Origin of the sequence: Burkholderia sp. Tr-20390 (genome assembly GCF_017104595.1) — a bacterium.
GTDB lineage: Bacteria > Pseudomonadota > Gammaproteobacteria > Burkholderiales > Burkholderiaceae > Burkholderia.
Genome location: NZ_JAAGPC010000017.1, coordinates 1 through 57,112 on the forward strand (window position 1 = coordinate 1; position 57,112 = coordinate 57,112).

Annotated in this window: 49 protein-coding genes and 1 pseudogene; 28 read left to right on the forward strand and 22 right to left on the reverse strand. The window is 65.9% G+C overall.

Features of this window, described 5'->3' with window-relative positions; translation table 11 throughout:
* The 13 genes and pseudogenes from G3N98_RS07645 to G3N98_RS07705 all read left to right on the forward strand — a co-directional run.
* A pseudogene (locus tag G3N98_RS07645) lies at positions 1–405 on the forward strand (secretin); the annotation flags it as partial.
* A 20-nt stretch (positions 406–425) separates the two neighbouring features.
* Positions 426–728: a hypothetical protein gene (locus tag G3N98_RS07650; RefSeq protein WP_089429724.1), complete on the forward strand. Its 303-nt coding sequence runs from the start codon at positions 426–428 to the stop codon at positions 726–728.
* 25 nt (positions 729–753) lie between these two features.
* Positions 754–2,025, forward strand: coding sequence for a TadE/TadG family type IV pilus assembly protein (locus tag G3N98_RS07655; protein WP_206147805.1), 1,272 nt, complete (start codon positions 754–756; stop codon positions 2,023–2,025).
* 13 nt (positions 2,026–2,038) lie between these two features.
* On the forward strand, positions 2,039–2,572 hold the full coding sequence (locus tag G3N98_RS07660) for a TadE/TadG family type IV pilus assembly protein (RefSeq protein WP_089433729.1): 534 nt from the start codon (positions 2,039–2,041) through the stop codon (positions 2,570–2,572).
* Positions 2,569–3,012, forward strand: coding sequence for a TadE family protein (locus tag G3N98_RS07665; RefSeq protein ID WP_089476192.1), 444 nt, complete (start codon positions 2,569–2,571; stop codon positions 3,010–3,012). The genes G3N98_RS07660 and G3N98_RS07665 overlap by 4 nt, the downstream gene beginning before the upstream one ends.
* A 22-nt stretch (positions 3,013–3,034) precedes the next feature.
* The gene (locus tag G3N98_RS07670) at positions 3,035–4,243 is read left to right on the forward strand and encodes an AAA family ATPase (protein ID WP_089476191.1); all 1,209 of its coding nucleotides are present in this window, start codon (positions 3,035–3,037) and stop codon (positions 4,241–4,243) included.
* Between the two features lie 18 nt (positions 4,244–4,261).
* The gene (locus tag G3N98_RS07675; protein WP_175239661.1) at positions 4,262–5,629 is read left to right on the forward strand and encodes a CpaF family protein; all 1,368 of its coding nucleotides are present in this window, start codon (positions 4,262–4,264) and stop codon (positions 5,627–5,629) included.
* A gap of 33 nt (positions 5,630–5,662) precedes the next feature.
* Entirely contained in the window at positions 5,663–6,640 is a 978-nt protein-coding gene (locus G3N98_RS07680) for a type II secretion system F family protein (protein WP_206147806.1), read from the forward strand.
* 36 nt (positions 6,641–6,676) lie between these two features.
* Positions 6,677–7,657: a type II secretion system F family protein gene (locus G3N98_RS07685; RefSeq protein WP_206147807.1), complete on the forward strand. Its 981-nt coding sequence runs from the start codon at positions 6,677–6,679 to the stop codon at positions 7,655–7,657.
* Between the two features lie 222 nt (positions 7,658–7,879).
* Positions 7,880–8,158, forward strand: a complete 279-nt coding sequence (locus tag G3N98_RS07690; RefSeq protein WP_206147808.1) for a hypothetical protein — start codon at positions 7,880–7,882, stop codon at positions 8,156–8,158.
* 332 nt (positions 8,159–8,490) lie between these two features.
* The gene (locus tag G3N98_RS07695) at positions 8,491–11,226 is read left to right on the forward strand and encodes a molybdopterin cofactor-binding domain-containing protein (RefSeq protein ID WP_206147809.1); all 2,736 of its coding nucleotides are present in this window, start codon (positions 8,491–8,493) and stop codon (positions 11,224–11,226) included.
* Positions 11,223–11,741, forward strand: coding sequence for a (2Fe-2S)-binding protein (locus G3N98_RS07700; RefSeq protein ID WP_089433726.1), 519 nt, complete (start codon positions 11,223–11,225; stop codon positions 11,739–11,741). Before G3N98_RS07695 ends, G3N98_RS07700 begins: the two co-directional genes overlap by 4 nt.
* A complete protein-coding gene (locus G3N98_RS07705; RefSeq protein WP_206147810.1) occupies positions 11,738–12,712 on the forward strand; it encodes a hypothetical protein in 975 nt (324 codons plus the stop codon). The genes G3N98_RS07700 and G3N98_RS07705 overlap by 4 nt, the downstream gene beginning before the upstream one ends.
* A gap of 49 nt (positions 12,713–12,761) precedes the next feature.
* On the opposite strand, the gene G3N98_RS07710 is transcribed toward G3N98_RS07705, so the two are convergent.
* The 5 genes from G3N98_RS07710 to G3N98_RS07730 form a co-directional block, all read right to left on the reverse strand.
* Positions 12,762–13,718 (reverse strand): transporter, encoded by a 957-nt coding sequence (locus G3N98_RS07710; protein ID WP_089476183.1) that lies wholly within the window; start codon positions 13,716–13,718, stop codon positions 12,762–12,764.
* A gap of 36 nt (positions 13,719–13,754) precedes the next feature.
* Positions 13,755–14,282, reverse strand: coding sequence for a flavin reductase family protein (locus tag G3N98_RS07715; protein ID WP_089476182.1), 528 nt, complete (start codon positions 14,280–14,282; stop codon positions 13,755–13,757).
* Positions 14,283–14,287: 5 nt separating this feature from the next.
* On the reverse strand, positions 14,288–15,526 hold the full coding sequence (locus G3N98_RS07720) for a styrene monooxygenase/indole monooxygenase family protein (RefSeq protein ID WP_089476181.1): 1,239 nt from the start codon (positions 15,524–15,526) through the stop codon (positions 14,288–14,290).
* A gap of 70 nt (positions 15,527–15,596) precedes the next feature.
* The gene (locus G3N98_RS07725; protein WP_089476180.1) at positions 15,597–16,385 is read right to left on the reverse strand and encodes an SDR family oxidoreductase; all 789 of its coding nucleotides are present in this window, start codon (positions 16,383–16,385) and stop codon (positions 15,597–15,599) included.
* A 41-nt stretch (positions 16,386–16,426) separates the two neighbouring features.
* Positions 16,427–17,674 (reverse strand): dienelactone hydrolase family protein, encoded by a 1,248-nt coding sequence (locus G3N98_RS07730; protein WP_206147811.1) that lies wholly within the window; start codon positions 17,672–17,674, stop codon positions 16,427–16,429.
* A gap of 353 nt (positions 17,675–18,027) precedes the next feature.
* Here G3N98_RS07730 and G3N98_RS07735 point away from each other — a divergent pair, with 353 nt between their 5' ends.
* Positions 18,028–19,053, forward strand: a complete 1,026-nt coding sequence (locus tag G3N98_RS07735) for an AraC family transcriptional regulator (RefSeq protein WP_206147812.1) — start codon at positions 18,028–18,030, stop codon at positions 19,051–19,053.
* A gap of 31 nt (positions 19,054–19,084) precedes the next feature.
* Here the strand turns inward: G3N98_RS07735 and G3N98_RS07740 are convergent, their stop codons facing one another.
* Entirely contained in the window at positions 19,085–20,041 is a 957-nt protein-coding gene (locus G3N98_RS07740; RefSeq protein ID WP_206147813.1) for a mannuronate-specific alginate lyase, read from the reverse strand.
* A 397-nt stretch (positions 20,042–20,438) separates the two neighbouring features.
* Between G3N98_RS07740 and G3N98_RS07745 the strand changes: the two genes are divergently transcribed.
* On the forward strand, positions 20,439–22,631 hold the full coding sequence (locus G3N98_RS07745) for a TonB-dependent siderophore receptor (protein ID WP_206147814.1): 2,193 nt from the start codon (positions 20,439–20,441) through the stop codon (positions 22,629–22,631).
* Between the two features lie 21 nt (positions 22,632–22,652).
* Here G3N98_RS07745 and G3N98_RS07750 read toward each other — a convergent pair whose 3' ends face one another.
* Positions 22,653–23,459 carry a response regulator gene (locus tag G3N98_RS07750; RefSeq protein ID WP_206147815.1) on the reverse strand — a complete coding sequence of 269 codons (807 nt, stop codon included), beginning with the start codon at positions 23,457–23,459 and terminating at the stop codon, positions 22,653–22,655.
* Positions 23,460–24,599: 1,140 nt separating this feature from the next.
* Between G3N98_RS07750 and G3N98_RS07755 the strand changes: the two genes are divergently transcribed.
* The gene (locus G3N98_RS07755) at positions 24,600–28,214 is read left to right on the forward strand and encodes a YadA-like family protein (protein WP_206147816.1); all 3,615 of its coding nucleotides are present in this window, start codon (positions 24,600–24,602) and stop codon (positions 28,212–28,214) included.
* A gap of 421 nt (positions 28,215–28,635) precedes the next feature.
* Positions 28,636–29,043, forward strand: coding sequence for a VOC family protein (locus G3N98_RS07760; RefSeq protein WP_206147817.1), 408 nt, complete (start codon positions 28,636–28,638; stop codon positions 29,041–29,043).
* A 23-nt stretch (positions 29,044–29,066) separates the two neighbouring features.
* On the opposite strand, the gene G3N98_RS07765 is transcribed toward G3N98_RS07760, so the two are convergent.
* Together G3N98_RS07765 and G3N98_RS07770 are read right to left on the reverse strand one after the other, a co-directional pair.
* Positions 29,067–29,597, reverse strand: coding sequence for a toxin (locus G3N98_RS07765; RefSeq protein WP_206147818.1), 531 nt, complete (start codon positions 29,595–29,597; stop codon positions 29,067–29,069).
* Positions 29,598–29,856: 259 nt separating this feature from the next.
* Positions 29,857–30,951, reverse strand: a complete 1,095-nt coding sequence (locus G3N98_RS07770) for a hypothetical protein (protein ID WP_206147819.1) — start codon at positions 30,949–30,951, stop codon at positions 29,857–29,859.
* Positions 30,952–31,464: 513 nt separating this feature from the next.
* Here G3N98_RS07770 and G3N98_RS07775 point away from each other — a divergent pair.
* Together G3N98_RS07775 and G3N98_RS07780 are read left to right on the forward strand one after the other, a co-directional pair.
* Complete coding sequence (locus tag G3N98_RS07775; protein WP_241025801.1) at positions 31,465–32,679, forward strand: MFS transporter; 1,215 nt, start codon at positions 31,465–31,467, stop codon at positions 32,677–32,679.
* Positions 32,680–33,286: 607 nt separating this feature from the next.
* A complete protein-coding gene (locus tag G3N98_RS07780; RefSeq protein ID WP_206147821.1) occupies positions 33,287–34,984 on the forward strand; it encodes a M4 family metallopeptidase in 1,698 nt (565 codons plus the stop codon).
* A gap of 262 nt (positions 34,985–35,246) precedes the next feature.
* Here the strand turns inward: G3N98_RS07780 and G3N98_RS07785 are convergent, their stop codons facing one another.
* Entirely contained in the window at positions 35,247–35,453 is a 207-nt protein-coding gene (locus tag G3N98_RS07785; protein ID WP_206147822.1) for a hypothetical protein, read from the reverse strand.
* A gap of 108 nt (positions 35,454–35,561) precedes the next feature.
* Here G3N98_RS07785 and G3N98_RS07790 point away from each other — a divergent pair, with 108 nt between their 5' ends.
* The 5 genes from G3N98_RS07790 (at position 35,562) to G3N98_RS07810 (ending at position 42,634) form a co-directional block, all read left to right on the forward strand.
* The gene (locus G3N98_RS07790; RefSeq protein ID WP_346779078.1) at positions 35,562–37,661 is read left to right on the forward strand and encodes an EAL domain-containing protein; all 2,100 of its coding nucleotides are present in this window, start codon (positions 35,562–35,564) and stop codon (positions 37,659–37,661) included.
* A 53-nt stretch (positions 37,662–37,714) separates the two neighbouring features.
* Positions 37,715–40,045 (forward strand): EAL domain-containing protein, encoded by a 2,331-nt coding sequence (locus G3N98_RS07795; protein ID WP_206147824.1) that lies wholly within the window; start codon positions 37,715–37,717, stop codon positions 40,043–40,045.
* A gap of 208 nt (positions 40,046–40,253) precedes the next feature.
* Positions 40,254–40,571 (forward strand): co-chaperone GroES, encoded by a 318-nt coding sequence (locus G3N98_RS07800; RefSeq protein WP_089476169.1) that lies wholly within the window; start codon positions 40,254–40,256, stop codon positions 40,569–40,571.
* Positions 40,572–40,646: 75 nt separating this feature from the next.
* Positions 40,647–42,269: a chaperonin GroEL gene (groL, locus tag G3N98_RS07805; RefSeq protein WP_206147825.1), complete on the forward strand. Its 1,623-nt coding sequence runs from the start codon at positions 40,647–40,649 to the stop codon at positions 42,267–42,269.
* Between the two features lie 110 nt (positions 42,270–42,379).
* Positions 42,380–42,634: a hypothetical protein gene (locus G3N98_RS07810; protein WP_089430122.1), complete on the forward strand. Its 255-nt coding sequence runs from the start codon at positions 42,380–42,382 to the stop codon at positions 42,632–42,634.
* Between the two features lie 101 nt (positions 42,635–42,735).
* On the opposite strand, the gene G3N98_RS07815 is transcribed toward G3N98_RS07810, so the two are convergent.
* The 3 genes from G3N98_RS07815 to G3N98_RS07825 form a co-directional block, all read right to left on the reverse strand.
* Positions 42,736–43,299, reverse strand: a complete 564-nt coding sequence (locus G3N98_RS07815) for an Hsp20/alpha crystallin family protein (RefSeq protein ID WP_089476167.1) — start codon at positions 43,297–43,299, stop codon at positions 42,736–42,738.
* Positions 43,300–43,507: 208 nt separating this feature from the next.
* Positions 43,508–43,915 carry an Hsp20/alpha crystallin family protein gene (locus tag G3N98_RS07820; RefSeq protein ID WP_089476166.1) on the reverse strand — a complete coding sequence of 136 codons (408 nt, stop codon included), beginning with the start codon at positions 43,913–43,915 and terminating at the stop codon, positions 43,508–43,510.
* A 15-nt stretch (positions 43,916–43,930) separates the two neighbouring features.
* Complete coding sequence (locus G3N98_RS07825; protein ID WP_089433695.1) at positions 43,931–44,371, reverse strand: Hsp20/alpha crystallin family protein; 441 nt, start codon at positions 44,369–44,371, stop codon at positions 43,931–43,933.
* A 255-nt stretch (positions 44,372–44,626) separates the two neighbouring features.
* Between G3N98_RS07825 and G3N98_RS07830 the strand changes: the two genes are divergently transcribed.
* The 3 genes from G3N98_RS07830 to G3N98_RS39710 all read left to right on the forward strand — a co-directional run bounded on the left by G3N98_RS07830 (position 44,627) and on the right by G3N98_RS39710 (position 47,224).
* Positions 44,627–45,010 carry a hypothetical protein gene (locus G3N98_RS07830; RefSeq protein WP_089429691.1) on the forward strand — a complete coding sequence of 128 codons (384 nt, stop codon included), beginning with the start codon at positions 44,627–44,629 and terminating at the stop codon, positions 45,008–45,010.
* A 285-nt stretch (positions 45,011–45,295) separates the two neighbouring features.
* Positions 45,296–46,588, forward strand: a complete 1,293-nt coding sequence (locus G3N98_RS07835) for a divalent metal cation transporter (protein WP_206147826.1) — start codon at positions 45,296–45,298, stop codon at positions 46,586–46,588.
* Between the two features lie 282 nt (positions 46,589–46,870).
* Positions 46,871–47,224 (forward strand): hypothetical protein, encoded by a 354-nt coding sequence (locus G3N98_RS39710; RefSeq protein WP_241025803.1) that lies wholly within the window; start codon positions 46,871–46,873, stop codon positions 47,222–47,224.
* Positions 47,225–47,507: 283 nt separating this feature from the next.
* On the opposite strand, the gene G3N98_RS07845 is transcribed toward G3N98_RS39710, so the two are convergent.
* From G3N98_RS07845 to G3N98_RS07865, 5 genes are all read right to left on the reverse strand, one after another.
* A complete protein-coding gene (locus G3N98_RS07845) occupies positions 47,508–48,878 on the reverse strand; it encodes an MFS transporter (RefSeq protein ID WP_206147827.1) in 1,371 nt (456 codons plus the stop codon).
* Between the two features lie 198 nt (positions 48,879–49,076).
* Entirely contained in the window at positions 49,077–49,391 is a 315-nt protein-coding gene (locus G3N98_RS07850; protein WP_046546935.1) for a hypothetical protein, read from the reverse strand.
* Positions 49,392–49,617: 226 nt separating this feature from the next.
* Positions 49,618–50,319, reverse strand: coding sequence for a hypothetical protein (locus G3N98_RS07855; protein WP_206147828.1), 702 nt, complete (start codon positions 50,317–50,319; stop codon positions 49,618–49,620).
* Positions 50,307–50,996, reverse strand: coding sequence for a hypothetical protein (locus G3N98_RS07860; RefSeq protein ID WP_206147829.1), 690 nt, complete (start codon positions 50,994–50,996; stop codon positions 50,307–50,309). The genes G3N98_RS07855 and G3N98_RS07860 overlap by 13 nt, the downstream gene beginning before the upstream one ends.
* 266 nt (positions 50,997–51,262) lie before the next feature.
* Positions 51,263–51,880, reverse strand: coding sequence for a DUF2878 domain-containing protein (locus G3N98_RS07865; RefSeq protein ID WP_206147830.1), 618 nt, complete (start codon positions 51,878–51,880; stop codon positions 51,263–51,265).
* A 355-nt stretch (positions 51,881–52,235) separates the two neighbouring features.
* On the opposite strand from G3N98_RS07865, the gene G3N98_RS07870 reads away from it, so the two are divergent.
* On the forward strand, positions 52,236–53,195 hold the full coding sequence (locus G3N98_RS07870; RefSeq protein WP_206147831.1) for an alpha/beta hydrolase: 960 nt from the start codon (positions 52,236–52,238) through the stop codon (positions 53,193–53,195).
* A gap of 85 nt (positions 53,196–53,280) precedes the next feature.
* Here G3N98_RS07870 and G3N98_RS07875 read toward each other — a convergent pair whose 3' ends face one another.
* The 4 genes from G3N98_RS07875 to G3N98_RS07890 form a co-directional block, all read right to left on the reverse strand.
* Positions 53,281–54,252, reverse strand: a complete 972-nt coding sequence (locus G3N98_RS07875; protein WP_206147832.1) for a MerR family transcriptional regulator — start codon at positions 54,250–54,252, stop codon at positions 53,281–53,283.
* Positions 54,253–54,477: 225 nt separating this feature from the next.
* Positions 54,478–55,182 (reverse strand): sigma-70 family RNA polymerase sigma factor, encoded by a 705-nt coding sequence (locus G3N98_RS07880; protein WP_206147856.1) that lies wholly within the window; start codon positions 55,180–55,182, stop codon positions 54,478–54,480.
* 116 nt (positions 55,183–55,298) lie between these two features.
* Complete coding sequence (locus G3N98_RS07885) at positions 55,299–56,030, reverse strand: GTP cyclohydrolase I (protein ID WP_206147833.1); 732 nt, start codon at positions 56,028–56,030, stop codon at positions 55,299–55,301.
* Between the two features lie 135 nt (positions 56,031–56,165).
* Positions 56,166–57,032, reverse strand: a complete 867-nt coding sequence (locus G3N98_RS07890) for a hypothetical protein (protein WP_241025805.1) — start codon at positions 57,030–57,032, stop codon at positions 56,166–56,168.
* Between the last annotated feature and the right edge of the window lie 80 nt (positions 57,033–57,112).

Below are 57,112 nucleotides of genomic sequence, written 5' to 3' on the forward strand. Positions count from 1 at the left end.
TTGTCGCCGAGCACCGCGAGCGGGCGCATCCCCTGCAGCGTGCGTTCGCCGGCCAGCGCGCCTTCCCAGTACGGCGGACGGCGAATGTACGTGCTCTGTGCGCGCCATTCATACAACGGTGCCGCGCTGCCCGCGCCGCGCGCGCCGCAGGGGACGGACGCGCAGCCGCCGGCGCCGGCCGAGCCGCAGAAGACGCCTGCACCGGTTGCCGCCGCCGTCTCGCAGCACGAATCCGCCAACGCGGCCCGCATCGCGCGTATCGAAGCCGCCGCCGCACGTCTTGCGGCGGCCGGTTCCGACACGCCGGCCCAGCCCGCGGGGCAGCCGAAGCGCCGGACACCGGCGGCGGCCCATGCGCAGCAGGTCGTGCGCGTGAGCGCGGCACCCGAATCCACCGATCGTTGAAGCCATCCAAGGGGACGCTCATGAAATCCGCCTACCTCGTCATCGTGCGCCGCGTGGCGCTCGCCGCACCGCTCGCGTTCGCGCTTGCCGGCTGCATGTCGTCGACCCCGGTGTGGGACACCCGCTTCGGCGATTCGGTCCGCGCCGTGACCCAGGCCCAGATCATCGACCCGCATGCCGCCGACCACGCGGCCTCGGTGTCGGCGCCGGGGGTCGACGGCGCGGCCGCCGCGGCCGCGCTCGACAACTACGACAAGTCGTTCAAGCAGACCGTGCCGCCCGCCAATGCGTTCGTGATCGGCATCGGCAAGTCCACCCAGTAACGACGGCACGCTCAGGGAGAACGCCATGAACAGCGCAGCTCGCCATCCGAAAGTCATGCGTCGCAGCCTGCATCGCCAGCGCGGTGCCGTCGCGATCATCGTCGGTCTCGCACTGGCGGTGATGATCGGGTTCGTCGGCCTCGCGCTGGATCTCGGCAAGCTGTACGTCACGCGCAGCGAACTGCAGAACAGCGCCGATGCCTGCGCGCTGTCGGCCGCGCGTGACCTGACCTCGGCCATCAGCCTGTCGGTGGCCGAGGCGGACGGCATCGCCGCCGGCCACCTGAACTTCGTGTTCTTCCAGAACAAGTCGGTGCAGATGTCGACGAACGCGAACGTCACGTTCAGCGACTCGCTGTCCAACGCGTTCCAGACGAAGAACTCGGTCACGACGCCGGCGAACATCAAGTACGTGCAGTGCACCGCCACGTTGAGCAACATCGCGCACTGGTTCATCGAGATACTGAACGTGCTGCCGGGCACGAAGCTCGCGAACGCGGCGGAAGTGTCGGCCAGCGCGATCGCCACCGTCGGCGGCGGGCAGACGACCTGCGCGATCCCGGTGTTCGTGTGCCGCGGCCCGTCCGACCCGGCCTACAAGGTCGGCGACTGGATCTCGTCGCCGTCCGGGTCGTCGTCGACCTACGGGCCGGGCAACTTCGGCTGGGCGGCGCTCGACGGTTCGACGAACGAACCGACCCTCGCGAGCGAGCTGTCGGGCAATACCTGCAACATCACGAGCCCGCCGGATCTCGCCACCACGGGCCTGAAGTCGGCGTCGCTGCGCGCCTGGAATACGCGCTTCGGCATCTATACGAACGGCGCGAACGGCTCGAGCGGCCAGCCCGACTTCACCGGCTATGCATATGTCGGCCCGAACTACGGGCCGCCCGGAACGGCGGGCATCAAGGGCGACGCGTACACGCAGTTCGTGGCCGACCGCGCGGCTTTCAAGTCCTACCAGGGCGACGGCGCGCCGCCGACCGGCAGCGGGATCAACACCAACGGCACCGCGACGGCGAGCAACTACCAGACTTACGGCAGCGACCGCCGTGTCGCGCTCGCGCCGGAAGGCGACTGTTCGACGCTGAAGGGTAGCAGCGGCAAGGTGCACGTCACGCAATGGGACTGTGTGCTGATGCTCGATCCGCTGCCGTTCAGCTCCGGCAGCGGCGCGATCGTCGCGCACCTCGAATACCTCGGCTCGTCGGTCTCCGGCAACAATCCGTGCGCGACGCACGGCTTGCCGGGCAGCGGCAGCGCGTCCGGGACCCAGGTCCCGATGCTCGTTCAATAGCGGAGAGCGGATCATGAAAAAGCCCCCGTTTCGCCGTTCGCGCACCCGCGGCGCCGTCGCCGTCGAGTTCGCGCTCGTGCTGATGCCGATGATCATGCTCGCGACCGGCGTGGCCGAGTTCGGCCGCGCGATCTACCAGTTCGAGACGCTGACCAAGGCGACGCGCGATGCGGCGCGCTACCTGTCGGTCTGGTTGCCGACCGACAGCGCGTATCCGGCCTCGCAGGCGCAGTGCCTCGTCGTCTACGGCAGCACGACGTGCGGCGCCGCCGGCACCGAGCTGGTGCCGGGGCTGAAGACGTCGATGGTGACGATCTGCGACGCGCAGCGCACGACCGGCTGCAGCGACACGTCCGACCCGTCGCAGTTCGCGAACCTGCCGACCTACGACTCGAACAACAACGCGTCGGGCGGCACCGCGACGGGCGCGATCAACGTCGTCGAAGTGAAGATCACGGGCTACAAGTACCAGCCGATCCCCGCGTTCCCGGGGCTGCCGTCGATCACCTTCAACAACATCGTCACCGTGATGAGGCAAGTGTCATGAACGCGCGCCATGCCCCCCCGTCACGCCGGCGTGCCCAACGCGGCTCGGCGATCGTCGAGTTCGCGCTGATCGCGTGGATCCTGATCATGCTGCTGATCGGCATCTTCGAATTCGGCCGCGTGCTGTTCTACTGGAGCACCGCGAGCGAAGCCGTGCGCCTGGGCGCGCGCACGGCGGTGGTGTGCGACGTGAATGCGGCCGGCGTCGTGAAGCGGGTGAGAGGGCTGCTGCCGCTGCTGTCGAACGCGAACGTGTCGGTGAACTACTCGCCCGCGAGCTGTGACGTGAATTCGTGCGCGTTCGTGACGGTCAGCGTCACGAACGTCACGGTCAAGACGATGATCCCGTTCGTGAACATCACGGTGACGATGCCGCCGTTCACGACGACACTGCCGCGCGAAAGCCTCACTTCCGCGACCGGCGGCGCCAACTGTAATTAATCGAACAGGCGAGGCACACGACATGATCAACATCCTCGTAGCTTCCGACGACACCGCGCGTCTTTCGCAGATCGCGCGCCTCGTGGCCGACTGCGGACACTATCGCGCGACACGCGCGACCGGCCGCCCGTCGCAGATCGAACATCGCACCGACGGGCTCGACGCGTTCGACATCCTGCTGGTCGACGGCACGTCGCTCGACCCGTCCGAGCTGTCGGCGATCGAACGGATCTGCCGCGCGCACGCGAGCCTGACCTGCATTCTCGTGACGGCCGACGCGTCGCCGCACGTGCTGCTCGACGCGATGCGGGCGGGCGCCCGCGACGTGCTGCAGTGGCCGCTCGACCCGCAGGCGCTCGGCCACGCGCTCGAACGGGCCGCCGCGCAAAGCACGCGGCGCGACACGGACGACACGCGGATCGTGTCGTTCATGTCGTGCAAGGGCGGGGCCGGCACGAGCTTCGCGGCCAGCAACCTCGCATTCGAGATCGCGGAAGGCTACAAGCGCCGCGTGCTGCTGATCGACCTGAACCAGCAGTTCGCCGACGCGGCGTTCCTCGTCAGCGACGAGACCCCGCCGTCGACGCTGCCGCAGCTGTGCGCGCAGATCGAACGGCTCGACAGCGCGTTCCTCGACGCGAGCGTCGCGCACGTGACGGAAAACTTCCACGTGCTCGCGGGCGCCGGCGACCCGGTCAAGGCCGCCGAAATGCGCGAGGACGCGCTCGAATGGATCCTGGGCGTCGCCGCGCCGCGTTACGACTTCGTGATCTTCGACGTCGGCGTCTGCATCAATCCGCTGTCGATGGTCGCGCTGGATCGCAGCGACCAGATCGCGCTCGTGCTGCAGCCCGCGATGCCGCACGTGCGCGCCGGGCGCCGGCTGCTGGAGATCCTCGTGTCGCTCGGCTACTCGACCGACCAGATGCGGCTGATCGTGAACCGCGCGACGCGCGCGAGCGACCGCACCCGCACGGCGCTCGAGGAAGTGCTCGGCCTGCACGCGGCCTGCACGATTCCCGACGATGCCGACACCGTGCTCGAAGCGCTTAATCAGGGCCATCCGGTGTCGCGGGTCGCGCGCGGCACGGGGGTCGTCCGTGCGTTGCAAGGGTATGCGAAGCAACTCGTCGAAGGGGAGGTGCGCGCGGGGCACGGCGCGACGCACAGCGAACCGCTGATGTCCCGGCTGTTCGGCCGCAAGGCCACGCCGAAGCTCAAATCCATGTAAATCTTTCGGGGAACCATCATGTCATTGCGCGAACAGATGTCCTTGCACCGGGCCCAGCCGCTGGCGACGGGCAGCGAACCGGCCGGCCCGGCCCATTCGTCGGTGCGCGACGCATACCAGAAGCTGCGCCGCGAAATCCACCTGGCCGTGCTCGAACGTGTCGAGCTCGAGCGCCTGTCGCGGATGCCGCAGGAATCGGTCCGGATGGAGATCGGCCTGCTGATCACGCGCATCCTCGACGAGGAGCGGCTGCCGGCGAACGACATCGAGCGGCGGCAACTGGCGATCGACGTGTACGACGAGATGTTCGGTTTCGGCCCGCTCGAAGCGCTGCTGCGCGACCCGACCGTTTCCGACATCCTCGTGAACACGTACCGGCAGGTCTATGTCGAACGCTTCGGCCAGCTCGAACTGACCGACGTGACGTTCTATGACGATGCACACCTGATGAAGGTGATCGAGAAGATCGTGTCGCGCGTCGGGCGCCGCATCGACGAATCGAGCCCGATGGTCGACGCGCGGCTGCCCGACGGCTCGCGCGTGAACGCGATCATCCCGCCGTCCGCGATCGACGGGCCGCTGATGTCGATCCGGCGTTTCGCGGTCAATCCGCTGAAGATGGACGACCTCGTGCGCTACCACAGCCTGACGCCGCCGATGGCCGAGCTGCTCGACGCGCTGTCGCGCGCGAAGGTGAACGTGCTGGTGTCGGGCGGCACCGGCAGCGGCAAGACGACGCTGCTCAACATCCTGTCCGGCTTCATTCCGCGCAACGAGCGGATCGTGACGATCGAGGATGCCGCCGAACTGCAACTGCAGCAGCCGCACGTGCTGCGGCTCGAAACCCGCCCGCCGAACATCGAAGGCAAGGGCGAGATCACGCAGCGCACGCTGGTGCGCAACGCGCTGCGGATGCGCCCGGACCGGATCATCCTCGGCGAAGTGCGCGGCGCGGAAGCGCTCGACATGCTCAACGCGATGAACACCGGCCACGAAGGCTCGCTCGCGACGATCCACGCGAACACCCCGCGCGACGCGCTGACGCGGCTCGAGAACATGATCAGCGTCTCCGGCCTGACGCTGCCGCCGAAGACGATGCGCCAGCAGATCACGTCGGCGATCTCGGTGGTCGTGCAGGCCGCGCGGCTGACCGACGGCAGGCGCAAGATCGTCAGCATCCAGGAACTGACCGGGATGGAGGGCGACATCATCAACATGCAGGAGATCTTCACGTTCAAGCGCACGGGCGTGGACCGCGACGGTTCGGTACGCGGCCACTTCTGCGCGACGGGCGTGCGGCCGAAGTTCGTCGAGCGGCTGCAGGCATTCGGCATCAACCTGCCGGATTCGCTGTACGACCCGTCTCAGCGGTACGAGACGAACTGACGACAGGGCGCCGTTCGCTGCCGGGGAGGCTTCATGAACACGATCTTTTACGGTTTTGTGATTCTCACCTTCGTCGCGGTGGTCCTCGCGATCGAAGGCGGTTATCAATGGTGGAACGCGCGGCATGGCGCCGCCGCGCGCCGGATCGAATCGCGCATCCGCTCGATGTCGGCCGGCGGCAACGTCCAGCAGGAACGGCTGTCGATCCTGAAGAAGCGGATGCTCGACGAATCGAAACCGTTCGACCGGCTGCTGCTGCGCATGCCGCGCGTGCATCGGCTCGATCTCGTGATCCAGCAGTCGGGCCTCGACTGGACGCTGCCGAAGCTGATCATGCTCAGCACGGTGTTCGCGGCGTTCGCGTGGCTTGCGCTGAGCTTCGCGACGTTGCCGCAGTTCGCCGCGCTGCCGGTCGCGCTGTTCGCCGGATGCCTGCCGATGATGTACGTGATGCGCTGCCGCGGGAAGCGGATGCGCAAGCTCGAGCGGCTGTTGCCGGACATCTGCGACATGATCGCGCGCGCGCTGCGGTCCGGCCACTCGTTCACGAGCACGCTCGGGATGGTCGGCGACGAGTTTCCCGAGCCGATGGGCGGCGAGTTCCGCGTCACGTTCGACGAGGTCAACTACGGCGTGTCGCTGCACGATGCGCTGATGAACCTCGTCACGCGCGTGCCGGTGCAGGACCTGCGCTACTTCGTGATCGCGGTGCTGATCCAGCGCGAGACGGGCGGCAACCTGGCCGAGCTGCTCGACAGCATCGCCGCGCTGATCCGCGAGCGCTTCAAGCTGTTCGACAAGGTGCGCGTGCTGTCGGCGGAAGGGCGGTTGTCGGCATGGATTCTCGGGCTGCTGCCGTTCGGCACCGCCGCGGTGATGGCGCTGCTGAACCGCGAATTCCTGTCCGTGCTCTGGGAGGACCCGGCGGGGATCAGGATGGTCGGCACGATGCTGGTGTCGATGCTGTTCGGGCTGCTCTGGATCCGCCGTATTGTCCGCATTCGCGTCTGACGCGCGAGCCGTATAACGAACCGTTGCGAGGCTGTCATGCAAAACCTGAGCGTAGTCCAGGCCGTGATGCTGGGCGGCTTGTTCCTCTTCGTGGCCGGCGGCGCGCTCGTCGCGATGCTGCTGTTCGCGCCACGCAGCATCCAGCGCCGGGTCCAGCAGGCCGGCGGGGCCGGGACGGGCGCCGCTGGCGTGGCGGGCACGGGTGACGGCGACGAACTGGCGTCGCGCTGGGTCGCGAAGCTGGTCGAGCTGTCCACGCCGATCTCGAAGCTGTCGGTGCCGAAGGAGGGCTGGGAGAATTCGCCGCTGCGCATCCGGCTCATGAATGCCGGCTGGCGCAACCAGAGCGCGGCCGCGCTGTATTTCACCGCGAAGACGGCGCTCGCGCTCGGGTTGCCGTGCGCGGCGCTGTTGGTGCTGATCACGACGTCGCTCGGCGACGAGCGTGCGATCCTGTCGGTCATCCTCGTCGCGCTCGCCGGCATCGGCTACTACATCCCGAACGTCGTGCTGTCGCAGCGGGTCAAGGTGCGCCAGCGGAAGATCTTCGAGGATTTCCCGGACGCGCTCGACCTGCTGACGGTGTGCGTCGAAGCGGGGCTCGGGCTCGATGCGGCGCTGATGAAGGTGAGCGAGGAGCTGCGGTTCAGCAGCGAGGTGGTCGCGAGCGAACTCGACCTGCTGCTGCTCGAGATGCGCTCCGGCTTCACGAAGGAGACGGCGCTGCGCAATCTCGCGCTGCGCACCGGCGTGGAGGACATCGAATCGTTCTGCGCGATGCTGATCCAGGCCGACCGCTTCGGCACGAGCATCAGCGAATCGCTGCGCGTGCTGTCCGACATGCTGCGCACGCGGCGCCGGATGCGCGCGGAAGAGCGGGCCGCGAAGATCGCGCTGAAGCTGCTGTTCCCGCTGATCTTCTGCATTTTCCCCGCACTGATGATGGTGCTGCTCGGGCCGGCGATGATCCACGTCTATCGCGTGCTGCTGCCGACGTTCGTGGGCATCGGGCAGTGAGTGACGCAGCGGCGTTGCGCCGGTTGCGTCGATCAAGGTTTTGCGTGCCGGATGGCCACCCCCGCCGGCCGGCACGGTAACAGGCTTCATGGAGGCTCCCTCCCCAGGCGGCGCCGCGAGACAGGTTGACCATAGCGGCGTCAAGGCATCCTGGACCCATGGTCGGCCATGGAACGAGCCGTAGTCCACCGCCTCAGCGGCTGCCCCCTACTGCTAACCTGAATGCCGGCGAAGTTTGCCGGCATCGCGTTGTGCGCCTGGATGCAACGGCACGGCGATACCTCGCCTGATATTGAAAGACGGCAACGATCCGCGGGATTGTTGACTCCATCGTTCATTGCAATGGCTTCTCGTTCGTTTTTTGCGCACCGCTGCGCGCCATCCGAAAATCTCCTTGAAATACCCGGCCCGAATTTCTACATTATTGAAAATCATGTCTGCATCACGGTACTGACGACGCAAACGTTGCACGTGCCGGAAATACCGAACAACAACACTTGAAAATCAAGAGACTGCCCGACAATACGGAAAACAGGCCAGTCGCGCACGATCAAGGCCGGGGGAAACATGAACGAGCAAGCAATGGCAAGCAGGTGGCCTGACGCTTCATCCAGCAGACCTCCGCGGGCCCGTGGCGCCCGCGCGAATCCGCCGCGCACGTTCCCCGGTCCGCTTCCCCCCGATTCCTGACCGCCGGCACGCGACCGCGTCCGCAAGACCGTTTCCGCACCGACATCCCGCACGACGAAGCACACCCGAAGCGGCCCGTACACGGCCGGCGTCGCGTCGCGCGTCGGCCGTGCCGGCACGACCATTCGAACGAGGGACCCAGCATGGCCATCGATGTGCCTGTGACACGCCGGACGTTTCTGAAGCTGGCCGGGAGCGGCGCGCTCGTCGCGATCTCGATCACCCATTTGCCGGCGCTGGCGCTCGGCGCCGCCGGGCAGGCGGACGACGGTGCGGCCGGGCCGGGCTGGGCGCCGGTGCCCGGCAAGGCGCGCTGGCGCATCGACGGCATCCCGAAGGTCACGGGCCAGAAGATCTACGCACGCGACTTCAAGTCGCGCGACTTCGTCGGCTGGCCGCAGCAGGAGAACTGGCTCTATGCGTTGCGGTGCGATCGGGTCGACGCCGTGTACGAAGGCTATGACCTCGGTGTGCTGCCGGCCGAATTGCGGCCGATCGCCGTCGTCGACAACGCATTGCTGAGCGCGCGGCGGATTCCGCTGGCACCCGAGGCCGACCCGATCGCGAACCAGGACATCTACTGGCTCGCGCGCACCGGCCACGCGGCGGATTGCTACGGACAACCGGCCGCGCTGCTGATCTTCGAGAACTTCGATGTCTATCGTCGAGCGAAGAAGCTGCTCGATTTCAACCGCAGCGTGATCCGTTACGGCGCGCCGGTCACGCGCCCGACGGCCGCGCAGGCCGTGCCGTTTTCTCCCGTGACCATCTACGTGCGCGATGACGAACGCGGCTTCAACTACGTCGACAACTACCAGACCGACAGCAGCGGCAAGCCGACCGCCGAATACCTGAAGCAACGCGAGGAGGCGGTCGCCAACATCGATGCGACGATCGCCCGCAACGCGGCCGCCGGCGCGTGGATCGGCGTGCGTGCGACCGGCAATGAAGGATTCGAGACGCCGGCGATGGACCCGATGTTCATGGAACCCGAAGCGGGGCTCGCATGGTACGACGCGTCCAGCGCGACAATGAGCCTCGTGCTCGGTACGCAGTCGGCGAACGACGATGCGACCGGCGCGCTCGCGCTGTTCCAGGGCAGCGACGTCGCGGCCAAGGAGGCCCACGTCATCGCGTGCTATCCGGGCGGCGGCTTCGGCGGGCGCGACAAGTCCTATTTCCCGCTCTATCTCGCGCTCGCGGCGCCGTTCGCGACGGGCGCGCTACGCTGGCAGCAGTCGCGCTACGAGCAGTTCCAGGTCGGGTTGAAGCGCTGCGAAACGCAGTTTTCCGAATCGCTGTGGTTCAACCGGCGCGGCAAGCTCGAAGCGATCACGTGCGATTTCCTGATGAACGGCGGCGGCAAGAAGAACCTGTCGCCGTACGTCGCGCAGCTCGCCGCGCTGAGCGCGATGAGCTGCTACGAGATTCCGCGCGCACGCGCGCAGGCGGCCTCGACTTACACGCGGGAAGTGTTCGGCGGATCGCAGCGCGGCTTCGGCGGCCCGCAGGCGTTCATGGCGGTCGAGACGCTGATGGACGAGGCCGCGCGCCGGCTCGGGCTCTCGCCGTTCGCGATCCGTCGCGCCAATTTTCTCGGCGGCACGCCCGGGCTCGGCAAGGGGCGCGCGATCACGGGTGCGCCGATCCTGTTCGACCTGCAGCTCGACGCGTTGCTCGACCGGCTCGAACAGCACCCGCTGTGGCGCGAACGCGAGCGCACCCGCGCGGAACGCGCGGCGCGCCATCTCCGCTACGGCGTCGGACTCGCGATGGCGAACGAGGCCTACGGCACCTCCGGTGACGGCATGTTCGGGATGGTGCAGATCCTGCCCGACAGCCGGCTGCGCGTGGTCACGCCGTACACCGACATGGGTAACGGCGCGGCCACGACGCTGGGGCTCGCACCGTCCGAATTTCTCGGGCAGAACGCGCAGACGATCGCCATGAGCGAGATCGGGCCGTTCAATGCACTCGGGCTCACGCGTTCGAGCAACCCGTCGGCCAATCCGAAGACGGTGCGCTACACGTACGGTTCGTCGAGCGCCTGTCTCGGCGCATTCCATCAGTACCACGCGGTGAAGGGGGCGGCCCAGGCCTTGTTCCTGCAAAGCGTGCTGCCGGCGGCCCGTGCGTGGTGGGGCGTGCCCGTGCGGGCAGAGGACGTGCGCTGGGCCAATGGTGCGCTCGTCGCGAACGGCCTCACGCCGATTTCGTGGCCGGCGCTGCTCGGCACCATCACGAAGCTGGGCCTGCAGACGGTGGCGGCCGTGCATGCGAGCTATGCCGGCTACTTCTGGAAGGGCACCTATCCGTTCGCGTCGGGCAGTGCGCAAATCGACTACGACTACGTGGCGGTCGGCCTCGATCCTTACTTCCTGACGCCGCTGTACCGCACGCTGCAGGCGCCGCCGGTCGACACGAGCCTCTACGGGCGCACGACCTATGCGCCATCGGCGTCGCTCGTCGGCGTGTCCGTCGATCCGGCGAACGGGCGCGTGAAGGTCGAGCGCGTGGTGTCGGCGGTGAGTGTCGGGCGGCAACTGTCGCCGGAGCTCGTCGAAGGACAGTCGCAGGGCGCGGTCGCGATGGGGATCGGCAACGTGCTGACGGAGACGTGCCCGCTCGGCCCGGACGGCCCGGGTGGCGGCCGATGGAACCTCGACCGCTACGAGGTGACGCGCCTGCCCGACATTCCCGAGCAGGAGCTGATCGCGCTGCCGCCGCCCGGCAACGACCCCGCGAATGCGCGCGGTATCGCGGAAGCGGTGATGTGCCCGATCGCGCCGGCGCTGCTCAATGCGCTGGCGATGGCGACGGGGCGAAGGTTCAGGGTCACGCCGGTCACGCCGGACAAGATTCTGGAGGCACTGCAATGAGCGATCCGGTCCGCATGGTCGTGAACGGCCAGCCCGTCGAGGCAGCCGCCGACGACGCCGACATGAACCTCATCGACTTCCTGCATGAACGACAGGACCTGACCGGCACGAAGCTGTGCTGCGGCATCGGCGTGTGCCGGGCGTGCACGGTCGGCGTGCGCAACACGCCCGACGCGCCGATGGAAAAGACGCTGTCGTGCTCGACGCCGGTCAGCGCGATGGCCGGCATGCACGTGTACACGATCGAAGGGCTCGCGCAGGACGGCACGCTGTCGCCGCTGCAGCAGAGCTTTCTCGAATCGTTCGCGTTCCAGTGCGGCTACTGCGCGTCGGGATTCCTGATGGCCGCGACCGCGATGCTCGATCATCTGCGCGCGCAGCCGGTGCCCGCCGCCGAGCTGGACGCGATGATCGAAACGTGGGTGGGCGGCAACGTGTGCCGATGCACCGGCTATGTCAAATACATCGAGGCCATCCGCAAGGTGGCGATGCGCTACACGAAGGAGGCGGCATGACGATCAGGACCTGCATCGCGGCGCTGGCGCTGCTGCTGGCCGCGCCCGCGTCGTTTGCCGCGGAAGGCGCCGATGCCTCCCTGCACGAATACGCGCAGCAGTGCACCGACGAAATCGGCGAGATTCCCGCGTTCGACTGCAACAGCGGGACGGACGTGCCGATCACCGTCAACGGCAGCGTGCCCGCGCGGTACACGGCACACATGACCTGCGATCGCCCGGCGCTGTTGCCGTACGACGCGCCGACCTCCGGGCAATGCACGCCTTACTCGAAGATCCTCGACCTGTCTCACGGCGACACGCAGATCTCGGCGTTTTGCCGTCGCAAGCAGATCCGCGAGAACCGCAGCCCGTACTACGACGAAGTCGACATCGTGCTGCACCACGTGCGCAACGGCAAGACCTGCTGGTTTCATGCGGACAAGGGCGGTACGGGCGGCATGGACGCGTCGCGCGTGCCGCCGCCGAACGAGAAGACCCCGCCGCCCGGTCGGCCGTCGGCCGCGGAATTCTGGTGGAAACCGGCTGCGACCGCGACGAAGCGCTGCGTGTCGTGCCACGATGCGAGCCCGGTCATGTACAGCCCGTGGATCGGGCAGGTATGGAACCGCGTGCCGACCGATCCGTGGGGCAAGTACATCAATCTCGGTGCCGACTTCGCGTCATGGACGTCGCACGCGATCAGCACGCCCGGTAACACCTGCATCGGCTGCCACCGGATCGGCGACCAGAACAGTTGCAAGATCTACGTGCCGCTCGCCGCCGGGTTGCTGCCGCCGCCGAAAGGCAGCAACCAGCTGGCGAGCAGCTATCCGCTGACGCACTGGATGCCGATCGACAACAACCGCAGCCGCGACGAGTGGAACGCGGCCAACGTGAAGTCGGTGAGCGACCTGCTCGAGTGCTGTTCGGCGCGGGGCAAGAACGATCCGAAGTGCTCGTTCACGCCGGCGGCGCAGGCGGCGAAGTAGGGGGCCGCCGGGCGGCGGAACGTCGTGCCCGTTCACCCGGTCGCGGTCGTCACTGAAAGTGATGCACGTAGCGCAGCACCATCCGCGTGCCCTGCGGCCGGTTGCGCGCATAGGTTTCGAAGTATGCGTTGAACATCAGATGATCCTGCGGCGAGAAGCTATACATGGCCCCCGGGCCGATCGCGAACACGGCCTCCCGCGTGCCCGGCACGTCCTGCCCGTTTGCCTTCATGTCGGTGGTCTGGCGCAGCCAGTAGCCGTTGAGCCCCAGCCGCAGGCCGGGGCGCACTTCATACTCGGTCGCGAAGTTCGCGTGGATCGCCTGGCCGGCCTGCGTCGACGTCACGTCCGGGCCGAGCGACGTGGCCGGCTGATGGTTGGTCGCGTTCCACAGATAATGCAGCCGCCAAGACACCGTCCACTTGGGCGTGAGCCACAGCGTCGCCGCCCAGTACGGATCGAACGACCAGACATGGCTGCCGGGGTTGATCGCGCGCGACGGATCGTACGCGCCGGTCGGCGCGATGAACTGGAATTCCACGCGCTGCGCGAAGCGCGGGCCTTGCGCGCCCATCACCGGGTCGAACTGGATGAACGGGCCGATCAGCAGGTCGCCGAAACCGGCGCGCGCATTCAGCGCGACGTTGCCGATGCCGTCGTCGGTTCGCGCGGACGCGATCCACGGCAGGATCACGTCGAGGCCGGGATGCATGCCCGCGAACGTCAGCGGCGACTGATAGACGAGCTGGCTCAGCCCCGCGAACAGGTCGATGTCCTGCTTCGGCAGCCCGACCTTGTTGCCCGCATTGTCGTTGACGCGGCCGGCCGTGTAGTACTGCAGGTACTGCGTGCCGTACCAGCCGGAGCCGGCCGGCGGCATCCCGTCGAGGAAGCTGGTCATGCCGAGGTTGACCGCCGGCAGGTCGGCTGCGCCGGCCGGCGCGCCTGCGGCCATGCCCGCGATCGTGAGGCCTGCGACGACGAGCATGCGAGAGCCGAGTTTCATGTTCACCACCTCCTGTTGATTTATTGGTACAACTAATCAAACGGCGCGAAAAAGATCGGGATGGTCGGCGATCGCACGATACTGGCCCGCATGGAACACGAGCGGCGCATGGCCGAACGTGTCGAACTGTTCGATCTGGCCGATGAAGAGCAGGTGATCGCCGCCTTCGTAATGGCCGACGTTGCGGCACACGAAGCGCGCGCTCGCGCCGTCGAGACAGGGCACGCCACCGGTTTCCGAATCGACGTGAAGCACGCCGTCGAACTTGTCGGCGCTGGGCGTCGCGAAGCGGCGCGACAGCTCGATCTGGTCGTGCGCGAGGATGTTGATCGCGAAATGGGTGGCCGCGACGAAATCCGGGCGGCTCGGCGCGACCTTGCGCAGGCTCCACAGCACGAGCGGCGGATCGAGCGACAGCGACGAGAACGAATTGGCGGTGAGGCCCACCTTGCGTCCGTCGGCCGCGCAGGTGGTGATCACGGTCACGCCGGTCGGGAATTGCCCGAACGCGGCGCGTAACTGCAGCGGGTCGAGGGCCGGGCGATCGGTAGCGGTCGTTTCCATGCCGGTCACTCCGTGCGTGCGCTGTGTTCGCGGATCATCGCCGCGCAGGCCGACGGCTCGAACCACCACGGCGAGAACCGGCGCGGATCGTCGAAGCCGTCGACGATCGCCGCGGCGAGCGACGGCAACTGGCCGGCCGCGCCGAGCAGTTCGAGGATGTGCGGCGGTGGCGGCGTGAGCAGCGAGTTGGTCCAGCGCACGACGTGCTGCGCATACGCCCAGTACCCTTCGAACGTCTGCTGCATCCAGTCTTCGCCGAACGGCGCGGCATCGCGTGCGACGATCGCGTCGAAATACGCGTTCGCGCATTTCGCGGCGTTGTTCGATCCCTGGCCGGTGATCGGATCGTTGACGACCACCGCATCGGCCATCCCGAACACCGTGCGGCCCGACGGCAGCCGGAAGAACGGCTTGCGCACCGTCGGCGTGAAGCGTCCGGCGAGCGTGCCGTTCGGATCGGTGAGCTCGACGTCGCGGCAGCGCTCGAATTCCCACGGTACGTACTGCTGCAGGAACGACAGGCTCCGGTCCAGATGCTGGTCGGGCGTCTTCACGTCGGCCCAGCAGTCGAGCGGGCCGCCCGGGATGCCTTCGAACACCATGATTTCGCACGGGCCCGTCGTGGTCAGCGCGGGAAACACGAAGTACTCGCCGATGCCCGGCAGCAGGTTGAAGCGCACGCGCGAATACGGCTGGCTCGGCGTCATCCCTTTCACATAGGTGAGGGCCAGCGCGCGTTGCGGGCGGTCGAACGCGCTGCGCGTGTCGTCGCGGCCGAGCAGGTTGACGATCTCGCCCTTGCCGGCCGCGAGCAGCACGAGGTCGTGGCTGCGTGCGAGCTCCTCGAGTTCGGGCACGCCGATGTCGGCAATGCGCACGTCCGCGCCCCGGCGCTTCACGCGGTCGAGCCAGTCGGCCATCTTCACGCGCTGGTCGACCGACTGCGCATAGCGCGTCAGCCGCGACGACCAGTCGATCACCTTGCGGCCGTTGCCGTCCGGATGCGGTACCGCGATGCCGATCCCTTCGACGGACGGGCACGCTTCCTCCCAGGTGTTCAGGCCGAGATCGCGCTCGATCTGCAACGACGTGTGGAACATGCACTGGCTCGACATGACCTTGCCGGTGCGGATCTGCTCGGCGTCGCGGTTGGTCGCGAGCGTGACGTGATAACCCTGGTCGAGCAGGGCGAAGGCGAGTTGCAGGCCGGACTGACCGGCGCCGACGATGGCGATGCGTCTCATGGATGTGTCCTTGGTTGGCCGGATGCCGGCCGGAATCGAAATGGTTGCGGGATGCGGCGGCGAGGAACGGTCACTCCGCGAGACGCGGAATGGCCGGCACCGCCTGTTCGGGGCCCATCGCGGCATAGCCGCCATCCACCGCGTAGTCGGCGCCGGTCACGAAGCTCGCCGCGTCGCTGCACAGGAACGTCACGACCTGCGCGACCTCGGACGGATCGCCGACCCGGCCGAGCAGGTGGAACGGCGCGGCGACGCGATCGGTCTTCGCGCGGTCGCCGTGCGTCAGCTCGTCCATCACGCGCGACCAGGTCCAGCCCGGCGACACCGAATTGACGCGAATGCGGTCGGGCGCGAGATCCATCGCCATGCTGCGCGTGAGCTGGCGGATCGCCGCCTTGGACGTCGGGTACAGCCAGCGGCCGGTTTGCGCGCACTGGGCCGAGATCGAGCTGAAGTTCACGATCGCGCCGCCGCCGCGCCGGACCATCTGCGGATGCACGGCCTTGGCGAGCATCGCCGCCGACACGACGTTGACGTCCATCGCGGCGAGCCAGTCGTTGCGGGTCGCCTGGATGCCGTTGTCGACGTAGCTGCACGCGAGGTTGACGAGCACGTCGATCGCGCCGAACCGCTCGACGATGGCCGCGACCGCATGCTCGATCGCGCGATCGTCGGTGATGTCGAGCGCGACGAACATCGCCCGTTCGCCGAGCGAGTCGGCCACGCGCGCGCCGTTCTCCGCATCGAGATCGAGGATCGCGACGCACGCACCGGCGTGGCTCAGGTCCTGCGCGACCGCGGCGCCGATCAGCGTGGCGCCGCCGGTGACGATCGCGACTTTGCCAGCAAGGGCAGTCATGGGGTGTCTCCGGAAATCGTTGGGTGGGGGAAGGTGTTGCGTCAATGCGTGCCCGACGACGGCTCGCTGTCCTGCCAGCGGCGCATCAGCCCGTTCGACGGCACGGTTTCGTCGAGCAGCTTGCGGGCCGTTTCGACACCCGCGACCGGCAGGCCGGCCGGATCGAGCAGCCCGATCTGCACGAGCACGCTCGCCTGGTCCCAGTAGATGTGCTCGTGATAGAGCTTGTCGCCGCGAAACTTGACGATCGCGACGAGCGGAATCTCGACGCGCTTGCCGGTCGGCGCGACGCCCGGCAGCATCCAGTCGATCTCGGTGGTGTGCGTGAAGCAGAACAGCAACTCGTCGACGATCTGGCTCGCGCCGACCGTGCGCGAGATCGGCGTGATCGTCGTGTCCGGCGGATTCGCGTGCACGAAGTGATGCGTGTAGAAGCGCTTGAGCTCGTCGTAGCCGACGCCGCCCGTCAGCGTCGGAATATGGTTGACGTACGGCTCGGCAACCATCGTCGCCATCGTGGCATCGACGTTGCGCGTGTCGAACTCGTGTTGCAGATGCGCTTCCCACAGTGTGGACAGGTCGTAGTGCGGGCCGAGCGCGGCACGGAACGCGGCGATCGCGCGCTGATGGGCCATGCTCGCGGCGGCCTTGTCGAAATGATCGCCGCCCACACGCGCGAACGCGTGATCGACCCCGGGATACACGTACACTTCGACGCCGTCGCGCCCGGCCAGCGCTCCGGCAATGCGCTGCTGCGCGTCGGGCGGGCAGAAGCGGTCTTGCCCCGCGATCTGCAGCACGAGCCGGCCGTGCAGGTGAGACGCCTCGTCGAGCGCGTGCTCGATGCCCACGCCGTAGTAACTGACCGCCGCGGCCACGTCCGGCAGCCGGCACGCGGCGAGATACGCGAGCTTGCCGCCGAGACAGTAGCCGAGCACGCCGGTTCCGCCCGTGCATTCGGGAAGCTGCCTGAGCACGGCCAGCGTGGCGCCAACATCCTCGACACCCTTGTTCTCGTCGTATGCGCGGTAAAGGGCCATTGCGCGTTCGGCATCCGCTCCCGCATAGCCGAGTTCGATCCCCGGCGCCTGGCGCCAGAACAGGTCGGGCACGAGCACCGTGTAGCCTTCCTCCGCGTAGTAGTCGGCTGCTTCCCGCATCGTCGCGTTCGCGCCGAAGATCTCGTGGCACAGCACGATGCCGGGCCCGGTGCCGCCGGCCGGCGTGCTCAGGTACGCGCGAAACGTGCCGCCGTCCGGCGACGGAATCTCGATGTGACGTCCTTGCATGTGTCCCTCCATTCCAGTTTTGTGCTGCGACGGGCCCAGTATTGGCGGACGAAATGGGCACTTCTATCCGCTTTCTTCGGCCGATATCCGCGAATTCCGGAAACCTGTTGCACCGGCCGCCGCGCATGGGCGGGCGCGCGGCTGACTGCGGGTATGTGCGGATGCGGAAGCCCCGCACAGTTTTCTACGATGCGCGAACGGTCCGCTTCTTGCGTCATGTGCGCGGGACTTGCGTGCTTTGGCGGCCGGACTGTCCGGATACTCCGGGCGCTATCCGGATCGTGCGGCGGATGCCCCCACATCGGGAATGCATGCACGGCGCGAGTGCAATGGAGCATGACGGGAGAACAGCGATGGCGCAATTTTCCGAAACGGGCTGGCTGCCGGATACGGCCTGTTTCAATCACGACAACCTGCTGCTGCAGTCGAACGACGTCGACGAGGTGCGCGCACGCGTCGCCGACGTCTTCAAGCCGCACCGGCTCACGCCGACCGGCGAATCGCGCGCGCTGCACAGCTGCATGCATCACGCGCGCTGGGGCAACCTCTCGTTGAACCTGCTCGATTATGGCGGCGGCGTCAGCATCGAGCCCGGCCCGCTCGAGCACTTCTTCCTGTTGCAGATCCCGTTGCGCGGCGACGCGGAGATCGAGTGCGGGTCGGCGCGTTTCGTGTCGTCGCCGGGCACCGCGTCGTTGATCTCGCCGACGCTGCCGCTGAAGATGCGCTGGGGCGACGCGTGTCCGCAAGTCATCCTGCGCATCGAGCGCGAAGTGATGGAGCGCCACGCGCAGCGGCATTTCGGCGACGACCGGCGCGCGCCGGTCGAATTCGAGCCGGAGTTCAGCCTGTCGTCGTCGCAGGGCGCGTGTCTGGCGCAGATGCTGCCGATCCTCGCCGGCGCGATCGCGACGGACGCGCATCCGCTGCGTCATCCGCTCGCGTTCGAGCAGCTCGAATCGACGCTGCTCAACCTGCTGCTGCACGGCCACCCGAACAGCGCACGCAACGGCACGCGGCACCTGCCGGTGGCGATCGCGCCGTTCTACGTGCGGCGCGTCGAGGACTACATCCGCGCGCATCTCGACGAGCCGCTGACGATCGAACGGCTCGCCGAACTCGCCGGCGTCAGCCCGAGCACGCTGTTCGCCGGCTTTCGTCATCGCCACGGCACCACGCCGATGGGCTTCGTGCGGCAGTTGCGCCTGCAACATGTGCGCGAGGAATTGCTGGCCGACGCGTCGCCGGGGCTCGCGTCGGTGACGGACGTCGCGCTGAAATGGGGTTTCGCACACCTCGGGCGGTTCGCGATCGAGTACAAGCGGGCGTTCGGCGAGTCGCCGTCGGCGACGCTCAGGATGCGGCGCGGGCGCGCCTAGCGGCTCACGCGGCAGTCCGCTCGCGGTTCCGCTACGGCAGCGGCACGCCCCAGACTGCCGTCACGTCCCCGCCGAGCCGCCATTCGGTGAACGGGCGGCGCGTTGCGATGATCGCCGGCAGCCGCGCGTCGTGAAAGCGCGCGTAGTACGGCTCGACCCAGCTCAGTTCATCGCGGAACGTCCACGGAAACAGGTCCTGCCTGACCGGTGTGATGGCGGTGAAGCTGGCGGGATCGTCGACCGCGTTGATGACCAGGTTCGCCAGGCGGCCGATCGCGCCGTCGTTTTCCCGATAGAGATCGATATGGCGCCGCTGCACGAGTTCCGCCGCGAACACGAGCGGGAGCAGCGCGAACGTGTGATAGTGCAGCGCGCGGTTGCCGCGTTTGACTTCCCGTGCCAGCGCACCATCGGGGCCGATGTCGCGGATGCCTTCGCGTACCCGCAGCAGCCCCGAATCGACGAGGCTCGCGTTGCCGGTCACGGTGCCGATGGCGATCAGGTCGAGTCCGGCCCAGTACACGAGGTTGTTGTGCAAATGGTTGATCGCTTGCGCATCGCGGGTGGCGATCGCGATGCGTTCGAGCCACGGGTCGATCGCGTCGAACCGGGCGCGGTTCGCGTCGCGTACGTCGCGCGGCATGCGCAGGATCACCATCGCGAAGTCGGTGCCGGCCCAGGAGCGCTCGTAGTCGCCCTGATAACCGGTGATCCGGCCCATCAGCGCGTCGGCCTGGGCCCAGCTTTCCAGCAGGCTCACCGCGCATGACCAGTCACCCTTGTCCGCCGACGCATTGAGCCGTGAAATGAAATCGCGCATCGGCTTCACGGCGCGCGCATAGCCGGCGGCGTCGTCATAGTAGCCAGGCGGGTCGATCGTCGTCACGGCGGCCGGGACGTCACAGGCGCGGGCCGGCGGCACGGCCCAGCAAAGTGCGCTCACCGCGAGCCACGCGGCGAGCAGGGGACGAGTCGACAGGCGGTGCATACGGTCCTCGGTGGTGACGTGACGGTGACGCGGCAAACACGGAAGCCGAACCGGGGGCGGACAACCTCGCGATGCAGGACGCGCGCGGCCGCCAAGGCACGACGAACCCCGTTGATGCGCGTGGGCCGTGCAGCCCGCGGCCCATTCCGGTGGCGCACGCAGTCTAGCGTCCCCGTCTTTCATCCGCCTTGCCCGGCGGCAGCCGACGACGCATTTTTTTGAGACTGCGCCCTATTCGCCCGGTATCATCGCTGCGCTCGCGACCGACGCCATGGGCCAGTGCATGCCGACTCGCGCGCAACCAGCATCGCCAAGAAGACAACACAGGGCGGACGCCGACGGCGCGTCGCGCCGCGATCGGGCCGAATCGGCCACCAGCACGACGGAGCAAGGAACGATGGCAACGGGCAGGGGAGCGGCGCGACGCGCGAGGGCGATCGCGGCCGGGAGCGCGTGGGTCGTGGCGGCGGCGGGCGGCGCACACGCGCAGGCATCGGGTGCGGCAGTCACGCCGCCGGCCGGCGCGGCGGCGGCCGTGCTGCCGACGATCGACGTGACCGGGAAGGGCAGCGGCGCATCGAGCGGGCTCGTCGGGCTGCGCACCACGGCCGGCACGAAGACCGACACGCCGGTGGCCGAGATCCCGCAAACGGTCAATCTCGTGACCGCGCAGCAGATCGAGATGACCGGCGCGGCCGACCTGAACCAGGCGCTGCGCTACGTGCCGGGATTCGCGACGTTCGGCGCCGACAGCCGCACCGACTGGTATGCGGCGCTGCGCGGCTTCACGCCGACGCTGTACGTCGACGGCGTCGCCGCGCCGAATACGGCCGTGATCGCGAACTGGCGCGTCGACCCGTACACGATCGACTCGATCGCCGTGCTGCGCGGGCCGACCTCGGTGCTGTACGGCGCGGGCGAACCCGGCGCGATCGTCGACGCGCACACGAAGCTCGCCGACGGCGAGCGCGTCCGCGACGCCGGCGTGCAGATCGGCAATGATGCACGCAAGCAATTCATGCTCGATGTCGGCGATACGCTCGACCCCAACGGCCGCTTTGCGTACCGTTTCGTCGGCGTGGCGCGCGACGGCAACGCGGTCACCGGCCCGAACGGCGACCGGCGCGTCGCGCTGGCGCCGTCGTTCCGATGGCGGCTGAACGCCGATACGTCGCTGACGCTCTCGGCGACGTTCCTGCAGGACGGCAGCGATATTTCGTCGAACTTCCTGCCCGCGTCGGGCACGGTGTTGCCGAACCCGAATGGCCGGCTGTCGCAGGACATCTACATGGGCGCCCCCGGCTTCAACGACTACCGGAAGAAGCAGTGGTCGCTCGGCTACGCGCTGGAGCACCGCGTGAATGCGATCTGGTCGCTGCATCAGGACGTGCGCTGGTCGCACCTGTCGCTCGACGACGCGACGGTGTTCGGTATCGGCTACGTGCCCCGCAGCAGCACCAACATGATGCGTTATGCGGGGCTGTTCCAGCTCAACTACAGCCGGTTCGACATCGACAACCACGCGCAGGCGCGCTTCGGCACGGGGCCGCTCGAACATACGCTGCTGCTCGGCGCGCAATATGACCGGCAGACGACGACCAACAGCGTGTGGCTCGCGCTGGCGCCGTCGCTCAACCTGTATCACCCCGTCTACCGGCCCGTCACGGACGCGATTTTCTCCGGCCCGACGTCGCTCGGCCACGTCGACCAGTACACGGCGATGAACACGTTCGGCGTGTATGCGCAGGACCAGATCCGCTGGCGGCGCTGGACGCTGACGCTCGGCGGCCGCGAGGATTTCGTCAATGCGCGGTTCGACGACCGGACGGCCGGCACGCAGGCGCGGCAGGACGTCAGTGCGTTCTCCGGACGCGTCGGGCTCACCTATCAGGGCGACGCCGGGCTGTCGCCGTACGTGAGCTATTCGACGTCGTTCGATCCCGTCATCGGCGTGAGGATGGTCGGCGGCGGCTTGCCGAAGCCGACACGCGGCAAGCAGACGGAAGCCGGGTTGCGCTGGCAGCCGCCCGGCAAGAACCTGCTGTTGAGTGCGGCCGTCTACCAGATCGACCAGACCAACGTCGCGACGCCGGCACCGGTGAGTCTCGACCCGACCGGCACGACGTCCGTGCAGACCGGCAAGGTGCGCTCGCGCGGGATCGAGCTGAGCGCGCTCGGCAAGGTCACCCGCGAGCTGTCGGTCGTCGCGTCGTATATGTATCAGGACGTCAAGAACGTGCAGGCGAACGACGCGTCGTTGAACCACTGGCCGGTGGCGGTGCCGCTGCCGCGGCAGATGGCGTCGATGTGGGCCGACTGGACCTGGCGCACGGGTATCCTGTCGGGCCTCGGGGTCGGCGGCGGCGTGCGCTACCAGAGCGCGTCGGCCGGCGCACCCGACAACTCGCTGACCGTGCCGAGCGTGACGCTGGTCGACCTGGCGCTGCACTACGAGATGCCGCACTGGCGGTTCGCGCTGAACGTCGCGAACCTGTTCGATCGCAGCTATGTGAGCGGTTGCCAGTCGTACGCCGTCTGCGTGTTCGGCAACGAGCGAACCGTGCTGGCCACCGCGAAATACAACTGGTAGTCGCGAACGCGCGCAGCGGCTCTACGCGTCGCGTTGCGGTTCCCGCCGCACGGCGCGTTCGCCGGCATGACGCTGGCGCCGCCACTCGGTCGGCGTGAGGCCGAAACGTTCGCGGAATGCGGTCGCGAAATTCGCCGGTGTGGAAAAGCCGATCTCCTTCGCGATGCTGGCAATGCTGAGCGACGTCGAATCCAGCAGGTCCTGCGCGATCCGCAGCCGCTCGTGCCGCAGATACTCGAACACCGTCTGGCCGAGGTTGTCGCGAAACGCGCGTGACAGCCGCTTTTCGTGCGTGCCGACCGCGCGGGCCAGCTGCTCGACCGTCGGCGGATCGTTCAGCGTCCGTGCCAGGTGGCGGATGGCCGCGCGCACGATGATGTCGTCGTCCTTGCCGGCCACGAACGGGCTTTCCGTGTCGACGAGCCGCTCGCGCTTCTCGCGCGCGAGCTGCACGCGAATCCGCGCAAGCACTTCCGCGGGCTCGAACGGCTTGACCACATAGTCGACGCAGCCGATGTCGAACCCCTCGAGGCGCTCGTGCAACGCGCCGGCCACGGTCAGGAAAATCACCGGAATCGCGCACGTCAGCGGATCGGCGGCAAGCAGCCGGCACGCGGTGAAGCCGTCCATGCGCGGCATGCGGACATCCATCAGGATCAGGTCGGGCATGAGCGCCTGCGCGCGCTGGCACGCCTGCAGCCCGTCGGACGCAATGCTGATCCGGCACCCCGTGCCGCGCAGGATGTCGATCAGCAAGCGAAGCTGGTCGGGCTGATCGTCGACGATCAGGATATGGGCGTCGCCCAATGCGGAGATCGATGGATGCATCGTGCACCTGTTCTGGAATGACTGCTGGCTGCGTTCCTGCGGGTGGCCGGCCCGGTTCGGATCAATCGTCGGAAGCTGCTCCATGGCGACGTACAAGCGCATCGACATTCGAATTTTGCCCCGCTACACGACGGACAACCGGTCGGCGTAATGCCTCGTATGGCGGGTTTTGATCACTGACCCGGTAAAGGCGCGAAGCGTTGCCGGCGTCGCGCGCTGAAAAGTGCGCGACTGCCGGTATCGATGCGAGCCGAATTGTAGGGGCATATTTCAATTCTTGCCAGACGCATTGACTCTATTTGCTTCAATCCGTTTTTCAGCTGCTTCAGCTTGTATGGTGATTCGTGTTTGGCGTGCGGCACACCGGTGCCTGTCCATTTCCGCCATTTTCATTTGGCACCGCCACGTGCGGTCGCGTAGTTCATAAATATTTTTGGGGAAATCTTTTGAGGAATTTTTCTTTAATACGCCTCAGCAAAGATTTTATCCGCCCGACAAAACATCTCGATTAATTTAGATGGCGCGAAATCGTTTGCGAGATGCGCGTTTTTAGCGTAACTATTTGAATGTATTGAATTTTACAATCTATAAAGAATGCCACCTTCAATAATTTTAATTCGTGTCTCATAATTCGTCCGAACTTTGAGTGCAGGGTTGCACCGAGCAACGCAAGGCACGGCGGGTTGTGACGGACGTTGTGCGATTCGGGTCCGAGGCATCACTTGATGTGACTCCGAGCGCATGTCCGCTGCGCGCAAGCGAAAATCCGGTTGCCGTGGATGAAATAAAAGAAGCGGGGTGGGTCGCGGTCAGCGCGACATCAAATCAGGGGTGTCCATAACGGCGGGTTGAATCTCCGGATTCAGTCGCTGGGCGAATTCGCCCATATAAAACGATATGCATTCCTAATGCATCACCAGGATTAACGGAACGGGCCGTCACACGAACGACGGGCCCGCGCTTTCGAACGTCCCGTCGCCACGAGCGGACGATGCGTGTCGCCTTCGGCACGCTCGAGCCGGGCACGGGCATCGGGTTCCGCACTGAAGTCGTAATCGCAATCGCAGTCGCAGCTGAAGTCTTCAACAAAACTAAGTAGTCCGTATTCAAACCAGACGCTACAAAACGGAGCAGAAGACCATGAAGAGGAAGCAGATTTCGGCGCTTGCCGCCGCCATGTTCACGGGTGCAGGTGTGCTGATCTCGGGCGCCGCGCATGCGGACAATTTCGTCGATCGCGGCAACCCGGACAACGCGCTGAGCGGTCAGTGCATCGACGGCACGAACCCGCTGTGTGTCGCGACCAAGAGCGGGAGCTACGTGGCGGTAAGCACGGCAAACGTCAAGATGGGCACGAATGCCAAGGCCGGCACCAGCGGGATCGCGATCGGTGACCAGTCGAATGCAAGCAGCAATGGCGGCACCAGCAGCGGCGGCGCGATCGCGGTCGGCGTCGGCGCGCAGGCGCTGGCGAACTCGGCCACGGCCATCGGCACGGTAGCCGTCGCACAAGGCAACACGGCGCTCGCCATCGGCCGCCAGTCGGCCGCGGTCGGCGATTTCTCGATGGCGCTCGGCAACGTCGCCGATGCGCACGGCACCAGCTCGATCGCACTGGGCCACTCGGCGCTCGCCAGCGGCGATCGTTCGGTCGCGATCGGCGGCGCCAACCCGACATCGAGCGACGGCGTGTCGGCCGGCGCGTCGTATGACGCGGCCACCCAGACGCGCGCCGGCGGCACGCAATCCGTCGCGATCGGTGCTGGCGCGCAGACGAACGACAACAACCAGGTGGCGATCGGTTCGGGCAGCGTCGGTGCGAACAATGGCGGCACGCCGGTGTTCGGCGGCACGGCCGCGCCGGTTGGCGGCGCGGTGTCGTTCGGCGCGATCGGCAACGAGCGCCAGCTCAAGAACGTCGCGGCAGGCGCGGCCGATACGGACGCCGTCAACGTCCAGCAGCTGAAGAACGTGAACGGCACGCTCAGCACGAGCATCGCCACGGTCGACGCGCGCGTGACGTCGGTCGGCAATTCACTGTCGACCACGATCTCGAACGTCGACCAGCGCGTGACCAACGTGGGCAACAGCCTCAGCACCAGCATCGTGACCGCAACGAAGAACGTCGTGAAATACACCGACGATTCGCATGCGGCGATCGCACTCGACGGCGCCAACGGCACGACGATCAACGGCGTCGCGGCCGGCGTCGCCGACACCGATGCGGTCAACGTCGGCCAGCTGAAGGGCAGCGTCGCGCCGCTGCAGACGTCCATTTCGACGGCCACGTCGAACATCGCGAACCTGCAGGCCAGCGTCACCGGCATCAACACCTCGCTGAGCACGGCAACCACGAACATCAGCAACCTGCAGGCAGCCGATGCACGCAACGTGAAGTACGACGGCCAGAGCGGCTTCGACTCGGTGACGTTTGCCGGCACGAACGGCACGACGCTGCACAACGTCGCGGCCGGTGTCGCGAATACCGACGCCGTGAACGTCGGCCAACTGAACGGCGGCCTGTCGTCGCTCAGCACGAGCGTGACGAACAGCATCAGCACGACGCTCGGCAACCTGAGCACGTCGATCACGAACCAGATCGGCAACGCGACGAAGAACGCCGTGCAGTACGACGATGATGCGCACGGCGGCGTGACGCTCGGCGGCAAGGGCGCGCAGTCACCGGTCGGCCTGCACAACGTGGCGGACGGCATTGCCGCGGGCGACGCCGTGAACGTCGGCCAGCTCGGCAAGGCCACCGACACGCTGAACCAGTCGATCACGAATGTCGGCAACAGCGTCACGACGCTCGGCAACCAGGTGACGACGAATACGGGCAACATCGCGGCACTCCAGCAGGACGCGCTGCTGTGGAACACGAACCTCGGCGCATACGATGCGAGCCACGGCGGCAACGGCCCGCAACGCATCGGCAACGTCGCGGCCGGCAAGAACGGCACGGATGCGGTCAACGTCGACCAGTTGAACGCGGCGATTCAGGACGGCACGAGCCAGCTCGATGCGCTCGCGGTGAAGTATGACGACGCGAGCAAGAAACAGGTTTCGCTCGGTGCAGGCAACGGCGGGAGCCCGGTGCGACTGACCAATATCGCGGCAGGCAACGTCGCGGCCGGCAGCACCGACGCGGTGAACGGCGCGCAACTGCGCCGCGCGACCGACGGCACCGCAGCCGCGCTGGGCGGCGGTGCAACGGCGAATCCGGACGGTTCGATCAGCGCGCCGGCCTATAAAGTCGGCGGCGGTTCGTTCAACAACGTTGGCGACGCACTCACGAACCTCGACGGCCGGGTCGGCAGCAACACGACGACGCTCGAGAATCACGAAACGCGCATCGGCAACGCCGAAACGAACATCGCCGGCAACACGGCCGCGATCGCCGGGCTGCAGCAGGACGCGCTCCAGTTCGACCCGAAGGCCGGCGCCTACAACGCGGCGCGCGGCGGCGCACCGACGAAGCTGACGAACGTGGCCGACGGCAACATCGCCGCGGGCAGCACGGACGCGGTGAACGGCGGCCAGTTGTCGGGCGTGAAGTCGTCGCTCGAACAGCAGATCACGCAGGTGTCCAACCAGGCGGGCGAGGCCGTGAAGAACGTCGTCAAGTACGATGTCGACACGAACGGCAACCGGCTGAATTCGGTCTCGCTGATCGGCGGCGACACGAATGCGGCCGTCGTGCTGAAGAATGTCGCCGCGGGCACCGACGATACGGACGCGGTGAACGTGAAGCAGCTGAAGGGCGTGCAGTCGAGTCTGAACCAGCTCGGCGCGCTTGCGGTGCAGTACGACGACAGCTCGAAGAGCTCGATCACCCTCGGCGGCGCCGGCGGCACGCGCATCACCAACGTGCAGGCGGGAACGCTCAGCGCAACCAGCACGGACGCAGTGAACGGCTCGCAGCTCTACGCGACCAACCAGCAGGTCGCGAAGAACACGACCGACATCACGAACCTGCAGGGGAACGTGACCAACATCGCGAACGGCAAGGCCGGCCTCGTGCAGCAGCAGGATCCGAACGGCGCGATTACGGTCGGGAAGGACACCGGCGGCACCAGCGTGAACTTCTCCGGCACGTCGGGCGACCGCGTGCTGACCGGTGTCGCGGCGGGCGTGAAGGACAACGACGCGGTCAACATGGGCCAGTTCAACAATGCGCTGAAGAACGTGGCGGCCAACGACCAGATCCGCGCGGCGGCGACCGATGCGAACACCACGTGGATCGCGCGAGCCGATGCGGGTGCGATCGGGTCGACGGCGACGGCAACCGGCAAGAACGCGGTGGCGGTCGGCCAGGGCTCCGTCGCCGATCGCGACAATTCGTTCTCGGTCGGCGCGAAGGGCAGCGAGCGCCAGGTCACGAACGTCGCGGCCGGCACCGCGCCGACCGACGCGGTGAACGTGCAGCAGCTGAACGACAACCTGTCGGCCGCGTCGACTCAGGCGAAGGGCTACACCGACCAGCGCATCGGCCAGGTGTACAACTCGTTCAACGACCTGAAGAAGGATATGTACGGCGGCGTGGCATCGGCAATGGCCGTGGCCGGCCTGCCGCAACCGACGGGCGCGGGCCGCTCGATGGTCTCGGCGGCGACGTCGAACTATCACGGCCAGCAGGGTTTCGCCGCCGGGTACTCGTACGTGACGGAAAGCAACCGCTGGGTCGTCAAGGCGTCGGTGACGGGCAACACGCGTTCGGACTTCGGCGCGGTGGTGGGCGCGGGTTACCAGTTCTGACGTCATCCGTGCAGCATCGATTGACTGGGGGTGCCGGGCAGCGGTCGTGATGCCCGGCACTGGCGGGAAATCCGTGGCCCGGGGTGGGTTTGTCACCCTCGGGCCATCGACGCTTGATGCGTCACGCAAAGCGACAGGGATGCGCCGAGCGCGCCCGGCAGTCCCTGCCGCTTGCCTTGCGCCCGGGGCTCACACGGCAAACACAGCGAAACGAGGGAGCAGGCCCATCGCGGCCGAATGCGAATAGCGCGATCCACGACGATTGCAACGGCGCCCCGGCCCCCGGTTTCATGCGGGTTTGCGGGCGGTCCGGACGGGCGACTAATGCGAGTTGTCGAACGTGAGCGCCGGCTCGTATTCTGAATGCGTCGGGCGGAACGGCATGGGGCCTCCGCCGATCCACGCATGACAGGGACTCGAAATGACAGCCATTACGCAAACCATGAAGCTCAACCACCTGAGCTTCCCGTCGGCCGACACACGGGCGACGGCCCGATTCTTCGAGCGGCACCTCGGTTTCACGATCGCGGGAAGCTGGGAACAATCCTGGATCCTCAAGCGCCCGGGCTTCGACGTGGTGATCGATCACGTCAGCGACGACAGGCCGGCATGGCCGGCGAATTTCCACGTCGGGTTCGAACTGCCGAGCCTCGATGAGGTTCGCACGTTGTTCGAGCGCTTCAGTGAAGAGGGCGTCGAGATGGTGACGGACGTCTTCAACAACGGGCGCGGTTCGCGTTTCTTCTGCCGCGCACCGGGCGGCGTGATGTTCGAACTGAACACGCGCGCGGATGCCGCGCCGGAATATCAAGGCACGTTCGACGACTGACGCAGGTAAGCGTCGCGCCGCGCTCAGCCGCCGGCGCGGGCCAGCCTGTCGATGACCGCGCGGGTGTGCGAAGGCCGGGTGATTTCCGTCCAGTGCAGATGCGCGAATGTCGGGTCGTCACGCAGGGCGGTGAACTTGATGCGATTCCTGGCGAACGTGGTGTACGACCACAGCAGCACCGACTCCCGGGAGAATGCCATCCGCAGCGATTCACGATTTCCGTGCGAAAGCTCGGTGCGCATGAGCCCGCGGCTCAACGTGCGCCAGAGCACCCGGGAGAACACCGTTCGCCGCCCGAAGTTCAGCCAGATCACGTGCGTGGCTCTCGACCAGAGCGCGTCGCGCACGGCGCTGTAGTTCCCGTCGGCGACCCAGCGGTCGCCGGCCGTCGCGGCCAGCACGGCGCTCTCGAACTGTTCCGGCGGCACGGCTGTCCAGCCGGGGCCCCAGTAGAGTCGATCCAGCTCGATGCAAGGGCAGCCGGCTGCTGCCGCCAGCGCGCTGGAAAAGGTGGATTTCCCCGCTCCGCTGGTTCCAACGACGATGAAGCGCATGGGTTTGACCGCGGCTGAATCTTTGAAGCTGCGTATTGTGCCCCATGCGTGCCCCATGCGTGCCCCATGCGTGCCTCATGCGTGCCTCATGCAGGAAGCGGCCCCTCGAATGCCGCGGTTCATCGTTGAATCTTCGCGATGCCCAGGCTTGCTCCGCCAACCCATCTGCATTGGAGGGGCAGCCTGGTCAACGCCGAATCAGCCTGACGGGCTGTTGCCCGGCCCCGTCACACGCAGGCTGACGACGGAACCCTTCCGGTCACTTCTTGAGCGACACCACCATGTTCTGCGTGTTGCCGACGCGAACGTACTCGAAGCGGAGTTGCCGGTCGTTCGACTGCGGCACTCCGTCGATGGCGACGACCTGCTTGTGCAGCATCGCCGACTGGTCGAACGCGCTGCCGGCGCCGTAGAAGGTGAACTTGCCCGTCGCCTTGGACTCGGGTGTCGACTGGAAGTTGAACAACCCCTGGGGATACGTCTTGTTGCCCAGGAAATCGAAAGGTTTTCCGCCGGAATACGTATCGAATTCCACGTTGGCGTTGTGCGAGAGGGAAAACGTTGCCGTCGACGCATTGTCGTAAAACTCGACCGCGTCGGTAACGAACTTCGCATTGGCATCGTCCTGAGCCCAGACCCGCACGCTTTTGCGCAACGTAATCTGCTTGCTCGTCATCGCGCTCTTCGCACGCCTTCCGAACGCGAGACGCGATTCGGCGATCTCCATCTTGCCGCCCGTCGATTCCATGTGCAGCGAGTAATCGTTGCCCGGAACCCGGGGCAGCGCCGCCGGCAGAACGGCATACTCGCTGAACGTCAGCACGATCTCTTCGGCACGGACATTCACCGCGGACTGGCCCTGGATACGCAGCTTCTTGGTGCTGGCGTACAACCGGCAGGAGACGTCATAGCGGCTGGCGCCGGCCAGTTCCAGATCGAGGAGAAGGTCGATATACATGCCGAGCAACGGCGGGACCAGGCCGCCCGCATTCACCGTATCGAAACGGCTGACCTCGAACGCGGCGTCGACGATCCTGAAGTTGACGAACGGGTGACCGATGAGCTTGTGCGGATACGGACCCATCGTGAAATCGACGCCGCGCGCATCGCCGGAGATGCCGCGCATCACGAGGGCACCGCTACGAAGATCGATTTCAACGGGCGGGATGTCGTTGTCGAAACTTCCGCCCCATACCGACGACTGCCGGGACAGCAGCGTCAACGTTCCGGCGGGAGCGATCATCGAGAAGGATTTGCCGGCTTCCTTGTCGAAGGAAGGGGCGCTCACCTCATTCGTACCCGCCGTGCTGTATGTCTGGTTTTCATTGGGCTTCCAGATGAAGATGTCTGGCATGATGCTCTCCTGATTGATTCGAACGGTACGCACGGGAGCGTTGAATGCTTCCCCGTCAGTCTCGAGGTTGATCGAACGACGACCGGCGCTTGATTGGCTCTGTTCGACCCGCCTGAAGTCAGGCGCATGGCGAAAGAGTGACGCCAATATAGGACCGGTTTTTTCCAGAATCGATTACACGTGATTACGCGGCGCGGCGTGCCGGCAGCGCCTGTATCGGGGGGCGAGCAGATGTGTCCGGGCCGGGTAGCCTCGCCGTCCCGCAACGGCCATTTGAATGTGACATCGACGTCGGCTGTTCGCTGCCTGCTCCTTTGTACGACCCGCCACGGCAATCCTGCCGCACACCGCGGCGGCCAACCCCGACAAGATCAAGAGAAAGAGAGAAACGATGGCGACCGAATCCGGGTTGCGGGACAGCATGCATGTGCGTAGCACCCGCGACGGCAACCCGTCATGTGTGCACGGATGGGTAACGGCCAGGCCCGCGTCTCGAGCGAATCGGGGGCTGGCATGAGCGACAAACCCGTTCTTGCCGCCGGCACACCGTGCGAACCGGCCGCGTCGACTGCGTCCCTGATGGCGCTGGCGTGCCTGGTCGTGTTCATGGCGCAAATGGCGACGACGGTCTACCTGCCGTCGCTGCCTGTCGTCATGCGCGAACTGAAGATGACGCAAGGCGGCGCCGAGTTGTCCATCTCCGCCTATGTGATCGGCGCGGCGCTGCCGGTGCCGTTCTGGGGCGCCGCCGCGGAACGCTGGGGCAGGCGCGGCCCGTTGCTGATCTCGCTGCTGCTGTTCGTCGCCAGCAGCCTGCTGCTCGCCGTCTGCACGGTCGCGCCGGCGCTGCTCGCGTTGCGCGCGATCCAGGGCATCGGGGGCGGTGGCGCGGCGATCATCGCCAGAATCATCGTCCGCGACTACTGGCGCGGCGACGAACTGGCGCGACGGCTGTCGGTGTTGTCGATCGCCTTCATCACCGCGCTGGGCGGCGGCCAGTTCGTCGGCGGGCTGATCGGCCGATACAGTCACTGGCAAACGGGTTTCGTGCTGATGGCCGTCATCGCCGCGCTGGCGATCGGCCTGTCGGTGGCGTTGCCGTTGAAGGCGGGAAGCCGCACCGCGGTCACGTCGGGGATGGCCGGCACTTACCGGAGCCTGCTGCGGCGCCCGGGTTTCCTATGGCCGGCTTGCGCGGGCGGGTTGGGGTTCGCGACGACGGTGACCTTGCAGGAAGTGAGTCCGTTCGTGTTCCAGGAGCATTTCAGGCTGGCCGTGACGAGCTTCGGCAGTATCGGCCTGTTGCTCGGTGTCGCCTATTTCAGCGGCGCGATGCTGGTCAATCGCGTCGTGAAGCGGCTCGGCGGCGTGCGGCTCATGCATGCCGGTGCCGCGCTGGTTGCGCTCGCAACCACGTTGATGCTGGCGTCGTGGCTGGGTGGGCTGCTGGATCATTTCGGCGGCCTGTGGATCTTCATCGCGCTGTATTGCCTCGCGATTTTTGGCCAGGCGGTGCTGTTTCCGAACAGCATGGCGACCGCCGTCAGCGATGCGCACGAACATGGCGCGCATGCGATGGCCTTGTGCGGTTTCCTGCAGCAGGGACTGGCGGGCATCGCGGCGACGGCCGCGGTGCTGCAGCACCACGGCGGCACGTGGGTGCTCGCCGTGTTCGTGCTGGGCGCGCTGACGTGGCTGGTGGTGCGGTTCAAGGTGAGGGCCGGCTAGGCAGCGGACGTCAGTGAATGGTGCATCGGCCGCACGCGCCTTCCTCGGCAACAACCGCGTGCGCAAGAGAACGTGTGACGTGCACATCCGATGGGTTGCGCCGCGCCGCTCAAGCGAAAGATTCGTAGAAAGCATTACCTCGTGCGCCGCTCGGCAGGCTTTCACTACGAATTCAAAGGCATCGCCGTCAAAATCGAGAATCGAAAGACCATTAAAAGTTTCATTGGCGCGCCGGCAATGGCAACAATCAAAATAAATATTTAATAAAGCAACTAGTGTCTGGCGCATTACCCCCGGCTTTACCTCATTCGTCCTGCCCGACCCGCGCCACATGCGGCCTTTCCCAGGCAGCACCGGCCTCTCCGACACATTCCCCCGACGCAACCTTGTCGATCCCGTCATCGCAGCCGACGAGATCATTTCAAATTTCTCACCAAACAATGACTCGATTAACGCCGATGACAGTAAAAAATAAACTGTCAGAAAATATCTTGTAATTATAAAAATGACCTTCTAGCATCCCTCTGCGGTTCGTGACATGTCTTACATCAAAGTCTGTACTTGATGCATTCCTCGAACATCACCCACTTATAAGCCGGGGGATTACATGAAGAAACTGTCTCGTCTGCTGTCCATCTCCGCGATTACCGTCGCGAGTCTCAGTGCTTTTGCCCAGGCCGGCGACCAGTCGGCTACGGTCGACAAGGCACTGCAACTGATCCAGCAGAACCCGTCCGCCTTCAGCCTCGCAGCCGGCGGCGCAGCACGCACGTTGAAGTTCGCAGGGCCGCAGGCGAGCGCGCCGGCGGATGGCGATCAGTTCCAGGTGCGCGACGTGATCGTCGACCCCGACGGCACCGAGCACGTGCGTTTCGACCGCTTCTACGCGGGCCTGCCCGTGATCGGCGGCGACGTGGTGGTCCATTCGAGCAAGGGGCAGTTGAAGCAGGCGAGCGTGACCCAGCTCGCGCCGATCAATCTCGCCGGCACGATCGGCAAGGTCGGCGACCGCGCGGTCGTACGCAACGCACCCGACATCGGCGCTGCCCGGGTCAAGCGCATCGCAGCCGCGCGTTTCAACTCGGACGTGCGCCGCGTCGATGACGCGGAACTCGTCGTGTTCGCACGCGACGTCACGCCGACGCTGGCCTACGCGGTACGCGTGTACGGCAACGCGACCGATGTGCATGGCGACGCGGTGCTGTACTACGTCGATGCGCGCACCGGCACCGTGCTCGACGCGCAGGACCTGATCAAGACCGCCGCCGCGACCGGCACCGGCCGCTCGCTGTACTACGGCAACCTGACGCTCACCACGGACCAGACGGGCACGAACGCGTACCGGATGCTCGATCCGAGCCGTGGCTCCGGCTCGGTCTACGACGGCCGCGGGCTGACCTCGGACGACGTCGAGCGGGCGACCGACCTGCCGATCTTCACGAGCAGCACGAACGTGTGGGGCAACAATACGACCACCGACCGGCAGACCGTCGCCGCCGACATCGACTATGGTCTCGCGCTGACTTGGGACTACTACAAGACGACGCACAACCGCAACGGCATCTTCAACGACGGCCGCGGCGTGAAGAGCTATGCACACGTGGTGTTCAACACGGGCAGCGGCACGACCGGCGCGAATGCGGCATGGCTGGATTCGCACGTGATGGTGTATGGAGACGGCCAACCCGGCACCAGCCTGCCGAAACCGGTCGTGTCGGTGGACGTCGCCGGACACGAGATGAGTCACGGCGTGACCGAGGCCACGGCCAACCTGAACTACTCGGGCGACGCGGGCGGCCTGAACGAGTCGACGTCCGACATTTTCGGCACGCTCGTGAAGTACTACGCCAACAACCCGAACGATCCCGGCAACTACGTGATCGGTGCGCGCGTGGTGAGCGGCGGCCTGCGCAAGATGTACAAGCAGGATCTCGACGGCCGGTCGTTCAGCTGCTACCCGTCCGGCGGATTCTCGTGGTCGAATCCGCGCCACGATCCGCATTTCACGTCGGGCGTCGGCAACCGCCTGTTCTACCTGCTCGCGGAAGGCCCGACGGTGCCGTCGACCGATACCGGCCTGACGAAGGCGCAACTGGTCTGCAACGGCGACACGACCTTCAGCGGCGTGGGCCGCGAGAAGGCCGGCAAGATCTGGTACCGGACGCTGACCGTGTATCTGAACGCCAACTCCAGCTACCCGAGCGCGCGTCGTGCGTCGATCCAGGCGGCGAACGACCTGTATGGCACGAACTCGGCCGAAAGCGCCGCGGTCGCTCGCGCGTGGAGTGCGGTCGGGGTGAATTGATGGCGGTTGTGTGAGTGCGTTGAACGCCCGGAGCGCGTGTGGTAGACCCTTCGCTTCGGCGAAGGGCGAACCGGTCGAAGCCACGTGACGCCCGGGCGAATGAAGGGCAGCCGTTGATCGACCGCCTGCGATTGCAGGCGGTCGATTTTTTGACGTCCGGCTTTCACGACACCCGCCGTCTATCCTGCTGATCTCGCCGCGACGCGTCACCCGTCACCCGTCACCCGTCACCCGTCACCCGTCACCCGTCACCCGTCACCCGTCACCCGTCGCGCCGTTCGTCGGAACGCGCGCGTTCCGTCCAATCGATCACCTGTGCGGTGGCGTGCCATTCGAGCGCGATGTGCTCGGCCTCCGCTGCAGCCCGAATCTCCTTTCCCCCATCCTGCCTCGTTCCGGCACTTTTTCCCCAAAAAATATCTGCCGGGCAATCGTTTGCGCCGGGGCGCGCGGCGTTCAGTTTATTCATCACATGCCGATATCTGGAGGGCGCGCCTGATCGAAGCGGCATTGCCCCCCGCCGCGTCGATCGGGCATGGCATCGGCCCATGCGACGGATAGGGGAACAAAGGTTTTGGTGACAGTTTTCGGGTGCATCGTTCATCGGCACAACCACTGGCTGGTGTTGCTTGCCGCACTGCTGTGCGGAGGCGGCTCGTGGGTCACCGCGCGCCTGTTCCAGCGCACGGTGAACACCTCCGGCACGCAGCGGCTCGGCTGGCAGGTGCTGACGGCCATTTCGGCCGGCGTGGCGATCTGGTGCACGCACTTCATCGCGATGCTCGGCTTCGACGCCGGCGCGCCCGTGCACTTCAACCTGCCGCTCACGCTCGTGTCGCTGCTCATCGCGGTCGTGGGCAGCACGATCGGCTTCGCGCTGACGACCTGTCGCATCGTCAAGGTCGCGCCCGCGCTCGGCGGCGCGATCGTCGGCGTGGCGATCGTGCTGATGCACTACACCGGCATGCTCGCGTGGCGGGTCGAGGGGATCGTGTCGTGGGACGTCGGCTACCTGGTCGCGTCGGTGGTCCTGGCGATGACGCTCGCCGCGCTCGCGCTGCACCTCGCGATGCGGCCGTCGCCGCACGCCGTCAACCAGATGGCCGGCGTGCTGTCGCTCGCGATTCTCGCGTTGCATTTCACCGGGATGTCCGCGCTGCGCATCACGCCGCTGATGCTCGACGGCAACTGGACCGACATGAGCGATATGCGCCCGCTGGCGCTGGCGGTCGCGGGCACGTCGCTCGTGATCGTCTGCACGGGGCTCGTGAGTTACGTGATCGACAGCAACGTACGGGCCGAATCGCTCGAACACCTGCGCCGGCTGGCGCTGAGCGACATGCTGACCGGCCTGCCCAACCGGGCCAGCTTCAACGAGCGGCTCGACCTCGAAATCGCGCTTGCGCAGGAACAACGCACGAAGCTCGCGCTGATCGGCATCGACCTGAACCGCTTCAAGGAAATCAACGACCTGCGCGGCCACCACGCCGGCGACGAGGTGCTGCGCATCCTCGCGCGCCGCATGACGAACCTGCTGCGCGAAGGCGAATTCGTCGCCCGCATCGGCGGCGACGAATTCGCGGCGCTTTGCCGGATGGACGACGACACGCGCCTGATGGATCTGCTCGAACGGCTCGAGCCGGCGCTCTACAAGCCGGTCAGGCTGGACGACTACGAGGTCGTGCCGGGCGCGAGCTTCGGCGTCGCCATCTACCCGGACGACGCCGCCACCAAGGCCATCCTCATCAACAACGCGGACCTCGCGATGTACCGCGCGAAGGGCAGCATCGCGCAATCGATCTGCTTCTACGAGCCGGCGATGGACCTGATCGTCCGCGCGCGCCGCAGCCTCGCGGCCGACCTGCGCCGCGCGGTGGCCGACAACCAGCTGAGCATCCACTACCAGGTGCAGACGTCGCTCGCGACCGGCGAGATCCGCGGCTACGAGGCGCTGCTGCGCTGGCAGCACGCGACGCTCGGCACGATTCCGCCCGCCGAGTTCATTCCGCTCGCCGAGGAAAACGGCGTGATCCTGGACATCGGCGCCTGGGTGCTCCGCGAGGCCTGCGCGCGGGCGGCCACGTGGGAGCCGCCCTATGCGGTCGCGGTGAACGTATCGGCCGTGCAGTTCATGCACGCGGACCTGACGGCGCTCGTGGCGGACGTGCTCGAAGCCACCCGCCTGCCGGCGTCGCGCCTGCAGCTGGAGCTGACCGAATCGACGATCTTCGCCAGCCGCGAGCGTGCGCTGGACACGCTGCGGCAGATCAAGGCGCTGGGCGTGAGCATCGCGCTCGACGATTTCGGGACCGGCTATTCGTCGCTCGACACGCTGCGCTCGTTCCCGTTCGACCGCATCAAGCTCGACCAGTCGTTCGTCGCGGACGCGGAAGCGAAACCGCAGGATCGCGCGATCATCCGCGCCGTGCTCGCGCTCGGCAAGAGCCTGGGCATTCCGATCCTGGCCGAAGGCATCGAGACGCACGACCAGCTGGCGCTGCTGGCCGACGAAGGCTGCGACGAAGCGCAGGGCTTCCTGCTCGGCAGGCCCGCCCCCCTCAACGAGATCGTCGGCAGCGGGCAGATTGCGCTGACCGGCGGCAACCGCGTCCGCACGGCGGTTCCTGCGTCCGAATCGGCCGTCGCGGCCGATTTCGACCCGGACCCGCTCGGGTAACCCTCGACGCCGGACACGGCAGCCCGCCCCCGGGTTGCCGCCGGCAGGCTCACATGAAAATCCTCTACGCACGGATGGCAAGACTGGCAAGACTCGCGGCGCCGGACCGGAACCCGGACCTGCTCGCGGCGCAATACCGGGTATTCGCCGGCCAGATCCCGGTGTCGTACCTGATCCTCATCTCGAGCACCTGGAGCCTTGCCGTCACGCACCTCGGCAGCACGCCGTGGTGGCTGTCGGTCGCGATGCCGGCCGCGATGACGCTCGCGGCGCTCGCGCGGCTGCTGCACTGGCACCGCACCCGGCTGCTGGAGCCGACGCCGGACACCGTGATGCGCGCGCTCACGGTCACGAACTGGCTGGTGATCCCGGTCGCGGTGACGTTCACCACCTGGGCGCTGCTGCTGTTCCCGTACGGCGATGCGTGGCAAAAAGCCCAGGTGGCGTTCTACATGGCGATCACGATGATCGGTTGCGTCTTCAGCCTGATGTACCTGCGGACGGCCGCGCTGAGCGTGGCCTTGATCGTCAACGTCGCGTTCATCGTGTTCTTCATCTCGACCGGCCAGCCGACGCTCGTCGCCACCGCGGTCAACATGGCCTTCGTGTCGGCGTCGCTGATCGCCGTCATCTCCGTCAACTACCGGAGCGTCCTGCGCACCGTCGACGCGCAGGACGAATCGCGTCTGCGCGAGCAGGCGCAGACGCGGCTGATGCGGATGATCGACGACATGCCGGTGGCCGTGATGACGGCCGACCCCGAGACGTTCCGCATCAACTACCTGAACGCGACGTCGCGCAACCTGCTGCGCTCGATCGAGCACCTGCTGCCGATCCGCGCGGACGACGCGCTTGGCGCGTCGATCGACTTCTTCCACCCGCACCCGCAGCACCAGCGCCGCCTGCTCGCCGATCCGGCGAACCTGCCGCATCGCGCCCGCATTCCGCTCGGGCCGGAAGTGCTCGACATCCAGGTCTCGGCCGTGCGCGACGCCCAGGGGCGCTACATCGGCCCGATGCTGTCGTGGTCGATCGTCACGCAGCAGGCCGAGGCGGAGGCGCGCATTCACCAGCTCGCGCATCACGATTCGCTCACCGGCCTGCCGAACCGCGCGACCTTCCTGGCCGAATTCGACGCGAGCCTGCGCCGCTCGGACAAGCTGCTCGCGCTGCTGTTCATCGACCTCGACGGTTTCAAGCTGATCAACGATGCGTGCGGGCATTCGGCGGGCGACGCGGTGCTGCGCCAGGTCGCGGAGCGCCTGCGCGGGCAGTGCCCCGAGCCGGGGATGATGCTGGGGCGCATCGGCGGCGACGAATTCGCGGTGCTGCTGCGCGACACCGACGCGGACCGCGCGATGGGCGCGGCCGCGCGGCTCGTCGACACGCTCGTCGCCCCCTATGCGCCGTCGCCCGACCGGCCGTTCCGCATCGGTGCGTCGATCGGCTGCGTGCTGGCGCCGCATCACGGCAACGACGCCGGCGCGCTGCTGTCCCGCGCGGACATGGCGCTCTATGCGGCCAAGAAAGCCGGGAAGGGCACCTACCGGATGTTCTCGCCGGACATGGAATCGAGCGCGCAGGAGCGGGTCGCGCTCGAATCGAAGCTGCGCGTCGCGCTGGACGAGAACCAGGGGCTGTACGTGTTCTACCAGCCGATCGTGGATGTCCTCACCCGCCAGATCACGGCGCGCGAGGCGCTGCTGCGCTGGCATCATCCGCGCACCGGCTGGATTTCGCCGGGCTGCTTCATTCCGGTGGCCGAGCGCGGCGGCCTGATCGACCGGCTCGGCCGCTTCGTGCTCGAGCAGGCCTGCCGGGAGGCGGCGCGCTGGCCCGACGGTGCGCGCGTTGCCGTCAACGTGTCGGCGGGGCAGCTCGGCCACGGCACGATCGCGCCGACCTTGGCGGCGGCGCTGGCCGGCGCGGGCCTCGCGCCCGACCGGCTGGAAATCGAGGTGACGGAAACCGCGCTGCTGCACGACGAGGGCAAGGCCATCGCGGACCTGCGCGCACTGCGTTCGATGGGCGTGCGCGTCGCCCTCGATGACTTCGGCACCGGCTTCTCGTCGCTCGCGCATCTGCGCGCGTTCCCGTTCGACAAGATCAAGATCGACGGCAGCTTCGTGCGCGATGCGGTCACGCGCCCGGACTGCGCGGCCGTCGTGCGCACGGTGGCCGATCTCGGCAAGCGCCTCGGCGTGACGACCGTCGCGGAAGGCGTCGAGACGGAGGAGCAACTGGCGTGCATCACCGATGCCGGCTGCCGTGAGGTGCAGGGCTTCCTGATCGGCAAGCCCGCGCCGGGCGAGCAGGATGCGCCGGCCATCCGCTGGATCGAGCGGGCCGCGCTGGCGGCGCAGGCCACGGCCAGGCAGGCGTGAGCGGCGGCGGGACGGCCACGGCCAGCGTCTTGGCGGGATGAAACAATTTGTTACAAAGAGCCCATTTCGTCCCCCTTGAAGTGGGCGACCCGCACCTCTATTTCGCTTTCCGCCAGACAGTGGCACGGCTGCCCGGCAGCGGCGCTTGCGTCGCCATGCCCGGCAGGCGGATTCCTTTTTCGAACCTTTAATCGCTCAGGAGATGAGAATGCAGATTCGTCCCCTCTACGACCGGGTTATCGTCAAGCGAATCGAGACGCAGCGGACGACGGCCTCGGGCATCGTGATTCCCGATTCGGCCGCGGAAAAGCCCGAGCAGGGTGAAGTCGTCGCGGTCGGCAGTGGCCGGCTGCTGCAGGATGGAACGCTTCGCGCGCTCCAGTTGAAAGCGGGTGACCAGGTTCTCTTCGGCAAATACGCGGGCCAGACCGTCAAGGTCGATGGCGAGGAACTCCTCGTCATGCGCGAGGAAGACGTCATGGGCGTCCTCGAAACCGATACCGGCGCGTCCCGCCAGGCCGCCTGAGATCCCGGGCAGATTGCGAACCCCACCGGGTGTTCGCGACACATCGCATCAACGACTTCTATCCAGAGCCACAAGATGAGTGCAAAAGACGTCAAATTCCACGACAGCGCCCGCGCCCGTATCGTCGACGGCGTGAACGTGCTGGCCGATGCCGTGAAGGTCACGCTCGGGCCGAAAGGCCGCAACGTGGTGATCGAGCGCAGCTTCGGCGCGCCCACCATCACGAAGGACGGCGTGTCGGTCGCGAAGGAAATCGAGCTGAAGGACCGCTTCGAAAACATGGGCGCGCAGATCGTCAAGCAGGTCGCATCGAAGACCGCCGACGTGGCCGGCGACGGCACCACCACGGCCACCGTGCTCGCGCAGGCGATCGTGCAGGAAGGCATGAAGCACGTTGCCGCCGGCATGAATCCGATGGACCTCAAGCGCGGCATCGACAAGGCCGTGGCCGCCGTGCTGGATGAACTGCGCAAACTGTCCAAGCCGATTTCCACGAACCGGGAAATCACGCAGGTGGGTTCGATCTCCGCCAACTCCGACGAGGCGATCGGCAAAATAATCGCGGACGCCATGGAGAAGGTCGGCAAGGAGGGGGTCATCACGGTCGAGGACGGCAAGTCCCTCGAGAACGAGCTGGATGTCGTCGAAGGGATGCAGTTCGATCGCGGCTACGTCAGCCCCTACTTCATCAACGATCCGGAAAAGCAGGCGGCGTATCTGGACGACGCGCTGATCCTGTTGCACGACAAGAAGATCTCGAACGTCCGGGATCTGCTGCCGATCCTCGAGGCGGCCTCCAAGGCAGGCAAGCCGCTGCTGATCGTTGCCGAAGACGTCGATGGCGAAGCGCTGGCCACGCTCGTGGTCAACGCGATGCGAGGCATCCTCAAGGTCGTGGCCGTCAAGGCGCCCGGCTTCGGTGACCGGCGCAAGGCCATGCTGGAAGACATCGCCATCCTCACCGGCGCAACCGTCATCTCGGAAGAAACCGGCAAGCAACTGCAGAAGGCCACGCTCGACGACCTCGGCGGCGCGAAGCGTGTCGAGGTTCGCAAGGACGACACGATCATCATCGACGGCGCGGGCGACGCGCAGCACATCGAGGCGCGCGTGAAGTCCATCCGTGCACAGATCGACGAAGCCACGAGCGACTACGATCGCGAGAAGCTTCAGGAACGGGTGGCGAAGCTGGCCGGCGGGGTGGCCGTCATCAAGGTTGGGGCCGCCACCGAAGTCGAAATGAAGGAGAAAAAGGATCGCGTCGACGATGCGCTGCATGCCACCCGCGCGGCGGTCGAGGAGGGCATCGTGCCGGGTGGCGGCGTGGCGCTGCTGCGCGCGCGTTCCACGGCGACGGGCCTGAAGGGCGCCAACGGCGATCAGGACGCGGGCATTCAGATCGTGCTGCGCGCGCTCGAAGCGCCGCTGCGCGTGATCGCCGCGAATGCCGGGGATGAACCGTCGGTCGTCGTGGCTAAAGTGCTTGAAGGCAAGGGCAACTTTGGCTACAACGCGGCCACCGGTGAATATGGCGATCTTGTCGAGGCGGGAGTGGTCGATCCGACCAAGGTCACGCGCACGGCATTGCAGAACGCCGCATCGATTGCCGGACTCATTCTGACGACGGACGCAACGGTCGCCGAAGCGCCGAAGGACCCGAAACCGGGGCAGTCGGTCGCACCTGAGTTCGAGCACTGACCCCGGCAGCGGGTCGTGTACGCACCGGCCAACAGTCGCGGCCGGTGCAAGTCGTTTGGCGCCGCGGGCTGCCTCACCTCATGCGGCGCCTCTTTTTGCCGATGATCGACATGAAACTCGAACTTTGCATCGACTCGAAACCGCTCGACATCGAGCTTGACGACGTCGTGGCAGGACTGCTGGCTGTTCGGCTCGATTTGCCGGCAAACGCCGATCACCGGGACGCCATCACCCGTTATCTCAACGAGAAGGGGGCGCCCTGGAGCCTCGACGCGGACCACATGCGCCGACGGATTCTGCGCCGACTGATCCTCGACATCGCCGATCCGGCACTCGTGATTCGCTATCTGATGGAGGAAGACTGAATCGGCCCCGCCGGTTCCAAGCCACACGCGGGGCATGATGCGCGTCGACATCCATCAGTTGTCCTCCTGATCCGGCCGCGTCGATGGCACGGGAAACCGGATCAGCCGATTTCGATCGTGCGACTGGTGGGCCTGGCCGGCTCCGATTTCGGTACGGTCAACGTGAGGACACCGTTGTCGAACTTTGCCAGGGTGTGCTCAGGGTCGGCATTGTCCGGCATCGGGATCGTGCGCACGAAGCTTCCATGGGCGCGCTCCAGCCGGTAGCAACCGTTTTCTTCACTGCGCACGTCTTGCCTTTTCTCTCCGCGCAGCACGATTGCGCCATCCTCGACGCTCACCTTCAGGTCTTCGCGCTCCATTCCGGGCAGTTCGGCGGTCACGCGCAGCACCGGGCCTTCATCGACGACGTCGATGCGCGGCTGGAAGCGCGATGAACTGAAGTCGCCAAACCACCGTTCGAGCGCGCCGTTGCCGGCGAACGGGTCATGAAGGAATTCCTCCATGGCGCGCCATGGTTCTCGTGAAAACAGTCGCGAAATGTCGGGCCACGACGCACGCCCCGGCTCGCCTGTCGGCGGACTGTCCGGGCCTTCCGGATCGGACTTGCGGGTGGCCCCGCGAAGGAACTTGAACGGGTTCCACTTTTTCGGATCGGCATTCATGGCGTCCTCCGATTGATCTCCAGTCTGTTTTGAGCCTGGCGTAGCCGTCCGGTGCGGACACGCGCGCCGTGATTCGCGTCACGGGGATCGTGCGGATCCGGAGCGCGTGTCCTCACCCCTACGCCTGCGTCGACTCAGGCAGCGAAGCGTCGCTGATCCTGTTCTGCGTCGACGGAGGGGCGCGTGCTGCGCCTTGGCTCATGACGCGTCAGCGGGTCTTGATTTCGATGCGTCGTGGACGCGCTTCGTCGCGGCGCGGGATGGTCAGCTTCAGCACCCCGTCCTGAAGGCTCGCCTCGATCCTGGACGAGTCGAGATCCGCCGACAGCGTAAACGTGCGGGCGAAGTGCGGCTCCCGAACCTCGGCATGCTGAAGCCGCAGATTGGCCGGCGTCGGCACCACGGCCTCGGCCTCGATCAGGAGGCTGCTGTCGTGAACCTTCACGTCCAGCTTGTCCTTCGTCACGCCGGGCAAATCGGCCCACAGCGTGACGCCTTGACTGTCCTCGTATACGTCGACGGCCGGCACGAGTGTCATCCGGCGCACGGCCTGTTCGGTATCGCGACGCGCAACGGCGGACGAGTCGCGTTCCGCCAGTTGGGTAGTGTCTTTCATGATCGGCTCCTTCTCTTACTGGACAGCGATGGCACGCGGCCGGGACGATTCACGCTTGCCAATGCTGATGGATAGACACCCGTTTTCGTAGTGCGCCTGGACCTTGTCGGGATCGGCGGCCTCGGGCAGCTCGATGACCCGCCGGAACGTTCCGGCAAAGCGCTCTTGCGCATAGGTGCGCCGCTCACCCCCGGTGTCGCGTTGTGCCGATTTGCGTTCGCCGCCAATGGTCAGCAGTCCCTTGTCGATCGACACATCGAGCGCGGCGGCGTCGACGCCGGGCGCGAACGCGACGATCTCGATTGAATCGTCTGTCGCACCGATATTGATCTGAGGGAACGTGCCGAAACGGCTCGCGCGAATGCTGGACGGGAAACCGCCGAAGCGTTGCGCCATCTGTTGCTGCAGGCGGTCGAACTCGCTGAAGAGGTCGGTTCCGAAATAGAGATCGCTCATGATCTTATCCTCCTGGCTTGTCGCAGCATGGAGGCGAACGGGCCTACGCGCTCCAGTTCGCCTGCCGGACTGCATGGCAAACAAATCGAAACACGCAGCGCGCGGAATGAAGCGACCCGCGCGTCTGCCTGAGCGAAACTTAAGATAGGAATTCTGCGGAGAATTTCAAGGGGGAAACCGCCATTTTTTGCCCTTGAAATTGTCGCGCTGGACCCTATCATCGCGGCGAATCGGTACTGCGTTACGGAGGGCGCCATGGAATTCGACACGGACTGGATTACGCTCGGCAGACACCGTATTCGGCTGCGTTCGACGAGGGGGTTTCCGACCGAGTCGATGCGCACCGTGGCGGAAGTCGTCCGACTTGCGATCGACAACAACATGAGTGCGCGGGCTCGACTCGTCGAGGTCGTCTGCCGGCAGGAAAAGACTTACGACGTCGTCGTGGGCACCACGATGGCGGAGGACAAGTTTTGTGCGCCGCAACTCGAAGCGGCCGTCGCGGTGGTGCTGGGCCTGTTGCCTGACCAGATCAACATCACGGTTACGCCCGTCACGCAAAAGGAGGTCGATCTGCACTTCGGCGTGTATGAGCGGATGCTGTCGGAGAAGCTGGGTACGACGTCGCCGATCCAATGATCGGCCGGGCCTGCACGGGGCGGGGCGATGCGGTGGCCTCCAGCCGGATCGCCCGTTGCGTCACCGTGCAGCGACCCGGTCGGGATCGATCTCCCGATGGAGGGCAGGCGGACCACGCGACAGGCAGCTGTCCCGCCGGACCAGCGTGACTCGAAACATCACGCAGAAACAAGCGTGAGGGGGAGCCTCGCGTGATCCACGAGGATCGAACCACCGCGCGTATCGGATGGCGACCGTATTGGACGGGTATGTGAATTGCTGAGGCCGTATCGGGAGGCCGCCATCATGAACGACCCTGAACCGCTCGAATTCGAGAAAACCGCGCCTAAGGCCGCCGGCCCGAACTGGCTACGTCGCCTTGGCCCCGGCTTGATTACCGGCGCGGCCGACGACGATCCGTCGGGCATTGGTACGTATTCGCAAGCCGGCGCGCAGTTCGGATTCGAATTGCTATGGACCCTCCTCCTGACCTACCCGCTCATGACGGCCATACAACTGGTGAGCGCGCGGATCGGGCGAGTGACCGGCAAGGGGCTCGCATCGAACATGCGGGCTCACTACCCGATGTGGCTGCTCTATAGCGCGGTCGTGCTGTTGATGATCGCCAACGTCATCAACATCGCCGCCGACCTGTCGGCGATGGGCGCCGCGGCCGGCTTGCTGTTCCCCGGGCCGCACCAGCTCTACGTGGTCGGGCTGGGTGGCCTGTCGGTCGTGCTTCAGGTGTTCGTTCCCTATGAACGGTACGCACGCCTTCTCAAGTGGACGGCGCTGATCCTGCTCGCTTATGTGGCGGTGGCGTTGATCGTCCCGATCCGGTGGAGCGAGGTGGGCCGTGCGATCGTATGGCCGCATATCGTGCTGCAATCGGACTACCTCACGACGGTCGTCGCTGTCCTCGGTACGACCATCAGCCCGTACCTGTTCTTCTGGCAGGCCTCGCAGGAAGTCGAGGAACTGCAATCCGCGCCGCGCGAGGGGCCGCTTCGCCGCGTTCCCCACCAGGCCCCGGCACAACTGCGCCGAATCAGTTTCGATACCTGGCTGGGGATGGGCGTATCGAATGTCATTGCCTTCTTCATCGTGCTCACCGCGGCGGCTACGCTGCATGCGCACCACATCGAGGTCAAGACGTCGGCTGACGCCGCGCGGGCCCTTGCGCCGATCGCGGGTCGCTTCGCTTATATGCTGTTCGCGCTCGGGATCGTCGGCACCGGCCTGCTGGCGCTGCCGGTGCTCGCCGGATCGACCGCATACGCGGCGGCCGGCACATTCCGCTGGCGCAATAGCCTCGCCCTGAAGTTGACGCTCGCGCGAGAATTCTATGCGGTCATCGCATTGGCGACCGTGGGTGGCGTTGCCATCACGTTCATGCATTTCGATCCGATCCGTGCGTTGTATTGGAGCGCCGTGATCAACGGGGTAACGGCGGTCCCCATCATGGTCATCATGATGCTGATGGCTCGGAGCAAGCGGGTCATGGGCGAATTCGCCGTTGCGGGACCGCTTGCGTGGGGAGGGTGGCTTGCAACACTTGCAATGGCAATTGCAGCCGTGGGGATTTTTGTGCCGGGATGACGTCCATCCGGCGGCTCGGGCGTCGCAAAAAAGATCGATTGGCTCAGCGTCCCATCCCCGCATGTCGGCCTTCGATGCGTTGCTGGTGCCGTTCGGTTTCGGTATTCGACGCTACCCGATTCATTCGTGAAACGACCGGCACGGGTGTTCACCTGGAACGGCAAAAGGACGAAGGGGCGCGGAGCGGTGACGCGTGACCTTGGCGACCGCCGAGCAAACTGAACTCGAAGCGCTGCTTCTTGTCCATCACGAGTGGCTTGCGTCCACCGCTACCTTGAGGCGATGGAGCAGGCGGCCCGGGCGCCGGCCGCTGCGGTGCATGCGGCAAGCAAGGCGATGGCGGGGATTGACCTCGCGCGCCGCGTCATCGCAGCGACATCTTTCTCGCGTAAATCTATGGCACTTCGCCAGTCGGCGAGGGGCCGTTTTTCTCAAGGAATACCGACCATGGCGGCAAAACGCCTTCGCATCAACATGATTACCCGTCGCCAGTCGACGTTCGATGGCCGGCATCTCGACACCGAGGCGGCACGCCGCTTCGACGCGCACACGCAGGACGCGACGCCTGCTCATCTGAAAGGCACGCAGGGCGCCGAGGCCGAATGGCAACCGCGCGTGAAGGTCAGCGAACGATAATCCGGCGACGCCGGACGAGCCGCCGCGCGATAGCGGCGATCGCGCCGTCCGGCGGTTTCTTCAATTTCAGTCCAGGTGAAACGCGCTTGCCGAACCGCGCGTGCCGGATCACGAACGTCGCGGCACGCGTATCGCGCCTCATCATCACACCCGTGCCGGACCGCTCGGCGCGCCGGCCCGCCAAAGGCGTTTCGATGCACCCGCAAGCAACGTCCGTCTCGCGCCCGTGACGCGATGGGATCGTGGCTGCAGGCGTCATCGCCGGCCTGAGCGGGCCCATTCGTCAAGTGACCGGCGGCGCGTGCCCGTGATCCCCCAATCCCCGAGCGTCGTCGTATTCCCGCGAAATATCCTTGTTCGTATAGTCCCCGAGCTTCGACGCGGCGACCACGCTCAGCACCGCACACACCAGCACGTACGCCGCGATCGCATACCCCGAGTGGTAGTAGGCAAACAGCGCGGTCGCGATCAGCGGTGCCGGGCCACCGGCAATGACCGACGCGAGCTGATAACCCATCGACGCGCCGCTATACCGCAGCCGCCCGGTGAACGATTCGGCGATCAATGCAGCCTGCGGCCCATACATCATCGAATGCGGGACCAGCGACAACACGATCGCCACGAAGATCCACACCGGGTTCCGGCTATCGACCATCGCGAAGTAGACGAATCCGAACACGCCGACGGCAGCCGCACCGATCATGTACATCCGCCGCCGGCCGATCAGATCCGACACGTGCCCGAACAGCGGAATGGTGACGAACTCGACCACGGAGGCGGCCAGCACAGCGGCCAGCAGCAGTTCGCGCGTGACGCCCAGCGCCGTGATCCCGTAAGTGAACACGAACGCCGTATAGATGTAGAAGGGCGCCTGTTCGGCCATCCGCGCAAACGCCGACAGCACGATATCCCGCGGCTGCTTGCGCAGCACTTCGAGCATCGGCGTCTTCTCGATCCGGCGCTCGGCCAGCAGCTTCGCGAAGATCGGCGTCTCGAGAATATTCAGGCGGATATAGAGCCCGATCGCCACCAGCACGACGCTGAGGAAAAACGGCACGCGCCAGCCCCACGTCAGGAATGCGCTGCCGGAAAACCAGCTCATGGCCAGCACGGCAAGGTTGGCGAGAAACAAGCCCGCCGGCACGCCGAACTGCGGCCACGATGCGACGAAACCGCGATGCGCATTGGTGCGCGCCCACTCCATCGACATCAGGACCGAGCCGCCCCATTCGCCGCCCACGCCGACGCCCTGGATGAAACGCAATACCGTGAGGATGACGGCGCCCCAGATGCCGATCGCGGCGTAGGTCGGAACGAACGCCACGGCGAACGTGGCGAGCCCCATCAGCAACAGGGTCACGATCAGTGTGGCCTTGCGGCCGATGCGGTCGCCGTAATGGCCGAAGATCGCCGCGCCGACCGGTCGTGCGACGAAGCCGACGGCATAGATCAGGAACGCCTGCAGCGTACCGACGAGTGGGTGGGATTGCGGGAAGTACAGCTTTGCGAAGACCAGGCCGGTGACCGTGCTGTAGAGGAAGAAGTCATACCATTCGATCGTGGTGCCAATCGTGCTGGCGATGACGGCGCGGCGTAACTGGCGCCGGGCTTCCTCGTCGGAGAGGGGCGTGGCCGCGGATTGCATGGCAGCCATTTTGATATCTCCCGGAACAGGGCGATAGAGAAATTAACCATACGCCCCGCGACAGGTTCCGGCAAGCGCGGGCGACGCATGGCTGCCTCGCTGCCCGGGTCATTCTTTCAGCGATCCTTAAATATCATAATATGACGTTTGACCGTCATTCGCCGCGGCAGCGTGATCAGCGGTGGACCAACCAGGCCTGCTCACCATTTATGCGTCTTTCAGCCAGGGCATTTCCACGGGTGACACGACCAGTTGCCGGAATTCGCGTTTCAGATCGAAGATGAACCCGACCAGGATCATGGAATCGGCGTAAGGAATCGGAAAGACATGCGGGTTTTCCGGCGTACGCAACGGGCGCTCGGGGCTGTCGACCGTCGCCGCGGCGTTCTCGCGAACGCTTTCCAGTTCGTCGGCCATGGCCGGGCCACTGATTTGCAGCACACGGCTACGCAGGTCACTGAAGGGCTCGATGCGCGCAGCGTCTTCGTGGTATTCGGGCACTTCGTAAACGAACCAGGACATTTTCGTCTCCTGTGAGAAGGGGCGCTATTTTAACGCTGCGCGAGGATGCACCGAGAGTCGGCCAGGTTGTGCGGCGGCCGAGGTTGCTCGAGGTGGCCTCACGCATCCCGGTAAGCCGGTCTGGCCAGCGATAACGCACGCCGCGATCCGAATGGACCACAGGCCGGCTGTTGCTGCGATCGATTGCTTCGATGGCGGCATCGAGCATCGTGTTCACGAGCCCGGTTTACCCTTCCTGCTTGAGCGCGGCAGACATGTACTGCTCGCGGACTGCCAATCCCCCGTATGGCAGGTGGGATGCGGTGACCGTCGCTACGTAATCCGAATAGGCGTAGCTTACCCGTGCAACCGCCACGGGTTTGCCTATCAGCGATTCCAGCGTGGTATCTCCCGACACCGATGTGGGTGCGCCGAGCACATCGTGCAGATGCCGGACGGCGATCTGCCAGCTCAGTCGTGTTTCCTCCACGGACATGTCGCGACGGTACACATTGATGGCCATCAACGTGCGATCCGGCGCGAAACTGAACCATATTTCGCTCACGGGTGGGCCAGTCGAGCCGAGCATTTCTGCAGGTACGCCTCGACAGCGCAGGTAGCGTAAGCCTCGGGTCAATTCGACGCACTGCGCGTGGTATCGCGGCATTTTTTCCAGCACGTCCGCTTCCGTACTGCGATCAAGCTGCAGGCCGAACGCAGGACGTTGCGGGGCCGCTGATACACCCTTCTCCTGCAAAATGGCTTTGTTCCGAATCGACAGCACCGTTCGGGAATCGACGGAATCCACTGGACACTTCACGCCCAGCTCGGTGAGGAGCCGTCGCCCTTGGGTCGTGTGCAACCAGCCGATGCCGGCAACACTCACGGAGAGTGCCGCAGCGACCCACGCGATCACGTGGGTCCTTCGCACCGCCGTCAGCCCGTACATGATGTTGCAACCGTCGGGGGAAGATACACCGGGCCGCCGGGTGTGGCGCTGATGATGGTATTACGCAAATTGAAGAGGATAGGTACCGCACTGAACTGGAATTTTGTGCCGACCGGGATGCCGGCCGAGTTTTTCTCGGTGAGCGTGTACGTTCCATTTGTCGTCGACGTCAGGGCGGCAAAGTCTGCGGCCGGGAGTTTGCTTTGCAGCGTCGCGACGAGATCCACCATGAACTGGTCGAACACGCAGCCTGGAACGCCGACGTCGTTATGGGCTGTCGTCATGTCTTGACACATCTCCGGTTGAGCGTCGATGTCTCCGGCCACCTTGACGGGGCCTGGGTAGGTGTACGGACCGCCGAGGAGCGCTTCAAACTGCAGCGTGAGACAGGCTTCAAGCCGCGCAGGGGTGTCATGGGCGGCACTGCTGTGGCTGGCATTACCGGTTACCGCCGAGAAATAGGGCGCTTCGACCGGGTCCGCCAACAGGCCTGCGACAGCTGCATCGACCACGCCGGCCACCACGCCGGGGGCAGCCGAATCACCGCCGAGCGCGGCCCAGATGGCCTGATTCTCCGGATGTTGGGCTGCCACGGGCGCAATGTCATCTCCGCCTCCGCAAGCGCTGAGCGCGAACGGCGCCGCTGCGGCAACGACGATACCGATGAAAAGCTTCATGAGTTGTCTCCTCTGGATGCCATCGCGACGCCATTTCCCGAGGTGGGACGCCAAGCACCTTGGCTGGATGACATACGCAGATACGATGGAGGCGCGAGAGCGGATGCAGCGGCGGGTTTGCCGTGATAGAGCAGGGAATACGAGAATTTTCTTCATCCGAGTTCACTAAAGAACTCGTTCAACGACTCATTTTTGGCATCGTCAACGCGAACGATTCGCGTGCTTCGCATGATCGGAGATAAAGCCGGCTTGCGAGGCTCCCGGCTCTATCCGGCGCGGGCGTCGTTCATGTCGTCTGCGCCGGTTGGCGCAGGAGAATGGGGCGTTACGCCATCCCAATGGCTTGCAATCGCAAGCGCGGCCGGCAAGATGAACGCCCAGCCGGTTGCGACAACGACGAGCGCTGCGGCCGGATCCTTGAAATGAACGGCTCCCAGCGCCGCACCAGCGCGAAAGGACGCCGGGCCGACGATTGCGCCGACGAGCGCCGAAATGAGCGGTCGCGCTCGAAGCCAGTGCAGCACGGTATTGAGTTGAATCGCGAACAGCGCCCACAACCCCGCGAGCCAGTACGGCGCTGTCCCTTTGAGAAAAACGCCGTTCGGGTACACGAGCAGGCCGGAATGGGCAACGGCGCTGTCCCATAACCATCCGGACACCGTGACCGTGATCACAATCCGCGCCTCGGATGTGGGTCGACGCGCGAAGAGAAGATGGCCGACTGTCGCGATCAGCGCATAGGTGACGCCCCACGCGGCGTGATGCGATGCGGCCGTCATCACGCAGACCAGCCATCCTGTTTGGGTCGTCGCGAGATAGACGTATACGCGAACGGCCCCAGACTTTTGCGTGCCGGACGTCAGTTGATTGGGAGTGCTTCTCATGATCGTCCGCGCGGGCTCGGCAACGGCATGGTCGCCATGCCACCCCGTCGACGTTGCATCTCGGGGAAAACGGCAGGTAGAACGTTCATGGCAGACTGGTCTCGCTATCGTCGACGAGCGGATCCACCGCCGTACGATTGCGTCGCACGGAGCGATTGCCGGCATTCCGCGCTGATTCATCTATCCATTTCACATACGACGCTCCATTGCGGACGGATGCACTTGCGCAGGGAAGATCGGGATGTCGTTAAGGGGGGCGGCTGCCGTGCGATGCCTGCATCCGCTTGCGCGCAAGCTCCGTAAACCACATACAAGGCGGCGGATGCGGCCGGAATCGTCAGGTGTGAGGATCTTCATGAACATGAAAGTCGGACTTGCCGTCCTGTCGGTGCTGCTCGCGGCCGGTCTCCTTGCCGCGTGTAGCCCGGTGCGGCTCCTGAATGCGCTGACGCCGAGCTACACGTTCAGCCTTTTCGCCGGTATCCCGTACGGATCCGGCGAACGCCACGTGCTCGACGTCTACTTGCCCACGCGCGTCTTGCATCACTGGCCGGCCGATGCGAGTGCGGGCGCCCCGGTGGTCGTGTTCTTTTACGGCGGAAGCTGGCAGTCCGGCGAGCGCAAGGACTATCTGTTCGTGGGAGAGGCGCTCGCGTCGAGGGGTTTTGTTGCCGTCTTACCCGACTACAGGACGTATCCGGCAACTACCTTTCCCGGTTTCGTCGACGATGCGGCGCAGGCGGTGGCGTGGGCGCGCGAGCATGCAGTTGCGTTCGGCGGCGATCCACGTCGCCTGTTTCTGATGGGGCACTCCGCGGGTGCGCAGATTGCCGCATTGCTTGCGACCGACGGCCGCTATCTGGCGGCACAGGAGATGCACAAGAGCGATATCGCCGGCGTGATTGGCCTGGCCGGGGCTTATGATTTCCTGCCGCTGCGGGACACCACGCTTGAAAGGATCTTCCCGGAGGAAGCGCGCGCCGCGAGCCAGCCCATTCGATTCATCGAGGGTACGGAGCCGCCGATGTGGCTGGCCGTCGCGGAGAACGACGCGGTGGTCGAGCCCGGCAACACGACCCGCTTCGCGCGCGCGCTGCAAGATAGGGGCGATACCGTCGTGGTCATGCGTTACAGGAACGTGAGCCATGCGTCGATCGTCGGCGTTCTGGGCGCGCCGTTGCGAGGCGTGGCGTCCGTGCTCGACGATCTCTCCGCGTTCGTGGATCGCATCGCGAATGCGTCGAATGCCGGCACCACGAGCGGGCAGCCGACATCGCCTGCCGCAGCGGCTCGGGCTTCGGTTTCGGCTCAGTGATCGAGGCAAGCCCCGCATTGCACGCGAAAGCGCATCGCCACCTGTCGTCGCGGCCAGGCCGCAACGGCCGGCGGCGCTTGCCGCGCTACAGCGCCTTCAGTTCCGGCGTGGTTCCGCCTAATCCCTCTTCGCGAAGAATGACGGCCAGCGCCGTCTCGAGCAATTCGGCTGCCCGATTCGCCGCGTCTCCAAGGTGGCGATGCAGCAGCGCATCGGCCGGCGATCGCGACACGCATTCGTCGCTGTATCGCTCGAACGCACCGAGCTGCATAATCAATTCGGAGAGATGACGCGGACACTCGCATTTGACGGTGGTGGACAGGCCGCTGAGCGACGCGAGCGTCGCTTCGTCGAAGCGTCGCCGCGTGCGCAGCCAAAGCCCGCGATCCGCGTCATTCGATTGGCGCGACTTGACGACGGCTTGCGCCAGTCTCGACATAATGGCTATCGGGTTGGTCTGGCCTTCCGTTGACCGGAACAGCTCGAACCCCGACAGGCGCGCCAGCTCGACCGCCTCTGCCGTGCCGAACGCGTACACGACGGCCACGGCGTGCGCGTTGAGCTGTTGCGCCACGGCAGCGAGCTGCGAAACGACATCCTCATGGAGCGACGTGGTCGTCGCGATGAGGGCGTCGACTGGCGTACCCGCATGCACGCTCGCGTCGTCGATCGAGTCGATTCGCGCGGCGATCCGGATTCCCAGGCGCGCGATCGCGGATTCCGGAATCGACAGCGCGCCGACGACCGCGAGGCGCACGCTTGTCTCGTGAAACGACGGGTCACGCGTATTCGTCAACGACAACGCCTCGAGTTCCTCGCGGCTCAGGCTGGCGATGGACCCGATCGCGTGGCCCTGATTGACGAGCGTTTTCAGCAAACGAATTCGCTGGACGTCGTCGTCCGAGTACATCCGTTGTCCGGACGGCGTTTTGGGCGGAGCAATCACGCCATAGCGCCTTTCCCAGATTCTCAGCGTGGCTGCCGGCATGCGCGCCAGGCGCGCGGCCTCGCCGCTGCGATAGCGGTGCGGCGTATCGCGATCCTTGCGAGGGGGCATCGTTGCTCTCCTGAAATCGACCTGCTGTTGTCTCGGGATTGTACGCAGTTTGCGTGAAATACGAAGCAGGAAAGTGATTCAATAGGCGGGTTTTCGTCCGCAAAGGTGGTTCGTGAAGCGCGAGCCGGCAGCATGCGTCGGAGCGGCACCGCTCGGTGTCGCGAGGTTGGTCAGGACGCGCGGAGGTGTTTCGAGTGTCCTCGAACCGCGAAGTGATTCACGCGCTCATGGCTCGAGATACGTCTTGAGTCGCATCAGGCTGCGGCGAATCCAGCTCTTCATCGTGCCGAGCGGCACCTGCATGCGTTCGGCCAGCTCCGCATAGGACGCGCCGCCATGAAACGCTTCCCGCAGCACATACGCCTGCCGCTTGCCCAGATGCGCGAGCCCGCGCTCCAGACGCAGGCGCTCCTGGCTTGCCTGCGCACCGAGATCGGGCGTCGGGTTTTCGTCGGGGATCGACAGCGCCAGTTCGTCGTCGAGCGGAAGCTCGCGGTGCTGCCTGATCCGGTCGATGGTCCGATTGCGTGCGAGCGTCATCAGCCATGTCATCGCCGTGCCGCGTCCGGCGTCGAATGAATCGGCGCGACGCCACGCCGTCGTGAACACGTCCTGAAGCAGGTCTTCCGCTTCGTGACGGTCGCGGATCATCCGGACGATCGCCCCGTACAGCCGCGCCGCCGTCAATCGATACAGCTGCGCGAACGCGTGCTCGTCGCCGGCGGCGACGCGCGCCAGCAATGAGTCGAGTTCCGCGTGCGGGTCGGGTGATTCGTCGGGCTGAACGACTGCATCGGCGGTGAATTCGGTTCTGCCGCCCGGGCACGACCGCCCGCGGGACGCGCCCCGGCGTGGCTGCCTGCCTGAATGCAGCGTCGTCGATCGCCCCTGGCCGGCAGACGGGCGGAGTGAATCGTGCGAACCGTTCATCGGGAACTCCGTATGGCTTTGCGCGTCCTGCTGTTGCGCGCACGCGGTGACGAGCGGGCGCGGCTCAGGGCCGGGCACGGTGCCGGCACATTCGTCACGAATGCCGGTCGCGCGCTTTACGCATTCTTTCCGGACAACAAGGCGAGAAACTCTCGGCGAAGCGATGCGTCCGCGAGAAATTTCCCGCGCATCACGCTGTTGGTCATTTTTGCCTGGTCGTCCTTGGTGCCGCGCCAATGCATGCAGAAGTGCTCGGCCTCGAGTACGACGGCAAGCCCATCGGGCGAGAGGCGCGATTCGAGGAGGTCGGCAATCTGCTTGACCGCTTCTTCCTGGATCTGTGGGCGCGTCATGACCCAGTTCACCAGCCTGCCGTACTTCGACAGGCCGATCAGATTCGACGCGGCGCTAGGCAGCACGCCGATCCAGATGCGGCCCATGATCGGGCAAAGATGATGCGAGCAGGCACTGCGCACGCGCAGCGGCCCGACGATCAGCAGCTCGTCCAGCCGCTCGACGTTCGGGAATTCGGTGACGGACGGCGCCGCGTCGTAGCGGCCCGCGAACACTTCGCGGATGAACATCTTCGCGACGCGCCGCGCGGTTTCGCGGGTGTTGTGGTCGTTGTCGACATCGATCACGAGCGAGCGCAGCACCGCTTCCATTCCCTGCGTCACTTCGTTCTGCAGAGCATCCAGCTCGCCGTCGCGCAGGTGCGCGGCGATGTTGTCGTTTGCATGGAAGCGCGCGCCCGCGCTCTCGAGCCGACGACGGATGAGGTGCGACAGGGGAATGCCCTCGTCGATCGCAGTCAGGGTGTGCTCGGGAGCGTCGATCAAATTGCCCATTTCGGTTCTTTTCTCGAGGTTAGGGAGTCATGCGATGGATCGCGACTGACGCGATGCGATGATTTGCCTGTGTTCCTTGCGTAAAAATCGGCCGAACGCCGCCGCTGTTTCGACGACGCGTCGACCGGGTGACGCTCACCTGCGCGCACGCGGGCGTGCATGGCGGCCCGGCAGCGTCACCGGAGATCCGGTCCTGATCCCGCACGACGGACCGACTGGCGTTGCCGGGGCCCAGCCGCCGACGTCCCGGCGGAACCGCAACATAGGGTCGTTCGCCGTCGGCTTCGCTGCGAGCATGACGGCGGCGGATTGTTGCAACTGGGTCAGGACGTATGTTTGGTCGATACGTCCGCCGACCGAGTGAAACAGGTGGAACCCTGCAAGGCGGATCAACGAGAGGGCCCGCGCGCTGCCGTACGCATAGATGATCGCGGCCGCGCGGACACGGCGTGCCTGCGCCAGCGACACGAATTGAATCGCCAGATCCATATGCAACGACGAGACCTCGGCGATCAGGGCGTCGACAGCCAGGCCTGGCTGTACTAGCGCCCGCGACACCGACTCGACGCGCTCGCTGACGTGCAGGCCGAATTGCTCGATCGTTTCGTCGGAGGCAGTCAGGCCGCCCGTGACGAGCAGCGTCGGACACGCGCGAGCCGCGACGGTGTTCGATCGCCGTTCGGGCAGTGCGCCGTTCAGGCTGGCGCTTGCACACCGGTCGGTCAGCTGCGGCGAGCGGCGCCGGCAGCGTTGGCCGCGCTGCTGCGCGGCGACCCGCAAGCGCGATGCGATCGACCGGTCGGGCGCCGCACCGACGTGGTGTGACGGGCTGCGTGCCGGGGCAACGGACACGCGCGCCATCAATGAAGCCGGACACGCCGGAAACCGGCGCGGCTTGATGTCGTGATTGCGTGTTGGCACGGGGCCTCCCTCGGTCGATTCATGCGGCACAGCTGGATTGTATGCAAATTTTTCGGGAAGTGAAGCGGAAAAGTGATTCATGAAATAATTTGTGCTGGACGTTTATGCGTCAGTTATCGATTCAGCATCGGAAAATTGCGCTTTCAGCACGTGAATGCTTA

What these genes read in the sequence shown, in the direction of transcription:
- G3N98_RS07665 (WP_089476192.1), top strand. Translation starts at nt 2,569, where the DNA reads ATGAACGCGCGCCATGCCCCCCCGTCACGCCGGCGTGCCCAACGCGGC.
- G3N98_RS07775 (WP_241025801.1), top strand. Translation starts at nt 31,465, where the DNA reads ATGAGCGACAAACCCGTTCTTGCCGCCGGCACACCGTGCGAACCGGCC.
- G3N98_RS07735 (WP_206147812.1), top strand. Translation starts at nt 18,028, where the DNA reads ATGGCGCAATTTTCCGAAACGGGCTGGCTGCCGGATACGGCCTGTTTC.
- G3N98_RS07850 (WP_046546935.1), bottom strand. Translation starts at nt 49,391, where the DNA reads ATGTCCTGGTTCGTTTACGAAGTGCCCGAATACCACGAAGACGCTGCG.
- G3N98_RS07835 (WP_206147826.1), top strand. Translation starts at nt 45,296, where the DNA reads ATGAACGACCCTGAACCGCTCGAATTCGAGAAAACCGCGCCTAAGGCC.
- G3N98_RS07750 (WP_206147815.1), bottom strand. Translation starts at nt 23,459, where the DNA reads ATGCATCCATCGATCTCCGCATTGGGCGACGCCCATATCCTGATCGTC.
- G3N98_RS07760 (WP_206147817.1), top strand. Translation starts at nt 28,636, where the DNA reads ATGACAGCCATTACGCAAACCATGAAGCTCAACCACCTGAGCTTCCCG.
- G3N98_RS07825 (WP_089433695.1), bottom strand. Translation starts at nt 44,371, where the DNA reads ATGAGCGATCTCTATTTCGGAACCGACCTCTTCAGCGAGTTCGACCGC.
- G3N98_RS07870 (WP_206147831.1), top strand. Translation starts at nt 52,236, where the DNA reads ATGAACATGAAAGTCGGACTTGCCGTCCTGTCGGTGCTGCTCGCGGCC.
- G3N98_RS07770 (WP_206147819.1), bottom strand. Translation starts at nt 30,951, where the DNA reads ATGCCAGACATCTTCATCTGGAAGCCCAATGAAAACCAGACATACAGC.
- G3N98_RS07890 (WP_241025805.1), bottom strand. Translation starts at nt 57,032, where the DNA reads ATGAATCACTTTTCCGCTTCACTTCCCGAAAAATTTGCATACAATCCA.
- G3N98_RS07730 (WP_206147811.1), bottom strand. Translation starts at nt 17,674, where the DNA reads ATGCAAGGACGTCACATCGAGATTCCGTCGCCGGACGGCGGCACGTTT.
- G3N98_RS07780 (WP_206147821.1), top strand. Translation starts at nt 33,287, where the DNA reads ATGAAGAAACTGTCTCGTCTGCTGTCCATCTCCGCGATTACCGTCGCG.
- G3N98_RS07880 (WP_206147856.1), bottom strand. Translation starts at nt 55,182, where the DNA reads ATGAACGGTTCGCACGATTCACTCCGCCCGTCTGCCGGCCAGGGGCGA.
- G3N98_RS39710 (WP_241025803.1), top strand. Translation starts at nt 46,871, where the DNA reads ATGGAGCAGGCGGCCCGGGCGCCGGCCGCTGCGGTGCATGCGGCAAGC.
- G3N98_RS07720 (WP_089476181.1), bottom strand. Translation starts at nt 15,526, where the DNA reads ATGAGACGCATCGCCATCGTCGGCGCCGGTCAGTCCGGCCTGCAACTC.
- G3N98_RS07820 (WP_089476166.1), bottom strand. Translation starts at nt 43,915, where the DNA reads ATGAAAGACACTACCCAACTGGCGGAACGCGACTCGTCCGCCGTTGCG.
- G3N98_RS07655 (WP_206147805.1), top strand. Translation starts at nt 754, where the DNA reads ATGAACAGCGCAGCTCGCCATCCGAAAGTCATGCGTCGCAGCCTGCAT.
- G3N98_RS07685 (WP_206147807.1), top strand. Translation starts at nt 6,677, where the DNA reads ATGCAAAACCTGAGCGTAGTCCAGGCCGTGATGCTGGGCGGCTTGTTC.
- G3N98_RS07785 (WP_206147822.1), bottom strand. Translation starts at nt 35,453, where the DNA reads ATGAATAAACTGAACGCCGCGCGCCCCGGCGCAAACGATTGCCCGGCA.
- G3N98_RS07845 (WP_206147827.1), bottom strand. Translation starts at nt 48,878, where the DNA reads ATGGCTGCCATGCAATCCGCGGCCACGCCCCTCTCCGACGAGGAAGCC.
- G3N98_RS07710 (WP_089476183.1), bottom strand. Translation starts at nt 13,718, where the DNA reads ATGAAACTCGGCTCTCGCATGCTCGTCGTCGCAGGCCTCACGATCGCG.
- G3N98_RS07755 (WP_206147816.1), top strand. Translation starts at nt 24,600, where the DNA reads ATGAAGAGGAAGCAGATTTCGGCGCTTGCCGCCGCCATGTTCACGGGT.
- G3N98_RS07795 (WP_206147824.1), top strand. Translation starts at nt 37,715, where the DNA reads ATGAAAATCCTCTACGCACGGATGGCAAGACTGGCAAGACTCGCGGCG.
- G3N98_RS07765 (WP_206147818.1), bottom strand. Translation starts at nt 29,597, where the DNA reads ATGCGCTTCATCGTCGTTGGAACCAGCGGAGCGGGGAAATCCACCTTT.
- G3N98_RS07695 (WP_206147809.1), top strand. Translation starts at nt 8,491, where the DNA reads ATGGCCATCGATGTGCCTGTGACACGCCGGACGTTTCTGAAGCTGGCC.
- G3N98_RS07680 (WP_206147806.1), top strand. Translation starts at nt 5,663, where the DNA reads ATGAACACGATCTTTTACGGTTTTGTGATTCTCACCTTCGTCGCGGTG.
- G3N98_RS07860 (WP_206147829.1), bottom strand. Translation starts at nt 50,996, where the DNA reads ATGAAGCTTTTCATCGGTATCGTCGTTGCCGCAGCGGCGCCGTTCGCG.
- groL (WP_206147825.1), top strand. Translation starts at nt 40,647, where the DNA reads ATGAGTGCAAAAGACGTCAAATTCCACGACAGCGCCCGCGCCCGTATC.
- G3N98_RS07670 (WP_089476191.1), top strand. Translation starts at nt 3,035, where the DNA reads ATGATCAACATCCTCGTAGCTTCCGACGACACCGCGCGTCTTTCGCAG.
- G3N98_RS07715 (WP_089476182.1), bottom strand. Translation starts at nt 14,282, where the DNA reads ATGGAAACGACCGCTACCGATCGCCCGGCCCTCGACCCGCTGCAGTTA.
- G3N98_RS07700 (WP_089433726.1), top strand. Translation starts at nt 11,223, where the DNA reads ATGAGCGATCCGGTCCGCATGGTCGTGAACGGCCAGCCCGTCGAGGCA.
- G3N98_RS07865 (WP_206147830.1), bottom strand. Translation starts at nt 51,880, where the DNA reads ATGAGAAGCACTCCCAATCAACTGACGTCCGGCACGCAAAAGTCTGGG.
- G3N98_RS07885 (WP_206147833.1), bottom strand. Translation starts at nt 56,030, where the DNA reads ATGGGCAATTTGATCGACGCTCCCGAGCACACCCTGACTGCGATCGAC.
- G3N98_RS07875 (WP_206147832.1), bottom strand. Translation starts at nt 54,252, where the DNA reads ATGCCCCCTCGCAAGGATCGCGATACGCCGCACCGCTATCGCAGCGGC.
- G3N98_RS07745 (WP_206147814.1), top strand. Translation starts at nt 20,439, where the DNA reads ATGGCAACGGGCAGGGGAGCGGCGCGACGCGCGAGGGCGATCGCGGCC.
- G3N98_RS07660 (WP_089433729.1), top strand. Translation starts at nt 2,039, where the DNA reads ATGAAAAAGCCCCCGTTTCGCCGTTCGCGCACCCGCGGCGCCGTCGCC.
- G3N98_RS07675 (WP_175239661.1), top strand. Translation starts at nt 4,262, where the DNA reads ATGTCATTGCGCGAACAGATGTCCTTGCACCGGGCCCAGCCGCTGGCG.
- G3N98_RS07815 (WP_089476167.1), bottom strand. Translation starts at nt 43,299, where the DNA reads ATGAATGCCGATCCGAAAAAGTGGAACCCGTTCAAGTTCCTTCGCGGG.
- G3N98_RS07855 (WP_206147828.1), bottom strand. Translation starts at nt 50,319, where the DNA reads ATGTACGGGCTGACGGCGGTGCGAAGGACCCACGTGATCGCGTGGGTC.
- G3N98_RS07830 (WP_089429691.1), top strand. Translation starts at nt 44,627, where the DNA reads ATGGAATTCGACACGGACTGGATTACGCTCGGCAGACACCGTATTCGG.
- G3N98_RS07800 (WP_089476169.1), top strand. Translation starts at nt 40,254, where the DNA reads ATGCAGATTCGTCCCCTCTACGACCGGGTTATCGTCAAGCGAATCGAG.
- G3N98_RS07690 (WP_206147808.1), top strand. Translation starts at nt 7,880, where the DNA reads ATGCCGGCGAAGTTTGCCGGCATCGCGTTGTGCGCCTGGATGCAACGG.
- G3N98_RS07810 (WP_089430122.1), top strand. Translation starts at nt 42,380, where the DNA reads ATGAAACTCGAACTTTGCATCGACTCGAAACCGCTCGACATCGAGCTT.
- G3N98_RS07650 (WP_089429724.1), top strand. Translation starts at nt 426, where the DNA reads ATGAAATCCGCCTACCTCGTCATCGTGCGCCGCGTGGCGCTCGCCGCA.
- G3N98_RS07705 (WP_206147810.1), top strand. Translation starts at nt 11,738, where the DNA reads ATGACGATCAGGACCTGCATCGCGGCGCTGGCGCTGCTGCTGGCCGCG.
- G3N98_RS07740 (WP_206147813.1), bottom strand. Translation starts at nt 20,041, where the DNA reads ATGCACCGCCTGTCGACTCGTCCCCTGCTCGCCGCGTGGCTCGCGGTG.
- G3N98_RS07725 (WP_089476180.1), bottom strand. Translation starts at nt 16,385, where the DNA reads ATGACTGCCCTTGCTGGCAAAGTCGCGATCGTCACCGGCGGCGCCACG.